Source organism: Acinetobacter gyllenbergii CIP 110306 = MTCC 11365 (genome assembly GCF_000413855.1).
GTDB classification, from domain to species: Bacteria; Pseudomonadota; Gammaproteobacteria; order Pseudomonadales; family Moraxellaceae; genus Acinetobacter; species Acinetobacter gyllenbergii.
On sequence record NZ_ATGG01000022.1, the window covers coordinates 1 to 57671 of the forward strand.

A 57671-nucleotide genomic window follows, 5' to 3' on the forward strand; every position below is an offset into this window, starting at 1 on the left:
CTTTGTTTACGGCATCACTTGGGGCTGCACCATCTGCCACATTGCTAATTGTATTCCCCGCAGCATTGATCCCGTCTTTGGTAATACTTGGGCCATTAGTAATGGTCACACCATTGTCATTAATAACGGTATCGCCAGCGGTCACGCTATCTACTTTCAGGTCTTTGTTTAGACCGTATTGGATGGTATTGCCATCCTTTGTCACGGTTAGATTTTCTTCACCTGCAACAGTTCCAATATCAACTGTGTCACCTGCTTTAATCGCATCCGCGCCAGCACCATTCGTTTGTAAGTTCCAACCTTGATCCAAGGCTTCAATCGCTTCACCGACATTATTGATTGGCGTCTCATTGACAATATAGCTAGGTGCTGAGATTGTGCCATCTGGATTCACCACTGAACCACCACCCAAATGATTGGCTGTTGATTCTGCAAGGTTTCCTAAGGCTTGTTGCGTCGAATAAAGCTGTGAACCATTAATTGCATCGGTACTTGTTTCACTGACACGACCTGCTGCCACATTGGTAATTTGGCGCTCATTGCCAGTACTGCCGACACTGACCACACTGCTCGGCGTTGTTCCTGCATAACCATAAGTGATACCACCCACCGTTCCATTGGCAGTTGGATTGGCTGCTGAAGTGACCGAACCTGCACCAAGCGCAACATCATCCGTATTGGTTGCCGTTGCACCAGAACCGAGTGCCACACCACGCGTCGCTTGCGCATTAGCGGTATCACCCAAAGCAATTGCGCCTGCCGCTGCTGCGGTAGAGGTATTGCCTAAAGCCACAGAACCTTGACCAATAGCTTGGTTGGTATTACCAATCGCAACTGCACCACTTGCCAAAGTGCTTGCAGCTGTATCTCCTGCCGCAGTGTTGTCCTTACCTAAAGCGACTGCACCACTACCCGCAGCTCGGTTTGGATCGCCGATTGCAACCGCGCCATCACCTGTTGCTACTTGATCTCTGCCAATCGCAACTGCACCACCTGTTGCAGTCTCTGAATTGGCCGTAGTCCCATCCGAACCAATTGCCACATTCTGACCTGTTGCACCTGTGGTTACGCCATTCCCCATAGCAATATTATTACCACCTGTGCCTGTTGCCGTCGCTGCATCATTTCCAATCGCAATATCATTGGCACTATTGGCTTTGGTATCTGCCCCTATGGCAACCGCATTTTCACCAGCCGACTCCGCAATAGAACCGACAGCAATAGACCGATTACCTGAAGCATTTGATTCTGCACCAAAGGCACTGGACTCGACACCACTGGCGAATGCATTGGAACCTGTTACAGTTGCACCTACTGCCGAAGCAGTCGCCTCATTACCTGTTGCAGTGCTAAAGTCTGCTGTAGCTCTAGATGAATCACCTGTCGCAGTTGAAAAATTACCAGTTGCTTGTGCATCAGCTCCTGTAGCTACTGCTCCAGAACCAGAAGCTACACTGGCTTCACCCAGTGCAAGTGTATTTCGCCCTGTCGCACGTGCGCCACTACCAATAGCAATCGCAGTACGGACTAAACCATTATCAGTTGCTCCCTGTGCAGTTGCACCTTGACCAACTGCAATATCTTGAGTATTTGTTGCTGTACTTTGCCGCCCTACCGCAATAGTTTCATTACCTGTTGCTTTTGAACGTGTACCCATTGCAATTGAATCAACACCCGCAGCATGTGGTGATGAAGCCAAGTCATAATCTCTGGTCGTGGAGTCACTACTACCAATCGCGATACCTCGCACCCCACTGGTTGTAGCAGAATAGCCGAGTGCAATCCCCCCTGTTGCGCCACGATTGACCGTCGCGGTGTTCCCTTGTGCGATAGCATAATCAGCATCGGCATAACTTTGACGTCCAAAGGCAATTGCAGTTTGACCCGTTACACGGTTCGCCACACCAATAGAAATACTATTGGTCCCCACCCCAGTGCCGTCAGGGGTAGCATTCGGAGCATCAACTACCTGGTTACCAATTCCCATTAAGATATTGTAACCGCCAGTCCCTGCTGTACTATTGCCCTGCCCGATCAAAACATTATGAAAGTTACCAGTTGTACTCGAGTTATTGGCTGTCCCGACTACGGTTGCCCCACCCTGTCCAGTAATGGTGTTTTGGCGCCCTACAGCAGTCGACCCCGTAAATACCCCTCCAACGTTACCTGTCGGTACACCAGTACCATAAGCAACATTTCCCGCCCCCCGACGGTTCACCATTCCTTGTTGCCAATTTGAATTGGTTCCTGAGATGCTATTACCACATCCCATCGCAACACTACCACCACCATTACCTGTAGTCCCATTGCTAATACTCGCCTCTCCTCCCATCCCACTACATTGTGTTGAAGAAGGTGAGATGGCCATACTTGAGCCATTACTCGAAGTTCCGCCTCCCGTATTCACAGCAGCAAAAGCCCCTACGCTCCAGAATACTGAACTAATCGTAAGTGCAATTAAGGTAGGTTTAAGCAGAGTTTGTTGATATGTTGCAGCAGATGGGGTGGTCTCTGTTTTTATAGATATATTCGCAGCTACATTACGTTTTTTTGTTACGCCGCGTGCATTTTCTGAAACAACAGTCCATAAATTTAGACTTTTATTCCAGACCAAACGATAAATTTTATTCATAATCAGTACTTCTTAGAGGATTCTAACCCGTACAAATTTAAATAAACAAAACCTACACACTATTAACAATTAAGCCTAATATTTAACAATTGCGTCACATTTTTAGTAATTTTAATGAAGTATTCCCATAATGCATAATAAAATACATATTAAACAAAAATAATAAACATAATGGGACTATTTTAAGATAAATCACAACTGTATATTTAGGCTCAGGTATAAGTGTGTCATCTCGACATTTCGACACCTTTTCTATTCCTATGCTATGAAAAAACAGTTACTTAACATCCATAATGATTATCTAAAATTACTTGTGGATACTGCAACCACATTTGGTGTTCCAAAAGCTGAAGTCATTCGCTATTGCCAAATCCCTTTATCTTTACTTACTGATAATAATAAACAGGAACGTATTAGTTTTGACCAATGGACAGAGATTATTATTCATTTGTTAGAGCTTTTGCCCGATAAAGGTGTGGGTTATCAATTTGGTTTAAATTGTAAACCCACCACACATGGTGCACTTGGGTTTCTATTAATCACTAATAGTTCAATCGGCAAAGTCCTTATTGATTTACAAAAATATTATAGTATGCGTATTCATAAAATGGATTTAGCCGTTCTGAATAAAAATAATAAAATCATTCTAAGGCTTAATCCACTGTATCAGCTCTCACCCCAACTCAATGAAAGCAAAAAAAATTCTGTTAATAAATTTTTTATCGAAAGTGCTTTGGTTGATATTATTAATAATTTACAGATGATCACTAACTTTAATTTAACAGGTATTAATATTCATGTGGCATGGGATAAAGAAGATTATCATTCCTTTTATGAAAAGCGCTTACCCATGATGCATTTTAATCAAGAGCACAATCAGATTAGCTTTGATCTAAAATGTTTGGATCTACCACTAACGTTTAGCTCAAATAGTGCTTATCAACTTGCAATGGAAATGGTGAATAAGGAATACCTTTTCTACCAAGATCTAGACAATAAGATTATTTTAAAAGTCAACCAACAACTCAAATTTACCCCTGGTGTCGGTTTTCCAAGCCTAACTGATGTCGCTGAAAAATTAAAACTCTCAGAAAGAACTTTAAAAAGAGAATTAGCACTTGCCAACACAACTTTTTCTGCACTCCTACAATCGAAAAAGTTTGAGCTTGCCAAAAAGTTGATTGACTCAAATCGTAATATTCAAGAAATCTCTGATTTACTGGGTTATAGCCATATTAGTGCTTTTTCTCGAGCTTTTTTTGGCTGGACAGGTAAAAAACCAAGTGATTATATTCGCGAACAACGAATTTCTATCAAAAGCTATTATATGGAAAAATCTAAAAAAATATATAAATAACACCTACCCCTTTAATTTCATCACACTCAACATTATTAACCAAAAAATTAGACATAATATGCATTTTTCACCTAAACCATTCCATTATTAAAAAAAGACAGATACATTATAAAGACTCAGTTTTACCTCAGTTGTTGATACCCCGAATTAGGCGACTGAGGCTTTTTAATCCAAGTAAAAGTTGATAATAAGTTAAAGAATTTATTATCAAATAAAATAAGCTATTTTATATAGCCCCAAGTTTACCCTCAGTTGTCGATACCCCGAATTAGACAACTGAGGCTTTTTATTTTTTAGCCTTACCAATTTATACTTTAAATATAATTTTCTAAATAAAGTGCTAATTCAATCTATTATAGAAATATTTCTTTCTTAACCACAGAGACACACTGACAAGCGCAATCAACACAGGGACTTCAACCAATGGCCCAATCACCGTGGTAAAAGCGACAGGTGAAGCCAAACCAAAGGTCGCAATTGCAACAGCCAACGCCAACTCAAAATTATTGCCTGCCGCAGTAAATGAAATCGCGGTGGTTTTCGCATAGTCATTGCCCATCCATTTACTCATAAAGAAGCTGATGAAGAACATCACGACAAAGTATATGGTCAATGGAAGTGCGATACGAAGCACATCCAAAGGCAAGCTCACAACCTCAGCACCTTTCAGGCTAAACATCGCCACAATGGTAAACAGCAATGCCAACAAGCTGAGCGGACTGATCTTGGGCAAAAAAACATGCTGATACCACTGTAAACCTTTGGCACGGACCAAGATTAAACGGGTCAAAAACCCAAGTAAAAATGGAATACCGAGATAGATCAACACCGCATGGCTAATGGTCCAAAAATCAACATGGATCACTTGCCCTGCAATCCCAAAGTAAGGCGGTAAAAATGTTAGGAATAACCAAGCATAGGTGCTAAAGAATAGAATCTGGAAAATACTATTGAAAGCGACCAAGGCTGCGACATATTGATTATCACCACAAGCCAAACCGTTCCAGACCAAGACCATTGCAATACAACGGGCCAAACCAATCAAAATTAGTCCAGTCATATATTCTGGATAGCTATGCAAAAAAATGATAGCTAATGCAAACATCAGCACAGGTGCAATTATCCAGTTCTGCACTAAAGATAAAGTTAAGGTTTTTTTGTCTTTGAACACTTGCGGCAGTGTGGCGTAATCCACTTTGGCTAAGGGTGGATACATCATCAAAATCAAACCCAGCGCAATTGGAATATTGACTGAATCGACACTCATTTGGTTTAAGCTGACCGAGGCTTGCGGGATAAACACACCTATCGCAACGCCTAAAGCCATGGCGATAAAAATCCAGAGCGTCAGGTTCCGATCTAAAAAGGAAAGGGTTTTCATGGCATTTTAATCACAGCAACTTTTTGATACCAAGCTTTGCAAACTTGGAAATAGGGTCACCGCTTGCGTATCTAAAACCGACAGAACCTCATGCCCCCATGCGGGAAGTTGAGGATTGATACGGTAATAGACCCATTGCCCCTGACGGCGATCTTGCAACAAACCTGATGCACGTAATAAAGCCAGATGACGCGAAATTTTCGGTTGACTCAATTGTAATTTTTCAGTCAGATCACATACACATAACTCTTGATGCTGGGCAACCAACATTACGATATTGAGTCGGGTTTCATCAGATAAACACTTAAAAAAAGCGACAGCTTCCATTTCAGTTTCCTATTTAGATCTTCAATTTTCGGGCTTAAGATTTACTGAATTCGCTGACCATGTTCATCAATCACTTGCTCACCATCTTCTTTGCGAAATGCGCCTTTTTGAGGGAAAGGTAAAATGTCGAGTACCTGTTCCGATGGTCGACATAAACGTGTCCCCAAAGTCGTGACCACGAAGGGACGATTAATAAGAATAGGATATTCAAGCATAAACTCGATCAGTTGAGCATCGCTCCAATCGTCTCGATCAAGTGACAAGTTACGATAAGGTTCGACATTCTGGCGGATTGCTTCTCTGACCGTTAATTGTGCATCCCGAATCAAACCAATCAGCTCATTCCTTGTTGGCGGATGAGTCAGGTATTCAATCACGGTTGGCTCAACTCCAGTGTTCCGAATTAAGGCCAGCGTATTACGTGAAGTTCCACACGCAGGATTGTGGTAAATGATGATGTCCGTCATGACATGTTGATCTGATAAATTGAATAAAACCAATATATATGTTTTACCATATATATGTAAATCCATATATTCAATCCAAATGAAGGCACCTAAAAATATATGATTAAAATCATATAGATAATTTTTTATAAATTTTCAATTATTGTTATCAGGCAAAGAGAGCTTTAGATTGATAACGTATTAAAACACATCCTAAAACGAGCTAAATCGTTCTAATTCATCAATGAGCTGTTTCTTTAAGTCGTCATCATAAATTTTGAATTTTAGTGTTTGGGTGTAGTTTTCAACAAAGATCAGACGACTAAATTCACTGTTTACTAGACCCTTGCTCACTAAAAATGTCTGATATGCCGAAAGTAAGACATTCAAACGATGGCTTAGTGGCTTGTTGTTTCGCCAGGTCAGCTCTTTTTCATGCATATAAATCGCTCCTCGTTTTTCTAAGCCCTTCCCCTTCATTTACCATGATTTAAATTTATTCGGATGCGTGTTGAAACGTTTTATGATTATTCAGTTTTTATTATATAAATCACGATAATGTTTTTAGATGACGTTTTTATGACAGCTTTAGAATTCTGAAAAAATCAATGAACATCAGCTAGATAAGTTTTCTTTTATAGACTATGCTGTATAGGTCTCTTAAATGTGATATTGAATCATGAGCAGTACCTGTCTGTTAACTGAATTAAATCAAATGATTCATTATTATGTGACACGGAATGGCTATCAACCGACACGAATTATTCTCGGGTATAAAACCTATACCACCCTCATGCAAGACCAACACTTTTCTAACGAAGTGTTAAATTCCGCACTCGATCCCAATAAACGTAAATACAAAAAACTCAAAATCAAACTGACCAAGGATGATGATCAGTTAGAACTTGAATAATGGCAGTGAATACAATCTTCATTTTCGCCCCCTCAAGCTAGAAATCGTGTATAGAATAGTTAAAAATAGAGACCGCAAGCTGCCGTGACAGAAGTGAATTTATGATTATAAAAGCGACCCAGCAAGACCATGCAACCTTATTAGACATCTGGGAAAAATCAGTTAGAGCGACGCATGACTTTTTACCTGAAGCCATGATTACTGAGCTCAAGCCACTGATCCTGAATGAATATTTTCATCATGTTGCACTGTATAAATATGTGATTGAACATAAAATTGTCGGCTTTTTAGGCTGTAGTAACGACAATATTGAAATGCTGTTTATTCTGCCAGAATATCGAAGATTAGGAATTGGCAAAGCCTTGCTCGATTTTGCAGTCAAACAACTTCAGATCTATAAAGTTGATGTGAATGAGCAAAATCTACAAGCTGTTCAGTTTTATCAAAAAATGGGATTTCAGACGATAAGTCGTTCAGAACTCGATGGTCAGGGCAATCCCTATCCACTTTTACATCTACAAATAACGCCCTAAGCAGCAATGCTGACAGAGTTATTCTTCCTCATAGAGAAATACGTGTTCAATGCTCAGTCCAAATGCATGAGCAATTTTAAAGGCAAGCGTTAGGCTCGGATCATAGCGCTCTTTTTCAATGGCATTAATGGTTTGCCGCGAGACACTGACATAATCCCCCAAGTCGCTTTGAGACCAGCCTTTGTCTTTTCTCAACTGGGGTACATTATTTTTCATCGATATTTCCAAGTTCCTACGGCGGTCGCAATTGACCAAAGCATCGCCATCATCGGCCAAATGATAAACATGGTCAGTTTTGGAAAGCCCACATTTTCCAGAAAGCCATAACTAAACGTAATCAAAGATGTACCTACAAAGCTTATGCCAAGCGCCTGTAATTGTATCTTCTGTTGCAGTTCATCAAAACCTTTGAATTGTTGAATAATCACAAATGCAATCAGCAATGCCGGCAACATTGGCGTTAATGAAACAACAATTTTAAGCCATTGTAGATCAATAAAATTTAAAACTTTTAATGAGCCGATCAAAACCACCACATAGATTGCAATCGCGATCAGCAGCTGCAACAAATTCCGAGAATAATTCATACCACACCATGTAAAGTAAGCTTTACATCAGTATATTTAGCACACAACATAATGTAAAGCATACTTTACATATTTTTCATTATTTCAACTCTGGTAGATGTTCACTTCTCACCGAATTGATCATTTTGAAAGATAAGTTCAGCAAATGAGTCACTGAGCAAATTTATTTTTTCTTCTAATATGCGGCTATTGAATAGCAAGCTTCGAGCGTTAGGTTCACATGACTCAATTGCCAAAAGTTAAACGTCGTCTTCTTAACTCGCAAACTGCGAAAAAATTGCTGAATAGCCGTAGCGGACGTCAGGCACGCCATATCTTCTCGAATGCGACTGATCGCATTTTACGTGGGCATCAACTTGCGCTTTCTGGAAGCACACCTTTTGATATTGTGTATCAACGTGAAATTATCAGCCTTCGTCACTATACAGCGGCAACGGAGAACACAACCCAGCATCGGATTCCCTTGGTGATTGTGCCCCCTCTCGCTGCCAATATGCTGATCTATGATTTATTTCCAAATCGCAGCCTCGTGCGTTATTTTCTGGCCCAAGGTTTTGATGTGTATCTGATTGACTGGGGTACCCCGAGTCTACGCCAAGCCAAATATAATCTTGGTACTTACGTGAAAACGTTTATGCCCGACTTTATCGAAAAGATTCGTGAGCATAGCGGTCAGCAACAACTTTCACTGTTTGGCTGGAGTCTAGGTGGCGCTTTATCTCTGTGTTATACCGCTCTATTCAAAGATAAAAACATCCAGAATCTGATGATCTTGGCTTCACCTATCAACACGCATAAATCAGGTTATATGGGTAAGTTTTATCAACGTCTTACCGTACCTGCGCAATGGATTCGGAGTAATACCAAGTTCCGTATTCATCAAGTGCCGAGCCGAGTGTTCCATATTCATGGCTGGCAAAATACGCTGGGATTTAAACTCACCGATCCGATCGGAAACTTTAAAAACTATTGGGATCTGTTAAAAAACCTGAATGATCGCCAATTTGTGATTAACCACGCCACCTCAAGCTCCTTTGTCGACAATATGCTGGCCTATCCAGGCGGTGTGATGCGCGATATTATTCTGCGCTTCTGGATTGATAATGAACTATCGACGGGTTCGGTTCAATTTGGTGAGCAAAGTGCAAATCTAAAAGATATTGATTGTTCAGTACTGGCAATTGGCGGCAGTAGCGACATTATCGTAACTGCGGAAGCAGTACGTCCACTGATGGATTTAATCAGCAGTAGCGACAAGCAATTTGAAATTGTTCCCGGCGGACATATGGGGCTGGTCTCAGGCAGCCAAGCACCAGAACTGGTCTGGCCTGTGGTAACGCAGTGGTTAGCGCCACGTTCTGAATAAATGTCACTCATCTACACAAATAAAAGGCTGCCATCTAGGCAGCCTTTTTTAATTCCCATGCAGCTTGATCATGCAAAATGTTGATAACGATGCAATACCAAACCTTCCACATTGACAGGCGTACCCAATAAATAGCCCTGTAACTGGTTGCAACCTAAACTGGTTAGGATGTCTGCTTGTTGCTGTGTTTCGACGCCTTCTGCTGTTACGACCAAACCCAGTTTTGCAGCCAAATGGATAATGCTTTCCAGAATTGCTTCTTCTTTAGAATTCGGTTTGAGGTCGATCAGAAAACCGCGGTCAATTTTAAGTTCATCTACAGGCAAGTCTTTTAAATATAAGAAGCTTGAATAGCCTGTACCAAAGTCATCAATGGCAATGCGAATGCCGAGCTTACGCAGGCGCTCCAAAGTACGAATACTGGAATCAATATGATGCATGGCCGTAGATTCAGTAATTTCAAGAATGAGGTGATGGGGTTGGATTTGGTATTGTTCTAATAATTGTTCGAGGACACTAAACAGCTTTTTATTTTCAAATTGTAATGCAGAAAGATTAACAGCAATTGGATAAAACGGACTCTTACTTCGTTCCCACTTCTGGATTTGTTGGCAGGCTTGTTCCAGTGCCCAATATCCCATCGTAATAATCAAACCGGTTTTTTCTGCCCCTTCAATAAACATTTGCGGGGTCAGTAGTCCTAGGGTTGGATGCTTCCATCGAATCAGTGCTTCCACCCCGCAGACCTCATAATTCGAAGTAAATTTGGGTTGGTAGAACAAGACAAACTGTTGCTCATCAACGGCCTTATACAAGTCATTAATCAGTTTGGACTGACTGCGTACATCTTGCTGATCGGACATGGAATGGAACATGGTATAGGTGTTACGACCCTGATCTTTGGAGATCAGCATCACAACATCGGCATTAATCAACAGGTCTTGTACATTACAACCATGCTCAGGATACATGGCAATCCCGACACTGGCAGAAATATTAATATCCTTTGCCGCAATCAGATAGGTTTCCTGAATGTAATGCAAAATATCTTCTGAAAGCTGCATCGCTTCATTAATATCGGTATCTTCAGAAATTAAGACAAACTCATCACCGCCAATCCGAAACAACTTATGACTCGAATCCAGCTTATTGTATAAACGGTTTGCCATTTGGATTAGGAGCTGATCGCCAATATGATGGCCAAAAGCATCATTCACTGATTTAAAACGATCTAAATCAATATACAGAAATGCCGCTTTTTGCCCATTTAAACGATGATGATTAAACACCACTTCTGCATGTTCGGTCAGATACAAACGATTTGGGAGCTTGGTCAATGCATCATGTAAAGATTGAGTCGCTAATTCTTTATTGATTAAGGTGAGTTGTTCATTTCTCTCTTCGAGTCTAGCCTCAAGCACTGCAACGGCAAAACCCGCCACCAGAACAAGACTGGTAATAAAGATAATGGTAAACAGCAAGACACTTTGTTCCGTATGTTCTGACGTCAGTATTTGCGCCAAACTTTCATCGAAATAAGTTGCCGCCATACCCGTATAATGCATCCCAACGATACTTAAGGCCATGAGGACAGCGACCACAACTTTCAGTAAGGTCCGGTATGTCACTGCGGTTTTATATTTAAAAATAAAGAAGAAACTCAGACCAGAACCACTAATTGCAATGAGAACAGAGCACAGAACCAAAAGCGGATCATAATGCATGGCATGATGTTCTACCATCAATGCGGCCATCCCCGTATAGTGCATCCCAGATATTCCCAAGCCCATGAATACAGCACCAAGGATTAAACGAGGGATCGGTAAAGTGGGTCTTGAAGTGAGCCAAACGGCAAAAACCGAAGCCGCAGCACCAATTAAATAAGAGAGTATGGTTAAATTAACATCAAAATGATAGCCTTCTGGCAAATGGCTAGCCAGCATTCCCACAAAGTGCATTGACCATATGGCTAAACCTAAGATTAGCCCGCTCGCAATCAAAATGCTTTTTTCAAACTTTTTATAAGCACCCTTAAAGACGAGTTCTTCCATCGATACTGCAACGTAACATGTCACGACTGCAACCAAAATGGAAACGATGACCAATGTGCTATCGTAATCAACGTGAACCATAAAGGACTTCCATGATTATTCAGTACTTTTTTTTATATGATGAGCAAAATGCTCAAAATCCGAACGACGTTTCACACCCAAAGAAGTCATGAATAGTGTATTCATAAACTTTCCTTAACAATAACATCATCTAGCATAAGGTCAAGTCTTTTTCACTTTATAAATCAATAGAATAAAAGCACACAATCATTTCAAACCAATGAAAAATCTTGTTTTTTTATTTCATTTTTTTGACCAAAAGACTCATTTATTTTTGCTAAATCATTTTAATTTTTAAGTCATTACAATGTGTTTATTTTTAGTCGTGCAGACACCCCAAAGCATGCAACACTTTTTTAGCTTGAATCCGAACTGCTCATCCTCAGCAATATGATTAAAACATAAACAATATAAGCTGATTTATTCATCTATATTGTTATAACTCTGTTATCGCACCCCATAAAAAAACCTTGTTTATCTTCGACAAGATTTTTTGTTTAACTCAGAGTAAAAATTAGTTCTTGTCTTTATCTACGATTTTGTTCGCTTGAATCCTGAGTAGGGCCTCCTACGCAAGGAGCAGGGAAATAGAAAAGCATGAGAAGCATCGCTTTTCCCTTGCGTAAGAGTGAAGCTATGCTTCGCTAACGTACGTAACATTAGGATTTTCCATAAAAAAACCCTTGAATAAACAAGGGTCTTTATTTGACTTAGAAAAAATTAGTTCTTTTCTTTGTCTACGATTTTGTTTGCTTGAATCCAAGGTATGAACAAAAATGGGAAGCAACGCTTCCCATTTTTGTGCAAGGCACGTAACCTTAGTTCTTCTCTTTATCAACAATCTTGTTTGCTTGAATCCAAGGCATCATCGCACGTAACTTGTTACCAGTTACTTCAATACCGTGTGCAGCATTTTGACGACGACGTGCAGTCATTGATGGGTAGTTCAACGCACCTTCTTGGATGAACATCTTCGCATATTCACCAGACTGGATGCGTTTCAACGCATTACGCATTGCTTCACGAGACTGTTCGTTGATGACTTCAGTACCAGTCACATATTCGCCATATTCAGCGTTGTTAGATACTGAATAGTTCATGTCCGCGATACCGCCTTCGAACATCAAGTCAACGATTAACTTAAGTTCATGCAAGCATTCGAAGTAAGCCATTTCAGGTGCATAACCCGCTTCAACCAAAGTTTCGAAGCCCATTTTAACCAATTCAACTGCACCACCACAAAGAACTGCTTGCTCACCGAATAAGTCAGTTTCAGTTTCTTCACGGAAAGAAGTTTCGATGATACCTGTACGACCACCACCTACGCCTGAAGCATAAGAAAGTGCAACGTTACGTGCATTACCAGAAGCATCTTGGTGGATCGCGATTAAGTCAGGAACACCTGAACCACGTTGATATTCAGAACGTACAGTGTGACCAGGTGCTTTCGGTGCAACCATGATTACGTCTAAGTCTTTACGTGGAACAACTTGGTTATAAAGAATAGAGAAACCATGAGCAAATGCTAAAGTTGCGCCTTCTTTGATGTTTGGTTCAATCACGTCACGATAAAGTTGAGATTGGAACTCATCTGGCGTCAAGATCATGACTAAGTCAGCTTGAGCAACCGCAGCTGGAACTTCAGAAACTTTAAGACCTGAGTTTTCAGCTTTTTTCCAAGAAGTAGAACCAGCACGTAAACCAACAGTTACGTCTACGCCAGAATCTTTCAAGTTAAGTGCGTGCGCATGGCCTTGTGAACCATAACCAATGATTGCAACTTTCTTGCCTTGGATGATTGATAAGTCACAGTCTTTATCGTAAAAAATTTGCATCTGTTTTCTCCGCTAAAATTTTTGTCATTTCCCTTGTTCTGCAAGGACAGATCTTTTGTAGGCTCCCCCATGATTACCGTTCTGGGTGATCCCCCCTCTTTTCAAAGAGGGGTTGGGGGAGATTTTTAAATTGTTAAAACTTTTTCGCCACGCGCGATGCCTGAAACACCAGAGCGTACAACTTCAAGAATGGTATTTTCTGCGAGTGCATCAATAAAACCATCAATCTTTTCAGTGGTACCGGCAATCTGAATGGTATAGGTCGTCGGTGTCACATCAACGATTTGCGCACGGAAGATATCCGCTGTACGTTTGATTTCCGCACGTGCAGCACCCAAGGCTTTCACTTTGATGAGCATCAACTCACGTTCGATATGCGAACCTTCTGAGAGATCAACCACTTTTACCACTTCAACCAATTTGTTCAGTTGCTTGGTAATCTGCTCGATTTTATGATCATCGCCATAAGTCGTTAAGGTTAAACGCGATAGGGTTTCGTCTTCTGTTGGCGCAACATTCAGTGTTTCAATGTTGTAGCCACGTTGACTGAATAAGCCAACAAGACGAGAAAGCGCACCAGCTTCGTTTTCAACGAGTACAGAAATAATATGTCTCATTATGTACGCTCCCCTTTACCTAACCACATATCCTTCATGGACTGGCCTGCAATCAACATTGGATAAACATGTTCTGTACGATCAACCATGACATTAATGAATACACATTTATCATTAATTGCCATCGCTTCAGCTAATTTAGAATCGAGCTCGTCAGCATGGTTAATCTGAATACCGACATGACCATACGCTTCCATTAACTTGGCAAAGTCAGGTAATGAATCAACATAAGAACTTGAATGACGTCCTTCGTAGTTCATATCTTGCCACTGCTTCACCATGCCCAAGGCTTGGTTGTTTAAGCAGAGAATTTTTACATTCAAGCCATATTGCTTGCAGGTCGATAATTCTTGGATACACATCTGAATCGATGCTTCACCAGTAATACAAACCACTTGCTGGTCTGGGAATGCAAGCTTTGCAGCCATTGCATACGGTAAACCAACACCCATGGTGCCTAGGCCACCAGAGTTGATCCATTGACGTGGACGTTTGTATTTGTAGTAGTTTGCACCAAACATCTGATGCTGACCCACGTCTGAAGTAATGATGGCTTCACCATTGGTCACACGATCTAATGCCTCAACCACTTGCTGAGGTTTCATTACACCATTTTGACCTGCTTCATAACGTAAGCCGTGTACTTTGCGCCATTCATTGATCTGAGACCACCATGCCGCAATTGCTTCAGGGTTTGGCTTAGATACATTCATTTGTTTGAGTTGTGCCAACATTTCTTGAAGTACTGGCTCTACTGCCCCCACGATTGGGATGTGCGCCATAATAGTCTTCGAAATCGTTGCTGGATCAACATCAATATGAATGACTTTTGCATTGGTACAGAATTTTGCAGGGTTGTTGGTTACACGGTCATCAAAACGTGCACCAATGGCCAAAATCACATCTGCATTATGCATCGCCATGTTGGCTTCATAAGTACCATGCATCCCCAACATGCCCACGAACTGCGGATCATTACCAGGGAAAGCACCTAAACCCATTAAAGTATTTGTAACTGGGTAACCCAATAAATGTGCAAGCTCAGTCAATAAGCCAGATGCATTGCCTTGAACCACACCACCACCGGTATAGATCATTGGGCGTTTAGCCGTAATCAACTCATCAATCGCTTTGCGAATTTGACCTGAGTGACCACGTGAAGGCGGCTGATATGAACGCATCTTCACTTTTTCAGGATATTCGTAGGCAAACTTTTCCGCAGGATTGGTCGCATCTTTTGGAATATCAACCACAACTGGACCTGGACGGCCAGACGCAGCAATATAGAATGCTTTCTTAATAATTGCAGGAATTTCGCTAGCGTGACGCACTTGGAAACTATGTTTTACGATTGGACGAGAAATACCAACCATATCTGTTTCTTGGAATGCATCTTCTCCAATCAGATGGCTTGCAACCTGACCAGACAAAATCACCATTGGGATTGAGTCCATGTAGGCTGTTGCGATTGGAGTGACGGTATTGGTTGCGCCCGGTCCAGAAGTGACCAGTACCACACCTGTCTTACCCGTTACGCGTGAGTATGCGTCTGCCATATGACCGGCAGCTTGCTCATGACGAACGAGGTAATGGTTGATTTTGTCTTGTTGAAATAGCGCATCATAAATATGTAATACAGCGCCGCCTGGATACCCAAAAACATGCTCTACGCCTTCGTCCGCAAGCGCACGAACGAGCATTTCACCACCAGATAAAAGTTCCAACGTGATTCACCCTAGTATTTTGCACAATTTATGGGAGACATAAATTGTGTTCATTCATTAACTTTTGCACTTTTTATAAGTGTGCGTATTCTACTCGTTTTTGCTGCAATAGGAAAAATTTTCTGAGACTCATCAGCCGTATAAACTTGATGACATCTCGAATCAAAATGTGCTGGGATAAGCATATTTCAAAAAATCATTCTCTCGGCTAGAAAGAATGTCCATTGCAAGCCATGACATTTATTCGAAGGGTGATCAAATAAACACATATAAAACTTGAGAAAGCATTCTTGTTTCTTTCATAAGCAATGTCAAGAACAAAGAAAAGGATTTTAACGAATATTTTTTAGCTGTTGTTTTTTTAGACACATTTCACGGAATTATTTGGTCTTGTCAAAACACCCATTTATCAAAAAACTATTTTCTTTTTAATGAAAAATAGGCATTGTAAACTGCTTATTTAGGCATTTTGATCGAATATAGACAGCATTCATTTGGGGAGATCAAACATGAATTTATCTTATTTAAAAACAACCTTGTACACAGTTGCAACCACAGCACTATTACTCTGTTCCAGCCAGAACTACGCACAACAATATTACAAATGGGTCGATGCCAATGGGTCAACCCATTACACCACTACGCCACCACCAAAAGGCTCAAAGCGTTTGGACAAAGTTTCAACATATGGTACAAGCCATCAAAACACCAATCCAACAACTCAACGCGGCCAGCAAGCGACTCCAGACGCCACACCAAATGTAACACAGCAAGCACCGCAGACAGCACCATCCACTCCGACGAACACAGTGAAACCGCAAAGCCAGCCATCTGCCAATGCACCATCTGTGCTATAACCAAGCCAGTTGATCCTGCGAGGTCATCTTCAACACGGCGGCCTTGCAGATAAAATCCCGATCTAAAAACTGACATTTCCTACAATTTTGCGCTATGCTGTGCAGCAATCTTAACTTTACTTTTTTGTTGTATCGCATATCCCTATGACGACTTCTCACATTGACTCCGAATATCAAGCAAGTGCCATTGAGCCTCAAGTTCAACAAGACTGGGACAATCGCAAAGTTTTTAAAGTTGCAGACACTGTAGAGGGCAAACATCGCTATATCCTGTCGATGTTCCCCTACCCAAGTGGCAAACTGCACATGGGGCATGTGCGTAACTACACCATTGGTGACGTGATCAGCCGTTTCCATCGCTTAAAAGGCGAAACAGTATTACAACCAATGGGTTGGGATGCGTTTGGTTTACCAGCTGAAAATGCGGCGATTGCACACCAAGTTGCACCTGCAAAATGGACGTTTGAAAACATTGCGTACATGCGTGACCAATTAAAGAAATTGGGCTTGTCTGTCGATTGGGATCGCGAATTTGCGACCTGTACGCCAGAGTACTATCACTGGGAACAATGGTTATTCGTACAACTTTATAAGAAAGGCTTGATCTATCGTAAGCTTTCAACCGTGAACTGGGACCCTGTTGACCAGACTGTGCTTGCCAATGAACAAGTTGAAAACGGTCGTGGCTGGCGTTCAGGTGCATTGGTAGAAAAACGCGATATTCCGATGTACTACTTCCGCATCACCGACTATGCACAAGAATTATTAGACGATTTAGATACTTTAAAAGATGGCTGGCCACAACAGGTCTTGACCATGCAGCGTAACTGGATTGGCCGCTCGACGGGGATGGAGATTACCTTCCCTTCTGCCAATACTGAAATTTATGCAGATGGCTTAACGGTGTATACCACGCGTGCGGATACCTTAATGGGTGTGACCTATGTTGCCGTTGCAGCAGAACACCCAATGGCACTCAAAGCTGCTGAAAACAATCCTGAGCTTGCTGCATTTATTGAAGAATGCCGTATGGGTTCAGTGGCAGAAGCTGATTTAGCCACGGCTGAAAAGAAAGGTATGGCAACAGGCTTATCTGTTAAGCATCCAGTGACAGGTGAAGACCTCCCAGTTTGGATTGCTAACTATGTATTAATGTCATACGGTTCAGGCGCTGTAATGGCCGTTCCTGCACATGACGAACGCGACTTTGAATTTGCCAATAAGTTCAACTTGCCAATCAAACAAGTGATTGATGCCAAAGGCGCTGATGATGCTGAATACTCAGCTGCTGAATGGCAAGAGTGGTATGGTTCTAAAGATGGCAAACTGGTGAATTCAGGCGAGTTTGATGGTTTAGCATTCCAAGCTGCTTATGATGCCTTCCTTGCAAAATTAGAACCACAAGCATTAGCCAACTCTAAGGTTCAATTCCGTTTACGTGACTGGGGTGTTTCTCGTCAACGTTACTGGGGTTGCCCAATTCCAATGATCAACTGTAACAGCTGTGGTCAAGTCACTGTTCCAGAAGATCAATTACCTGTCGTTTTACCGACCGATGTGGTTCCAGATGGTTCAGGTAACCCATTGAATAAGATGCCTGAATTCTATGAAACCAAATGCCCAAGCTGTGGCGGCGATGCGCGTCGTGAAACAGATACCTTGGACACCTTTGTAGAGTCCTCTTGGTACTATGCACGTTATGCATCTCCAGACTTTACTGGTGGTATGGTAAAACCTGAAGCAGCACAAAGCTGGCTTCCTGTGAACCAATACATTGGTGGGGTTGAACATGCCATTTTGCATTTACTTTATGCACGTTTCTTCCATAAGTTGATGCGTGATGAAGGCGTGGTACAAGGTAATGAACCATTCACTAACTTACTCACCCAAGGCATGGTGTTGGCTGATACCTTCTATCGTGAAGCTGAGAATGGCAAGAAAACTTGGTTCAACCCTGCTGACATCGAATTAGAGCGTGATGAAAAAGGTCGTATTCTTTCGGCGAAATATTCAGGTGATGGTCAGGAAGTTGTGATTGGCGGACAAGAAAAAATGTCGAAGTCGAAAAACAACGGCATTGATCCGCAAGCAATTATTGATCAATACGGCGCAGATACGGCTCGTGTCTTCATGATGTTCGCTGCACCACCAGATCAATCATTAGAGTGGTCTGATGCTGGTGTTGAAGGTGCTAACCGCTTCTTGAAACGTGTATGGCGTTTGGCTGCTGGCTTCTTGGAAAAAGGCAATCCAGCAACGACGATTGATACTGCAAACTTATCGAAAGATGCACAAGATTTACGTCGTAAAACCCATGAAACCATTCAAAAAGTGGGTGATGACATCGAACGTCGTCATGCGTTCAATACGGCAATTGCAGCATTGATGGAATTGCTCAATGCCAGCAACAAGTTTGAAGCAAAAGATGACAATGATGTTGCTGTTGCACGTGAAGCAATCACCACCTTATTGACGCTACTTGCCCCATTTGCACCGCATTTGAGTCAAACGTTGTTAACTCAGTTTGGTTTGGAATTAACAACGATTGAATTCCCACAAGTGGATGAGTCAGCGTTAACCCGTAATACGCAAACGATTGTTGTACAAGTGAATGGTAAACTTCGTGCTAAGTTAGACGTCGCAGTCGATATCTCAAAAGATGAGTTATTGGCTTTGGCAAAAGCATTACCAGAAGTGCAACAATTCTTGACTGGCCCAACCAAGAAAGAAATTGTAGTACCGAATAAACTTGTTAATTTAGTGGTTTAATGTGCTGCTTAAATTCCCCTGCGACTAGCAGACGGAATTTGTAGAAACAAAACCTCATCAAAGCCCGCTGTCATTCATCGGGCTTTGATTCTAAAATGTGGTCAATTTATCAAGATTAAATCTTCCATATTGAATGGAATATCATAAAGGACAAAGCATGCATTTAGCTCAACGTTTAGCTACTATCGTTTTAACTTTAGGTCTAAGTGCAGGCTTGGTCGGCTGTGGCTTTCATCTAAAGGGAAGTAACCCGACAGCGGCACCTTTGGTCTACAACAAGCTGACTTTAGTCCTACCTGACAATACGGATCAGTTTGAAAACCAGCTCAGCATTTATCTTGGTGCAACGGGCGTACAACTCAGTAATGCCAATGATGCCTATGTGCTTCGTGTGCTGGATTACACTCCACGCCGTCAACTGTTGAATGGTAAATTGACTGAGGCCTTATTGCGTTTAACCGTGACTTTCCAAATTGAAGACCGCCAAGGTAAGCAAATTACTGAACCGCGTACCTTAACTGCTTCTCGTACCTATCAATACGACGTGGCAACGGTGAATACCGATAATCAACAAGAAGCATATTTGAATCGCATTCTTATTGATGATATGGCACAACAAATCACGCGTCAGATTGCAGCCAATCGTTTGCCGAAAGCACAACCTTAATTCATCATTATGAAACTGGATTATGTGCAAGCCTTAAAACGGGTTGATGAGGCTCGCGGTGCATGGATCATGCATGGACAAGAGCCCCTACTTGAACAAAACTTGCTTGATGCATTTCGTAAAAGCTGGCAACAGCAAGAAGTTGAACGGCAGCGTTATGATATCAATAGCGTGAATGACTGGAAAAATGTCTTTAACGCGCTGAATAGTTTATCCCTGTTCTCACAACAACTTGCGATTGAAGTACATGGCAATATTAAGCCTGATGCCAATGGTTTAAAGCAGCTGAAAAGCTATATTCAACATAATGAACATAACCTCTTATTGGTTGTTTTACCGAAGCAAGACAGCAGCAGCTTAAAATCAGCTTTTTTCCAAGTGGTCGAAGCCAATGGTGTGGTAGTTCCATTAACCGCGACCTATCCACAAGATCGACAACGAATTTTAAGCATAGAAGCAGAAAAGCTCGGGATTCAGCTGAATAATGATGCTTGGCAATGGCTCATGCAGCACCATGAACATAACCTGCTCGCGGCAAAAAATAGCTTGATGCGGGTTGCAGATACGTTCCCCGATATTCAACAGATTCAGATTGAACAACTATATTCCTGCTTACAGGATCAATCGCGTTATACGACTTATGACTTAAGTGATGCCTTGCTTGCTGGAAACTTGGCGCAGTCAGTCAAGATTTATCAATACTTGATTGCTGCGGGCGAGCCAGATAGCCTGATCTTATGGACCTTAAGCAAAGAAATGCGCTTATTGATGCAATTGTTTGAACAACCGCACAATGCCATTCAACTCGGGATATGGAAAACCAAAGTCTCGCAATATCAGCAAGCTCTACGCCGTTTAAACCCGAGACAATTCCTAACTTGGTCTGATTTATTACTGCGCATTGATGCTTCGATTAAAGGCATGTCCAAAGAAAACCCTGAACAACTGATGCTACAAGCCTTAGCTGAATTGTGTGGTACCACCCTGTTTGCTCAACCTGCTTAGAGCATTCATCTTCATCACATAATAAGAATAATGGATCAACACATGTCATTCCATTTAAGCCCCGACCAAATCAAGCTGATCAAAAGTCTATTCCAACAAGCCGACAGCCTGATCATCAGCGCAGGTGCAGGCATGGGCGTTGACTCGGGGTTGCCCGATTTCCGCGGCAATCAAGGCATGTGGCAAGCCTATCCAGAGCTAGGTAAACAACGTATCGATTTTACCGAAATTGCCAATCCAGCCGCATTTAAACGGCATCCACGTTTGGCTTGGGGATTTTACGGACACCGTCTAGCCCTGTATCGTCAAACCACACCCCATTCAGGCTTTCTACAACTCAAGCAACTGGCTGAAACATTAAATCTACCAACTTTTGTATTTACCTCGAATGTCGATGGCCAATTTCAAAAAGCTGGCTTTGCTCTGGATCAGATCTATGAATGTCATGGCTCAATTCATCATCTGCAATGTCTGGACGCTTGTACACAGACCATTTGGTCAGCGGATGAATTAGAGCCTGAAATTGATGATCAAGACTGTCAATGGCTCGGGCAATTGCCACAATGTCCGCACTGTGGTGCACTGGCACGACCGAATATTTTAATGTTCAATGATATGGGTTGGATCAGCCATCAACAGGATCAGCAGGCAAAAGGCTTAAAAGCTTTTCTAAAATCACAGCATCGCCCTATTGTCATTGAAATGGGTGCGGGTACAGCCATTCCAACCGTACGTTATTTTAGTGAGCAATTTGCGCCAGGTCTGATTCGAATTAACCCACGTGAATATACGCTTCCTGCACAAGGCGGTCTTGCCCTTGCAGCAACTGCCGAACAAGGAGTTCACAGTATTTATCAGATTTTTATAGAATAACTTATTGGCAAAAAAGCAAATAATTCTCATTCTAGATTAAAAATATTCACGCTTTATCCTTATTTCACTTTTATACTAAGTCCAGTTTTTCACTTTTGACCTGCTGCCATGCCAAAAACAAATGCTAAAAAAATCCAGCCTCGTAAAATCATCATGATCGCAATCGGAGTGCTCATCATTGCAGCGCTCGGATGGATGTTCTTCAAACCTAAAGCCCAAGCACCACAATATATTAGTGCGGAAGTCTCTCGCGGCGATATCGAAGATTCGGTGTTGGCAACTGGGGTACTTGAAGCCACCAAAATGGTGAGTGTTGGTGCACAGGTATCGGGTCAGGTGAAAAAAATGTATGTGCAATTGGGCGACCAAGTTAAACAAGGTCAGTTGATTGCACAAATTGATTCGATTCGCCAAGAAAACGAACTTAAAACCGCCGATGCCAGTATTAAAAATCAACAAGCGCAACTCGCAGTACAGCAAGCCAATTTAGCTAAGGTCGAAGCAGAATATAAACGTCAGCAAGCCATGTACAGCCAAGATGCGACTTCACGTGCTGAACTCGAAACTGCTCTCGCAAACTTTAAAACAGCACAAGCACAAATTGCATCGATTAATGCACAAATCGAGCAATCTCGCTTGACCTTGGCAACTGCGAAAGAAGATTTAGGCTATACCCGTATCGTGGCGCCGATGGATGGCACCATTGTGGCGATTGTGACTGAAGAAGGTCAAACCGTAAACGCCAACCAAACCGCACCAACCATTGTAAAATTGGCCAAACTCGACACCATGACCATTAAAGCGCAGATTTCTGAAGCTGATGTCATGAAAGTTGAAAAAGGCCAAACCGTGTATTTCACCACTTTAGGTAATAGTGATAAAAAACATTATGCCAAGTTACGTCAAGTAGAACCTGCGCCCAATTCAATTAATACGGAAACCACCAGTAGCAGCAGTTCATCAACGTCAAATGCTGCGGTGTACTACAACGCTTTATTTGATGTACCGAATGAAGATGGCAAACTTCGTATTGATATGACCGCACAGGTTTATATTGTGCTGGCAGATGCAAAAAATGCGCTGACCGTCCCTGCGGCAGCCATTCAGACCCAACGCGGCAACCGTGCTAAAGGTGGTCAAGCCAATGCCAATAAGTCTGCAGAATCAGCAAAAAAATCAGATACAGACCAAACACAACGTCCAAAACGCCTAGAACTGAGTGAAGAAGAAAAAGCCTTGGTTGCGCAGGGTAAAGCATCAACAGGTATGGTGCGTGTGCTACAAGCGGATGGTACGGCTCAACCGCAACCTGTGTTGATTGGTCTGAATAACCGCGTCACGGCACAAGTGCTGAAAGGCTTAAAACAAGGCGATCAAGTGGTGATTGCAGATGGCTCTGACAGCTCAAATGAAGCAGCCAAACGTAGCAACCAACGTGCAATGAGAATGTAATATGACTCAAAATCAAACACATTCATCACAGCCACTGCTTGAGGTCAGTCAGCTCACCCGTGAATTTCCCGCGGGTGAAGCAACCGTACAGATCCTCAAAGGCATTGATTTAAAAATTTATGCAGGTGAGTTGGTTGCCATTGTCGGGCAATCAGGCTCAGGTAAATCGACCCTGATGAATATCTTGGGTTGTCTGGATAAACCGACCGCAGGCAGCTATCGGGTCAATGGTCGAGAAACCCGTCAGCTTGAACCTGATGAACTGGCACAACTGCGCCGTGAATATTTTGGTTTTATTTTCCAACGTTATCACTTACTCGGCGATTTGAGTGCTTCAGGTAACGTTGAAGTGCCTGCAATTTATGCAGGAGTTGATAGCCATCTTCGTCAGGAACGCTCTGCTGAATTGTTGTCCGAACTAGGACTTGAAGAACGCTTACATCATCGCCCTAGCCAGCTATCTGGTGGTCAGCAACAACGTGTCTCGATTGCACGTGCGCTGATGAATGGTGGGGATGTGATTCTTGCCGATGAACCCACAGGTGCCTTGGATAAGAATAGTGGTATTGAAGTAATGCGCATTTTGCGTGAGCTGAATGCCAAAGGCCATACCATTATTCTGGTCACACACGATCTTAATGTCGCTAAGAATGCAACACGTATTATCGAGATCAGTGACGGTAATATTATTTCCGACCGTGCCAATGAGCCTGAACATAGTGATCCAGAACTTGAGCATCAAACCCTAGAGCGTAACCCGCAGAAAAAAACCTCCGCTTGGCGTTCTTTCTTTGACCGTCTTGGTGAAGCCTTCCGTATGGCATTACTCGCCATGAATGCACACCGTATGCGGACCTTTTTGACCATGCTCGGGATTATTATCGGGATTGCATCCGTGGTCTCCGTGGTGGCGCTGGGGAATGGCTCACAGAAGCAAATTCTAGAAAATATCAGTAGTCTGGGAACCAATACCATTACCGTCTATCAAGGTCGTGGCTTTGGTGATAACTCACGGACCTCACAAGCCAAAACATTGGTGCCTGCCGATGCCGAAGCATTGGCCGAACAGCCCTATGTGGATGGGGTCAGCCCTTCTGCCAATACCAGTTTAACCTTGCGCTATAAAGATACCGAAGCCGCAGCAACGGTGAATGGTGTCAGTGCTGATTTCTTCTATGTTCGTGGTATGACCTTTAAATCAGGGCAACCTTTTGATAAGGCAAGTGTGACTGAACGCGCCCAAGATGTGGTGATTGATACCAATACGGAAAAAACCTTCTTTGCAGATGGTACCAATCCTGTCGGTCAAGTGCTGTTATTGGGCAGTGTTCCAAGTCGAATTATTGGCGTGATTGATGCCCAGCAAGGCTTTATGGGAAATTCAGACAGCCTCAACGTCTATCTGCCCTACTCGACTGTCATGAGCCGTATGCTAGGTCAATCCAATGTACGTAGCATTATCGTGCGTATCAAAGATGAATATCCAAGTAGCGCTGCTGAGAATGCGATTCTGACCTTGCTGGAACAACGTCACGGCGCACAAGATGTGTTTACCCAAAACTCTGACAGTATTCGTGAAACCATTCAGCAAACCACTGCAACCATGACCTTGCTGATTTCAGCGATTGCTGTCATTTCGTTGGTAGTGGGTGGTATTGGCGTGATGAACATTATGCTGGTTTCCGTGACTGAGCGGACCCAAGAAATCGGGGTACGCATGGCGGTTGGTGCTCGTCAAAGTGATATTTTGCAGCAATTCCTGATTGAAGCAATTCTGGTCTGTTTATTGGGCGGTATCTTGGGTGTGCTGCTATCTTTAGGCATTGGACAGATTATTGGACACTTTGCCAAAGGCATCATTGAAATGAGTTATTCGACCACTTCAATTGTTGCAGCGTTTGTATGCTCAAGCATGATTGGTATTGTATTTGGCTTCTTGCCAGCACGAAATGCAGCACAACTCGATCCAGTTGCTGCTTTAGCGAGAGAATAAGGAATTTGAGTATGTCTTTTCAATTCACAAAATTAGGACTTGCACTGGTACTCACTGGTTCCTTAGCTGGCTGTTCTGCTGTCGTCAAAACACCCTATAACGCACCAACCGTCCAAGTGCCACAACAGTTCCAATACGATGCACAAAAAAGTAAAAGCATCCATCTAACTGATCAGTGGTGGACATTATTTAATGATGCCCAATTAAATCAATTGGTCGATCAAGTGTTGGCTAAAAATAGTGACTTAAGTGTCGCAGGCATCACCTTGCAACAAGCCCGCCTACAAGCAGGTCTCGCTGAAAATAAACAAGGGATTCGAACCAGTTCTAGTGTTTCCGCAGGTCATAATATTGATCTGCGTTCTGGCGATGGTTCTGATCGTGGTTTATCCACCAGCGTTGGCGTCAGCTATGAACTCGATTTATTTGGCAAGCTCGCCAATCAAACGGAAGCAAGCCGATGGGAAGCCTTAGCCACTGAACAAGATTTACAAGCGACTGCACAAAGTTTGGTTGGCACGACAGCAAAGCTGTATTGGCAGTTGGGCTATCTGAATGAGCGCTATCAAACCATTCAGCAAAACTTGGCTTCGACCCAAAAAACCTACTCTTTGGTGCAATCACAATACAAAGCAGGTGCAGTATCTGGTTTAGATTTAACCCAAGCAGAACAATCGGTGCAAAGCCAAAAAGCCAGCCTTAGCCAGATCGAACAGCAACGCGTCGAAGCACGTACCGCGATTGCCGTTTTGCTACATGAACCCGTACAACAACTGAATATTCAAGAGCCTGCGCAGTTACCTCGCAATGCCCTGCCGAATATCGCGGTTGGACTCCCTGCTGATATTTTATCGCGTCGCCCAGATCTACAAGCATCTGAATTACGTTTGCGTAAGACTTTAGCGAATAAGGACGCGACCAAAGCCAGCTATTACCCTTCAATTAATTTGACGGGGAATGTTGGTTCTTCCAGCACGTCTTTAACCCAACTGTTAAAGAATCCGGCTTTAACTTTGGGTGCGAGCTTGAGCCTACCCTTTCTTCAATATAATGATATGAAGAAAGACATTGCGATCAGTGATCTTGAGTATGAAAAAGCCATTACCCAGTATCGCCAAACACTATACCAAGCTTTTGCCGATGTGGAAAATGCGCTATCCAATCGCACTCAACTGAATCAGCAAGTACAGTTACAACAACGTAATGTTGAGCTGGCAGATAAAACTGAACGTTTAACCGAAGTGCGTTATCGCAATGGAGCGATTGCCTTAAAGAACTTATTGGATGCACAGGAAACCACACGTAATGCACGACTCAGCTTGGTTGAAACCAAGCAGAATCAATACAATGCCTATGTGACGTTAATGCAAGCCATGGGTGGAAGTCCTGTTAAAGAACTGCCGAAACAATAGCACTCGCGCTATTGTTTAATCGCTTAAAGTCCTCGGCTCATTTTTGAATAAACCGAGGACTTTTGTTTTATTCCTCGATTTTTCTATTTATGCAAATATTGTGATTTTATCTTTGAACAAAACATAGATACATAATATAAAAAATATAATTGGTTATACAGCAAGTCTGGAGTATAACTATAGTAATATCCTTTCATAAAAATGGAAAAATAAAATAGAATTCAAGGCGCTCAAAGGAGAGTATATAGACCATCTTAATTATGAATTTCTTTCAAAGTCTCACATTAACCTATAGGTATACAGCGAGATATCTTGCAAATTAGATGAATAATGATAATGGAGTAGAAATAAATAGTTCAGATTTTTCTATTCGATTCTAATACTAACCTTCACACCTAGCTAGCAAGAGATAATAAGTCGCTCTAGAGTACTTTGGTACATCATTAACTCCAACGTTATATTTCATAAATAGATAATTAATGACTAATAGAATTTTACCAACACCAGAAAAGTTCGCATCCTGTCCTTATGACAAGAAGATTCTTTCATTTTATGAGGGGCAATTTGAGAGTGTCTTTGTCATATTTCATCCTTTTTTTATGTCTACTAAAATTGAACTCGAGTGTTTTTGCCCATCAAGATGGCCTAGTAAGCATCAATTTATTGAGAGCTGCTCTACAATAAGCTGGAGTGAAACTCTATTACTTTCAGGACTTACAACGTTTTCAGATATAGATATTGGTCTAAGAACCATAATTAATGGCATAAAGCCAGAACGATCAAACAAATATTTTTCCGAAAAGCTTACGGCGCTTCAAAGTCAGCATATTATCCTTCCACAAGAGGGTTATTTATCCCCCTTTATTGAAAATAAACTCTTAAATGCCATCAAAATAATTGGGCATAATTGGCTTTGGGTCGGAGATGAATTCGGCACAGAAAGGAAGCTTTACTGGGTTGAAGACCTAATTGAAAAAGACGAAATACCTGCCCATGGTTGTGTATTTGCACACGATCAGAGTCTACTCATAACAACACATTGGGATAGCCACTGTTCATTTCTTTGTTCTTCTAAAGAGACTATTGATAAAATTTTAGAAATTGAACCATTTGAAGGCTTTTTTTGTACTCAAAATACAGAAGTTTATTGGAGCTTATACGAAATATAAAAAAGCAATCAGCGACTTCACTAATTCCGAACGCTAAAATTTAATACTCTCAAAAAACAAAGCCGCTCTAAAAGCGGCTTTATCAAATAATTTAGATCAATCTAATTATTCATCATCCATCATCGACTGACTCATACCTACGGTATTAAAACCACCATCGACATACATGATTTCGCCAGTAATACCTGAAGCCCACGGCGAGCAAAGGAATAATGCGGCATTACCCACTTCTTCAATGGTCACATTGCGTTTCAATGGCGCAATTTTTTCATTGGCATCTAACATTTTACGGAATGATTTAATGCCTGAAGCTGCCAAAGTACGGATTGGACCCGCAGAAATTGCATTCACGCGAATACCGTCTACACCCAAGCTTGACGCCAAATAACGAACGCCCGCTTCTAACGATGCTTTGGCCATGCCCATCACGTTATAGTTCGGCATCACACGCTCAGAACCTTGGTAAGTCAAAGTCAATAAACAACCTTGGCGTGCTTGTAATAATGGTTTAGCCGCACGTGCCATCGCGATAAAGCTATAAGCACTAATGTCATGTGCAATTTTAAAACCATCGCGATCAGTCACGTCAGTAAAGTCACCGTCAAGCGTATGTGCAGGGGCAAAACCGATTGAATGCACTACACCGTCTAAACCATCCCAGTGTTTTGCCAATTCAACAAAAGCATTGTCAATTTCTGCGTCAACAGCAACATCACAAGGAAAAACCAGTGTTGAACCAAACTGTGCTGCAAAATCATCGACACGTTTTTTCAGCTTTTCATTTGGATAAGTAAACGCAAGCTCTGCACCTTCACGGTGGAGTGCTGATGCAATACCAAAAGCAATCGATAATTTACTTGCAATACCGGCAATTAAAAAACGTTTACCAGCTAAAAGTCCTTGTGACATCTTATTCTCACTCGAAAAATTTTCACCACATCATGCCAATATTCCGCCGCTTGCGGAATTGCATAATCCACCTTTTTTACAATCTTGCATAAAAAAATCGCCTTCAAGAGAAGACGATTGATAATTTATCTTGCTTTGGGCTTAGTCATCGCCACGAAGCAGACTGAGTAAACGCAAGAATGAATAATACATCCACACCAAAGTTGCCAATAAGGCGATGGCACAGATCCATTCAAATGCTTTTGGTGCGCGTTGTGCAGCCGCATTTTCAATCAAGTCAAAATCCAAGATCAGGTTTAATGATGCGATGACCGCAACAAAGGCAGCAAAGCCAATACCCAACCAGTTACTTTCAAAGATATAAGGAATGCTTGAACCAAATGCTAAACGCAAAATGATCTGTACGACAAATACCAAGGCAATCGCAATCGAGGCAGAAATCACAACTGCTTTAAACTTTTCAGTGGCGCGAATCACTTGGAATTTATATAAGGCAAATAAAACCAATGTGGTCACAAAAGTCGCAAGCAGAGCTTGTAAAGGGACACCTGGATATTTCAATTGGAAAATAAACGATACACCACCTAAAAACGCCCCTTCAAACAAGGCATAAGGAATGGCTAAAGCTGGTGCAGTATTAGATTTAAAGGTGGTAATTAAGGCAAGGATTAAACCACCTACTGCGCCAATAATCGTTGCAGCATAGGCAATCGACAGATTAGCAGTCATCGCACAGTAGAAAAATAAGGCTATGCCTAAAACAGCTGCAATCACCGTTAACAGGACTGATTTTTGAATCGCACCCTGAATGGTCATTGGCTCAGCCAAATTTTGATAGGTTTCTACCCGTGTTAAAATAGGGTTAGTACTTTGCATGTACGCTCTCTTTTTTATAGTTTGCAATTAAACATCGAGTTTAAGCGATTTTTTGAGCAAGCCCAAATTTTTTCATATATTAAAAAAGGAGCATACGCTCCTTTTTATACTTTGTTCATAAACTGATTAGTTATCGTTATTCATGATGAAAAAGTATTCACGATAGTATTTCAATTCTGCAATCGAATCACGGATGTCATCCATCGCCAAGTGCGAAGCATTTTTCTTTAAGCCGCTCATAATTTCAGGTCTCCAGCGTTTCGCTAACTCTTTCACCGAAGACACATCTAAATTACGGTAATGGAAAAACTGTTCTAACTCAGGCATCAAACGATGCAAGAAACGGCGGTCTTGGCAAATCGAGTTCCCACACATCGGCGATGATTTTGGGCTGACCCATTTCTTTAAAAACTCAAGGGTTTGCTGTTCTGCATCTTCAGCCTTTAACTTACTGCGGCGCACTCGCTCAATCAGACCCGACTGACCATGTTGTTTGGTATTCCACTCATCCATCGCATTTAGAATCAAATCAGATTGATGTACCGCTAAAACAGGTCCTTCAGCCAAGATATTCAAATGGTCATCTGTAATAATTGTTGCAATTTCAATAATCTTGTCGTTATCGGTATCGAGACCTGTCATTTCCAGATCGATCCAAATTAATCGTGTATCAGGGGTGCTGCTCATGGATGGCGATTCTAATGTGCTTAAAAACATCAATAGTAGCAAATTAATTACATCTTGGCTGTAATTCTATAGCGGCTTCGTGCTATTTTTGCGGTCTTCAAAGTGTGGATTTTTGGGATATGAATGGCTTTAATTCGTAAGCGTCGTTTAACCGAACAACAGCAGCGTCGTATTGAGAAACAGCATAAATCACGTCAAGACGACATTGATACATCGCAAGATCTGGATGGACTGGTTGTTCAGCATTATGGTCGTCAACTCGAAGTACAAGCTTTATCTGTGCCTGAACAGCACCCTGAAAAACCACATGTGGTTGAAGGTGAACCAGAACCGTTCTGGAAACCGATTGAACTCGACAGCGTTTGGCGCTGTCATACCCGTACCAACCTAGAACTGTTGGTCACAGGTGATCGGGTTAAATGGCAGGCCGATCCAATTACTGGCTTAGGTATTATCACCGCAATTTACCCAAGACAATCCTTGCTCACCCGACCAGACCGTTATCATAAGGTCAAACCTGTCGCCGCCAATATTAGTCTGATTGTGATTGTATTTGCCCCGCTGCCAGAACCCGCTCCAACCTTGATTGACCGCTATCTGGTCGCGTGTGCCGATGCCAATATCCCTGCGCTGTTAGTACTGAATAAATCTGACTTGCTTACGGACAATGATCCGATTCTGACCTTACTGAGTGAATATGAGTCTTTAGGTTATGAAACCTTAATCTGTCATTCACAAGGTGACTTATCTGCGCTTTCAAATCGTATTGATAATGAAACCGTCGCTTTCGTTGGACAATCAGGGGTTGGTAAAAGTTCATTGATCAATACCATTGTTCCCGATGCAGCACAGAAGACCAATGTCATTTCAGAGAACTCGGCACTCGGTCAACATACCACTACTTCTACTCGTTTGATTAAATTTGGAACAAACGGTGCATTGATTGATTCCCCAGGAATCCGTGAATTTGGGCTGTGGCATCTCAGTTTAGAAAAGGTTCGTACCGGTTTTCCAGAGATTGAAGCGCATTTGGGGCTTTGCCAATTTCGTAACTGTACCCATACCCATGAGAAAAATTGTGCGCTGAAACAAGCGGTTGATGCAGGTGAAATTTTGCCGCGCCGTTTGGACAGTTATTTACGTTTACTGGATGAAATTCAGGAAGCACAGCAAAAAAGTTAATTTTCTTCGCTGCTTGCCCTTGAACTAAAGATTTTGATCACCATTGAGATAAGTTATACTCAGGGTCAATTTTGATTTTAACTTTAGGTGACTTGTGGAACGCTGGTTAGAGTTTATGGGGAATCACCCCTTCTTATTTGGTGCGCTCGGCGTGTTAATCGTGTTGTTCTTTGTTTTAGAAGGACAGCGCAACGGTCGTAAAATTTCACCACAATCTCTAGGTATTTTGGTCAAAGCAAAAAATGCGATTTTGATCGACTTACGTGATGGAAAAGATTTCCGTGATGGTCACATCAGCGGCAGCCGTAACATTCCATATAGCCAGATTACAAGTCATGTCGATGAATTAAAAGCAAGTGATCGTCCCTTGGTCTTCATTTGTAACTTAGGTCAGGTTGCAGGCTCAGCATTGCAAAAAGTTGGTCATGCCGACAGCTACCGCTTAGACGGTGGTATTAGCAATTGGAAAGCTCAAGGCTTACCTTTAGTGAAAAGCAAAACCAAAGCTTAAGGAGAGATAAAATGACTACGCAAAACGTCACCATTTATTCAACGCTTTCTTGCCCATATTGCGTACGCGCAAAACAATTACTTGAGCGCAAAGGCGTTGCCTATAAAGAAATTAATCTTTCCAATGAAGCGCCAGAAGTTCGTATTGAGTTAATGCAACGTACTAATCACCGTACGGTGCCGCAAATTTTTATCAAAGACCAATTCATTGGCGGTTTTGATCAACTTTATGCTTTAGAGCGTGAAGGTAAACTCGACCAATTATTAGCTTAACAACATCTAAATCCAAGATTTAAGGAAAAACAATGAGCGAAGAACAAGTTCAACCACAACTCGCGTTAGAACGTATCTATACCAAAGACATTTCTTTTGAAGTTCCAGGTGCACAAGTTTTTACTAAGCAATGGCAACCTGAACTGAACATCAATTTATCTTCTGCTGCAGAAAAAATTGATCCAACTCATTATGAAGTGTCTTTAAAAGTTGTGGTTCAAGCCAACAACGAAAATGAAACTGCGTTCATCGTAGATGTAACGCAATCAGGCATTTTCTTGGTTGATGGTGTAGAAGAAGATCGCCTTCCATACATCTTGGGCGCGTACTGCCCAAATATCTTGTTCCCGTTCTTACGTGAAGCAGTGAATGATTTAGTGACTAAAGGTAGCTTCCCGCAATTGCTGCTTACTCCAATCAACTTTGATGCTGAATTTGAAGCAAACATGCAACGCCTACAAGCGGATGCAGATGCGCAAGGTCAAGCATAAGCTTTATCCTGCCTTATCCAAAAAAGGACTGATTTTTCAGTCCTTTTTTTATGCTCAATCCACAATGGTTCTAAAGGTCAGATTCACCCGCGCCGTACTGACTTTCTTCGTCGGTGGTAAGCGATGCAACCAGTAGGTCTGCGTGGTATCTTTCATCACCAATAAACTGCCATGTTCTAAATAGAGTTCAACTTTTTCTTTGCTCTGCTTATGTTTAAATGCAAATTTTCGCTCAGCGCCAAAGCTAAATGAGGCAATTGCCCCATCTTTTTTTAAGTCTGTTTCAGCATCGCTATGCCACGCCATTCCCTCTTCACCACTATGATAAAGATTGAGCAAACAAGAGTTGAATGTCTCACCGCTTAACTCTTCGGCCAGTTGTTTTAACTCCAGTAATTCCTGTGTCCACGGCAAGGCATATTTATTCATATTGGAATAGGTATATTCAAAGCGCCGATCCCCATACCACGCCACTTTACGTTTAGTCGTCAATAACTTTCCAAAAATCAGCGCCTGATCATTTTCCCATGCAATGGTCTGCATCAGTTGATCAAAATAATAATCTGCAGCCGCAGTCTGCACCACTTTGCCGTAGTACTGTACCGTACCGTCATAGGGCAAATGATTCTGCTTTGGATCAGCTTCAATATCAAATAGTTGCATCTTTCCACTTCTTATAGGCTTGCTGCATACAATGTCCACACGGTCGGAAACCTTGTGCAATTGCTTCTTGCTCATCGACAAAAAATACCCGATTCTTTTTTAGCATGCGCTTCCCTGAGGCACAGGTCAATCTGCCATAAATCTTAAGCTGTGCATTGCCTGCAAATACAATCTGTTGCTGTTTCAGTTTTTGATGTAACTCGGTCTGTGTTAAGTCTAGATGCCGCCACATCAGATTAACTCACCGCATCATGGAAAATAATCCCGAGGCTATAACGTTCACCTCGATGAATGGGGCTGACACCATGCTTCATATTGACCCGATAATAGCCCTGACTGCCTTTTTCAGGTTTAAATTGGGTGGTGAAAATCAACAGATCACCTTGCTGTGGCTGCACCACCATAGCCTTAGATTGTGCTCTGGGTGTTTGTTGGGTAAAAACCAATTCTCCGCCACTAAAATCCACATTCGGCTGACTCAATACAATCACTAGCTGTATCGGGAAATACACCTCACCATATAAGTCCTGATGAAGCGTATTAAAGCCGCCTTGCCCATATTTCAAAATCAATGGCGTTGCCAGCCTTTGTCCCTGTTGATGGCACTGCTGTAAAAACTCAGCATGGGAGGACGGAAATGAATGTTCTAACTTCAACACCCGAAACCATGCATTGGCAATCGGTACCAAATATGGATAAATCTCATGCCGTATCCGCTCAATCAGATTCGGTAATGGGTAAGTAAAATACTTGTATTCACCTCGACCAAAACGATAACGCTGCATCTCTACAGTTTTACGGTACAGTTCGGTTTGCGGATATGCCTGTTTTAGCATTTCACATAACTCGGTCGATAGAACCTGCTCGATCAGGGCAAAGCCTTGTTGGTGCATTTGCTCAGTGATGGCCTCCCAATCCGCAGCTTGAATCTGATCGATCACCGCTTGGATTTGTGTCAATTCAGGTGGCTGCATGGGTTTGTGCACCTTCCCAACCAATCAATGCTGTTTTACGCAATGTTCCCCACTCATAGCCACCCAAAGCACCTGTAGACTGAATCACCCGATGACAGGGAATCAGAAATGCCACAGGATTACTGCCAATAGCGGTGCCGACAGCTCGTGCAGCTTTGGGATGCTCAATGGCTTTGGCCAACTCACCATACGTAGAGAGCTGCCCCATTGGAATCTTGAGCAGGCTTTGCCATACTTTAAGCTGAAACTCGGTGCCTTTTAAATGCAGTTTAATCTCTGCCAATTGCGGTTGATCCTTTTGAAACAAGGCCAAAGCACTGTGTTGAAATGCATCGAGCTGTTCAATAAACTCAGCCTGAGGAAATTGTGCTGTTAACTGTTGCAAGGCATCAGCCCGATTCTCCACAAAACTCAGTGCACAAATGCCTTTATGTGTCGATGCAATCAACACTTCACCAAACAAGGTCTCTGCGAATTGATAGTGAATCGTCAGGCTCTGTCCACCATGTTTATATTCAGCAGGGGTCATCCCTTCGATCTGAATAAACAGATCATGTAATCGACTGGTGCTGGACAGTCCTGTGGCAAAGGTTGCATCAAAAATACTGCCCTGCTCTTGTTTTAAAATCTTCTTGGCATGTTCAACACTTATATACTGCAAAAACTTTTTTGGACTGGTGCCGACCCACTCGGTAAATAAACGCTGAAAATGCGCTGGGCTTAAATGAATATGTGCTGCCACTTCATCCAGTTGCGGCTGTTGCTGAAAGTTTTGTTGAATATACTGAATCGCTTGAGCAATGCGTTCATAATTACGTTGTTGTGAGGACATATCATCACCTCTCATCATTCATGTTTTCACTGTAGCAACTTTGCCATTCTGTGAAAATCTGAATCATGCTCAGTCTTCGTTTTGTCTTTGTAGTGTCTCCAATCCCGATAAAAAAAAGCCGTACTTCTTGAAGTACGGCGCTATCATTTCGATGACTAATCTTTATAGATTAATGGGTGTAATACTTATGTCCTTGGTCACGTAATTCAGCAATCTTTTTACCTTGTTTTTTCGCTTCATCCAGCTTACCTGCTTGCACCAACAATTTGGCTTTATCAATTTCCCCGACAATCTGGTCGAATAAAGCAGTAGAGGCTGGCACTTTTTCAGTGGTATTCGGCGCTAATTTATACTGTTTTGAATGGGTCGCAGCAGCACGCATATTATCCAAAGCAGCTGTTGCCGCCTGTGGCGTTGCAGCTTGGTTAAACGCTTTATAATTTTTCCCCAGCGTTTTCATGTCATCGTCTAAACCCGCAGCCATTGCCGTATGGCTCAATGCAAACGCGGATAACATCATAACAGTGGCTAAAGTTTTTTTAATCATTCGGATATCCTATCAAAAACTGTGGCTATGCTTAATTTCTTGGCGCAAAACATCGTGCTTTGACTTCAAAGCACCAATGGCGATTGCTGATTTAGCATACATAAAAAATGCAACGGAATCGTTGCATTTTGATAAAAAAAGATCGCGTTCAGGTTTTATAAGCGACGGCGTAAAGCATCCGCAATCGACTCAACCAACTGCTGCGAAATCTCTTGTTTTGAGGCCTTTTCCAGCTCACGCTTTTTCATGTGATAAGACTGGGCAAAGAACACGGTCATGGCATTTTCATCTGAAGCAAAACCGATATCTGGACGTGACACATCATTACAGGCAATCATGTCCAGTTTTTTCGCTACCAGTTTACCCGCAGCATATTCTTCAACATTTTGCGTTTCAGCAGCAAAGCCAACCATGAATGGACGTTGTTCTTGCTGCGCAATGGTCGCCACGATATCTGGATTTTTGACCAACGCCACCGCAAGCTCATCACCTGCTTTCTTAATCTTATGCTCAGCCACTTGTGCCACGCGATAATCCGCCACCGCTGCGGTTGCGATAAAGATGTCACAGCCTTCTTTCAGCTGATTCATGCTGACATCGAGCATCTGCATGGCAGAACTCACATTCATACGTTGCACACCATTCGGCGTATCCAGACTGACAGGCCCTGCCACCAAGGTGACTTTTGCCCCTGCGGCATAACACGCTGCTGCCAAAGCAAAGCCCATTTTACCCGTGCTGTGGTTGGAAATATAACGTACAGGGTCAATCGCTTCACGGGTCGGCCCAGCGGTAATGGTGACGCGCTTTCCAGCTAACAAACCGAATTTTTCAGCCAAGGCACGTTGCGCCTTATGGAAATAAGCTGCAACTTGGCGAGCCAAATCTTCAGGCTCAGGCATACGCCCTAGACCCACATCTCCACAGGCTTGTTCACCCGCATCTGGCATGATCACATGCACGCCATCTTCAACCAAAGTTTGCAAATTGCGTTGTGTGGCTTTTGCTGCCCACATTTGCTGATTCATCGCGGGTGCAACCCAAACTGGTGCTTTGGTTGCCAGATATAGCGTACTGAGCAGATCATCTGCCAAGCCATTAGCAAATTTTGCAATGCTGTCACAGCTGGCAGGTGCCACCAAAACCAAATCAGCCCAACGTGCCAATTCGATATGTCCCATGCCTGCTTCAGCTTCAGGATCAAGCAATTCGGTGTGCACAGGATTGCCTGAAAGTGCTTGAAAAGTGAGTGGGGTAATAAATGCTTGTGCGCCATGGGTCATGACCACACGGACATCAAAACCGAAATCTTTTAAACGGCGGACCAGAATGGCACTTTTATAGGCAGCAATACCACCTGTAACCGCTAATATAATGTTTTTATGGGGAATAACACTTAGATCGAAGCTCACAAACAGGATACCTTACTGTTGCAGTGGCGCTCACAATAGCATTAAATAAGTAGATACCCAAGTAGCACCCTCAACATTTCAGCACTGACGATGATCGAAAATCGTGTTGACATGACACCCTATAAAAGGAAAAGGCGCGCAATTATTTTTGCGCGTTAAAAAAATAATCACAATAAAATCAAAAGGAAATTAACGATTGAATCAATCTATTAAAACCTGGCCTGAACAAGAACGCCCAAGAGAACGACTTTTATCCCAAGGACCGCAAAGCTTATCCGATGCTGAACTGCTGGCGATTTTTCTGCGTTCAGGCTCAAAACAGCACTCTGCAGTGGAATTGGCGCGTATTTTGATTCAACATTTTGGCGGACTTAATTTGATATTTGATGCCAATTTTGAAGATTTATCACAATTTAATGGCATAGCCTCCACCAAATATGCACAGCTGATGGCCGTGAAGGAACTCGGACGGCGTTATCTGAATAATCATTTCCAACAACAACGGCTTTGCCTAGATACTTCAACCTTAGTGCTCGACTATTTACGTTATGAACTGCAAGGTGAAAAACAGGAAGTTTTTGCCGTTCTGTGTTTAGATGCCGAACTGAGAAAATTACATTTTAAAAAGCTGTTCTTTGGTTCCCATCATTCCTGCACGGTTTCACTGAATCAAACCTTACGCTATGCCCTGCAACAACAGGCCTGTCAAATCGTAGTAGCGCACAATCATCCCTATGGCACTGCACAACCGTCAACAGAAGATATTTATCTGACCCAACAACTCAAACAAGCCTGCAAACTGCTGGAAATTCACTTGATTGATCATTTTATTATTTCAGCTGAAGGCTATTTTTCATTTTCTGAACAACAACTACTCAACCCTATTAAAACCAAGCAATCTCGCCTTGACAAAGCTTAAACCAAACAGGAATATCAAGACATAAAATTAATGATTCAAATAACATGATTGTCCGTGACCAGCCGAGTATTTTTAAAGTTTTATTCTCATGGCGAGGAACGATTTTACCCAAAATTTTGCCCTCTCTTGGTTTCGTCATGCTGATCTCTGCCATTATTGGTGGGGTCGAGTATGTCAATCTGTATCGTTTCCCTGAAATTCCCTTGGTCGGCTTCACTTTGATTGGTGTGGTACTGTCCATTTTCTTGGGATTTAAGAATACCGCCTGTTATGACCGTTGGTGGGAAGCACGTAAACTCTGGGGGGTGTTGATTGCCACTGCGCGCCATTTTGACCGAGATTGCCGCGTCCTGACCCAAGCACGTCGTGAACGTATTATTCAAAACGTGATTGTGTTTGCCAATGTACTGCGTGATCGTCTGCGTCATCAAACCGCCAATCCAACCGAGCTGACAGAAACCAGCGGTCTGAGTCAACAAGCATTGACGCAACTTTATCAACAGCATAATGCGCCGCAGTACACCTTGAGCCTAATTCAATGGGAACTGTTACAAGCCATGAAAGAAGGCGAAATCTCGGATATTATTTATACCCAGATGAACCGCCATGTTGCAGCACTCAGTGAAATGCAAACTGGCTGCGATCGGATCGCAAATACTCCAATTCCATTCGCCTATTCGGTTTTACTGAATCGTACCGTGTATTTTTTCTGCTTTATGTTGCCCTTCAGTCTCGGCTCTTTATTGGGCTTGGTGACACCGCTATTGGTCGGTATTTTGGCCTATACCTTTTTAGGTCTGGATGCTTTAAGTACTGAAATAGAAGAACCTTTCGGCACACAAAGCAATGACTTACCGCTGGATGCGATGGTACGTTCAATTGAAATTGAATTACTTGGAACTTTAGGTCGCCCAACCCCGCCGCCAATTCAGGCGCATGACCATAACTTACTCTAATTTCAATGCCCTGCAATGAGGGCATTTTTTTCAGCTTAACATCAGTTAAATAAATTGTGACGGGACGATGGACTTAAAACGTTCAGTGAACTGTCCATTCCAATAGGGATAATAAGGATAGGGCGGATAGATCGCACTGACCTGATTTAAACGTTCGCTCTGTTCAATCGATAGCTGAATATCTTTGGCAACAAGGTTATCTTGCAGTTGAGTTTGATTACGCGCGCCAATCAACACACTCGATACCGTTGGACGCTGTAATAACCAGTTTAAGGCAATTTGCGGAACCGTATAGCCAGTTTCTGCTGCAATCTGTTTGAGCACATCAATCACAGCATAGAGATGTGCCTCATTGACTGGCGGCGCGAATTGCGCGGTATTATGTAAACGGCTCTGTGCTGGAATCGGATTCTCGCGATCAAATTTACCTGTCAATCGGCCCCAGCCCAACGGACTCCACACTACTGCGCCAATGTGCTGGTCATCATTTAAGGGCATCAACTCCCATTCATAATCACGACCAATCAATGAATAGTAGACCTGATTGACCACAAACTTTTCATAGCCATATTGCTCCGCAATCGCTTGGGCTTTCATTAGTTGCCAACCTGCAAAATTAGACGCGCCGATATAACGAACTTTGCCACTACGCACTAACTCATCTAAGGTTTTCATTAATTGTGGTAATGCGGTGAAGCTATCAAACTGATGCAGCTGTAATACATCAATATAATCCGTTCCCAAGCGAGTTAATGACTGTTCAACTGCCGACAATAAATAACGCCGACTAAATCCAGCATCATTGAGATGATCTGAACTACGAATCCCAACTTTAGTGGAAATAATATTGTGTTGACGTTCAGATGCCAAAGCCTTGCCCAGCATTCGTTCAGATTCTCCATCAGAATAGACATCGGCTGTATCAAAGTAATTAATACCCGCATCTAAACCAGCACGAATCATTTGATTGGCTTCTGTTTGACTGGCTTGCCCCCAAGCAGAGAAAATTTGCCCCTGCCCACCTAGAGTGCCTGCGCCAAATCCCAGTTCTGAAACTTTTAAACCCGAGTTTCCTAAAAAATGATATTTCATGACCTGTCTCTTCAAGCTGTGATTGCTTCAGTACAAAAATAGCGCTAGGGATTTACTCGAAAAACCACGATAATCAAGAAATACTTTTCTGATTTTATTGATAATGAATACAGAAGATTTTCAGTTTTTTATTCGTGTTGCAGACTTGGGTTCGATCAGCAAAGCCGCACAGGACGCCAATATCTCGGTGTCGGTGGCCAGTCAGAAATTACAACGTCTAGAACAAAGCCTACAACTGCGTTTATTTCATCGCACCACACGAAAATTGACTTTAACAGAGGAAGGCAAAATCGTACTGGAGCATGGACGTGGCTGGATCAACGATTTTGTTCATTTACAGCAAGCTCTCACCTCCCCAAATCAAGCCTTAACAGGGACTTTACGGATTAGCACCTCAGCTACGTTTGGTACTCAGGTGTTAATGCCCGTGATTGCCAGATTTTCCCACTTACATCCTGAACTGAAGATTTACTTAGATTTAAATGATCAAAACATCGACCTGATTCAGCAAGGCATGGACTTGGCCATTCGCATTGGTCAGTTAAAAAGTTCCAGCTTGATCGCCAAACGCTTGAGTACCAATCCACGTGTACTCTGCGCTTCCCCCAACTATCTGGAAAAATATGGTCAGCCCCATAGCTTGGCAGAACTCAAATTGCATCGTTGTATCTTGCAGCAGCATGGTCAAGGTCTCACCAATCACTGGCACTTGGTCAATGCCGAAGGGAAAGTTGAACAGGTTCATGTCGAGGGTTATTTTGCAACAAATTCAGGCGAAGGTGTTCGGCAAGCAGCCCTAGCCGGTCTTGGTATTTCCAATCATTCGATCTGGCATGTGGCAGATGAACTTGCGACAGGTAAACTGGTGCAGATTTTGCCGGAATTTCCTGTTGAAGCAACGGCAATTTATGCAGTGTTCCCACATCGGCAGCTGATCGCGCCAAAAGTGCAGCATTTTTTAGATTATTTAATCGATTACTTTCAGCAGCGTGAATGATAAAACTTTAGTCCTTCAGACTAATCTTAGCCTTGCAACAGTGATTACTATACTCCTGCAAAACCATGAAACATCCATTGCACACCCCATACAAGCAGCATGAAAAAAATAAGGATGAGGCAAAGTTCTAATTTTTTCATATCACGGGGGATTGAAAGCGTTCCCAAATCCCTTGCTGCCCGTCTTTAAGCCGTGGTGTCTGTCCCAATTTAATCCATGGCATATTCTCGCCATGAAAATCACTGCCAATCGAAACCGCTAGATCAAATTGCTGAATCATTCGATCCACCATTTGACGTGTCGAAGCAGGTTCGATACTCGGTGGTAGTTCCACCGCATCACCACCCGATTCGGCAAAGAGTTCAATCAAATAACGAATATTGGTTGCTGACAGGTCATAACGGGTCGGATGAGCAAGCACGGCGAAACCCTGACTGGCATGAATTACATCAATGGTTTCTTTAAGACCCATCCCTTCAAATTTCACAAAGGCTTTTTTGCCTTCTTTCAGAAAACGGTCAAATGCCTGCTGTGGACGGCTGACAATATTCCTTTCGACTAGAGCTTTAGCAATATGGGTTCGGGTCACCCGATCTGCTTCCCCATCGACTTGGGCAATCACATCAGGATAAATATCAAAATCAATACATTTTTCTAAGAGCTGACAAATCACTTTTGCCCGTTCAGCACGAACCTTTTTCTGCTGTTCCAGCATAGCTTTGATCGGCGCGTCATTTTGCATATTCAAGGCAACAATATGCACTCCATAACTCTTTTTGGTATTGGGTCGAGACCACTGACTGGAAACCTCTACCCCAGAAATAATTTGAATATCATGTGCTTGTGCATAATCTTGGGCACGCTGCAAGCCATCCATGGTGTCATGGTCTGTGACGGCAAGGGTGTGGATTTTTAAATCGACTGCAGCCTGTACCAACTGCTCAGGAGAGAAGGTACCATCGGAAATGAGCGTATGTGTGTGTAAATCGACACCGAACATGGTTTGTATTATGCTATCTGACCTATTTCATCATCGTACTGTAACATGAAAGCGTTGCTCGACTATCTACCGATTATTATCTTCTTTTATTTTTATAAAACCACCGATCCTAAAGATAGTCATCATCCCCTGCTACAGTTGGTAGGTAGCTCTGGAAATCTTGATCAAAATCATATTCTTGTTGCAACTTGTGCATTACTCATCTCGACGCTTGTGGTGTATGGCTGCCTGTTCTTTTTCCAAAAATTTAAATTGGAAAAAATGCAGTGGTTTATTGTCCTTATGTCAGTCATTTTTGGTGGCATCACCCTAATTTTTAGCGATGTGACCTACATCAAAATGAAAGCCATCATTATCAATATCGGTATTGGATTAGGCTTCCTGGTGACGCCACTCTTTAATAAAGAACGTATGCCAATTATCCAAAAACTTTTAGGCTCGTTATTAGAACTTAGCCCAAGAGGTTGGATCAAATTGAACTGGGCGTGGTGTGGACAATTCTTTTTGCTTGCGGCTTTGCATTTCTTCTTTGGTTTTGTCTACATGCAAGGAAAATATTGGGGCGAATTCACCGCTTTCGGCGATATTATCGTTTCTATCAGTTACCTAGCTGCTATACTGTTTTTCTTAAGAAAGCATTTTAAAACCACTGAATAGATTTTAAATCATCGAGCTACTGCCATGCCATATTTTGTGCTGACTTGTACTGATCGCGAAGGTACTTTGGAAAAACGTTTAGCCACCCGCCCACAACATATTGAACGTCTACAAAAGTTAGATGATGAAGGACGTTTAATTACGGCAGGTGCCCATCCAAAAGATCCAAATGATCCGCAGGCTGGTTTTTGGGGCAGTACCATGATTGTCGAATTTGATAGCCGTGAATCCTTAGATGCTTGGATTCAGGAAGAGCCGTTTTTAAAAGAAGGGATTTACTCAAATATTGAGGTAAAACCGTTCAACAAAGCTTTTCCAAAAGGGTAAATCATGCAAGTTGTCGTCAAAAGCGTATTGGCTTTATGTTTATTTAGTTCGACTGCTTGGGCGGTTGAGCCCGCAACACCGGCAGCTCCAGCAGCCAACACAACCCCTGCAACGAATGCAACAACGGCCGCACCCACCAATACGACTGCAACAGCGGCCAAACCACTGACCGCTGAGCAAATTGCCAAAGCCAAGCAACAACAAGATGCAAAAGTCAAAGCCATGATTCAAGATCAGGCCAGTCGCTTGAAGCAACTTGAGCATGCCAATCTGGAAGCACTCTCTCAAAATCAAGAATTACAGTTAAAAAATGACAGCTTGACCGTGCAGGTTCAGGTGTTACAAAGTGAACGCAGCGCACAAATGTTTTTATATGGTGCGATGACCATTGCTGTAGGGGTAATACTTGGTTTCTTGATTGCCAGTTATATTCACACTAAACGTCGTCGTCAGTGGTAAAAAACTAACTTTCTATTTATGTCTCATTCCGCAAAATTACAAACAGCCGAATTAGACTGGGAACTGGTCGATGGTATCGAAGTTCCCATTTCTAAACAATTCGGCGATGTCTACTTTTCTAAAGATAATGGTCTACTCGAAACACGGCATGTGTTTTTAAATGGCAATGACCTCACTGAACGTCTGTCGCAACTGAACGATTACCAATACTTTTGTGTCGGTGAAACGGGCTTTGGCACAGGTTTAAATATTCTAACCTTGTGGCAGCTTTGGCAGCAGATTCGTCCTGATAATCACAGCCATTTGCATGCTATTAGCGTCGAAAAATTTCCACTGAGCAAAGCCGATCTGATCCGCGCACTGAATGTCTGGCCTGAACTTAAGCCACTTGCAGAACAGCTGATTCAGCAGTATCCCCTGCCTATTGCAGGCTGCCATCGCTTAAGTTTTCCAGAAGAACGCTTTAGTATTGATTTATGGTTGGGAGATGCACAGGATATTTTCCCTAGTATGCCGAAAACCCAAGCCGTGAATGCGTGGTTTCTTGATGGTTTTGCGCCTTCATGTAATCCAGACATGTGGCAGGAAAATGTACTCAATCACATTGTTCGTTTATCAGACTACGGAACGACATTTGCGTCCTTTAGTGTTGCTGGTGTACTGAAACGTGGACTCAAGCAACATGGTGTCCACATTAGCCGTCCACGCGGTTTTGGTCATAAACGTGAAATGCTAAAAGCCATTTGGTCTGATCCGACACAAGCGCTAACTGACCCTGCGGATGCAGCAGCAGAAATTAAGGTTCAATCTGAATTAGCAACAACGGCATCCAACTCAAGACCTCGTCAGATTGCCATCATTGGCGCGGGAATCGCAGGTTTAAGCTGTGCATGGGCCTTTGCTCAACGCGGCCATCAAGTCACGATCTACGAGCAAAATGAGCCACTTTCAGGTGCATCAGGCAACCCCCTTGCTCTACTCAACCCCAAGCTGTGTCCAATTGAACAGGCCCATGAGCACTTGATGACCTTGAGCTGGCAACATGCCTTGAATTTCTATTCACGTTTCAAAGCATTTAGACCGATTCAAGTCCAGCAAATGGCTTTAAAAAATGCAGATGAATTACTTGGTTTAGCGGAACAATATCCTGAAGCGGTGTTATCTGTACCAGATCAGCAGAATGCTATACCTGAAACAGCTTATCCAAGCTTGGCGCTTCATCAAGCAGGTGCCGTTTCTCCACAGCAACTGCGTGATGAAATGTTGCAGCATCCGAATATCCACTGCAAAAAAGCAAAGATTTCTCGCTTAAAAAGCACAGACAAGCAAACTGAGCTTTGGCAAGAACAACAACTCATCGCAACAGCCGATGACGTCATTGTCTGCTGTGCCAAGCAAAGTGCTGAGCTCTTTGAAAACTACCCTGTGTTAAAACCAATTCGTGGACAAGTCAGTTGGGTTGAAAATCGTGAGCAAGCTCTAGATCAAGCCTATAGTTATGGCGGTTATTGTATGCAACTGAATGCCACTCAATTGATTCTAGGCGCATCCTTTTATCCCAATCGAGACGATATCGAAGTTTTAGCAGAAGATCATGTGCATAACTATGAACTTATCCACAATGTGTTCCCAGAATATGCACAACAGCTCCCTGCTATAGAGCATTGGCAAGGCCGTGCTTCAGTACGTGCGCAAAGTCAGGATTATTTCCCTCTGGTCGGGAAAATGAAAAATGATGGACAGATATTTACCTTTGCAGGTCTAGGTTCTAAAGGGTTCTTGTTTGCGCCATTGTGTAGTGAAGTTTTGGCAGCCCTTGTCTTGGGTGAGCTTTGTCCAGTGCCTCAAAACCTGTTGGATAAGTTGAATCCTCAACGCTTTCAGAAGAAAGTAAAAGCCAAGAAGCCTTATTATTCTGCTTAAATATTTTTAATTTTAAAATGACTGAAATCTAGAATTTTGAATTGGCCAAAATACCGCTGTATTTTGGCCAATCTTCTGAGTGATTTAAGCGCCTTGTTCTAAAGGTAAGCCCGCATCACGCGCTGCGCGTGTGCCACCCATCAATACAACATATTCACGAGAATCATCAATACCGTCTAAAAGCTCTGCTGCACGTGGTGCTTTGCTGCCGCCACCACATAGAATATAAATCGGTTGATCCGCTGTAACTTGAGTCAGACTGTCCGCAGTGATCTCAGCAATTGGACGATTCACCGCCCCCTTAACATGAGCCTCTGCATACGCTTTGGTATCACGGACATCCCAGATGACTGCGCCTTCTGGGAACTCAAATGTTGTAATTTCTTGTTTACGGATCATTGTGCACTCCTTTGATGTAAACAACACTTGGCAAATGAAGAAAACCCCCTTAGCATCTCAAATATTCTTTCCCTTTGTAAAGGTCTAACCATGCCTTCTTTTGATATTGTTTCTGAATTAGAGTTATTTGAAGTCAATCACGCTGTGCAAAACACAGAAAAAGAGATTGCGACTCGTTTTGACTTCCGTGGACAAGACGTTTCAATTGAGTTAAATGAAAAAAATAAAGAAATCAAAATTTCAACTGAAAGCGATTTCCAATGTGAACAAGTCTATACCATGCTTGAAAACCACTTCTATAAACGCAAAATTGATGTACAGGCTTTAGATCCACAAAAAGCCACCGCTTCGGGTAAAAATGTGGTGCAAGTAATCAAGTTAAAAGACGGACTTGACTCAGATACCGCAAAAAAAATTAATAAAGCCATTAAAGAAAGTGGTATCAAAGCGCAATCTTCTATTCAAGGAGACAAAATCCGTGTCACGGATAAAAAGCGCGATACTTTGCAACAAGTGATGAACTTTTTACGTGAACAACAATTTGGTCTGCCACTGCAATTTAATAATTTCAAAGATTAAGCAATAGGTTCACTATGGCAAAAGATAACCGTCTTTATAAGCTGGTTAAAACCACGTCTAAATTTCCGAAAGGTATTCGTAGCACGCTCTGGAGCAAGGCCTTTGGTCGTGTGGTTCCGATGGTTGGAACAGCGAATATTCGTTATTTAGAAGTCGATAAAGACCACGTGACTGTTCGCATTGAAAACCAGCGTAATATGCAAAATCATATTAAAGGTGTGCATGCCGCAGCCATGGCGCTACTGGGTGAAACTGCAACTGGATTTTTAACGGGTTTACATGTACCAGATGATCGTATCTTGTTGATCAAATCCTTACATGTCGATTACTTAAAAGTTGCACAAGGTGGTTTAACAGCAACGGCAACATTATCAGCTGATCAACAAAAGTTTATCGCAGATAATGAAAAAGGCGAGTTATTGGTCCCTATTAGCGTGATTGATGATTCTGGCAATCAACCGATCCAATGCCAAATGCTTTGGGCTTGGTTACCAAAACGTAAAAAATAATAACCGATCTAGACTATTCTAGTGACAGTATTATCATCAGGATGCAAAGATCACTCTTTGTGTTCTGATGATAAAATGAAAAAAATACTCCTCCTTTCTCATTTTCTGATAGCGCTCAATCTAGCAACTTATTCTGCTCAAGTAATCGCTGCTGATGCTTCAGCTTCAGTTCCCACTAAACAGATCCATTCTTTAGCTGAACACAACAAGAAAATTGTCACTGATTTTTATGAAGGTGTTTTCTTGAAACACCAAGTGAAACAATATGCCGATCGTTATATTGGGGATCAATATATTCAGCACAATCCGAATGTACCTGATGGCAAGGCGCCATTTGTAAACTTCTTTAGCCAAAAATTCAGCAATAACCCTAAGGCAAAAAATGTCATCAAGAAAGCAATTGCGGAAGGAGATCTGGTCGTCCTGCATGTGCATTCTACAGAGAATGACAGCGATCGAGGTCGAGCGATTATTGATATATTTCGTGTAGAAAATGGAAAAATTGTAGAGCATTGGGATGTCATACAAAATATTCCTGAACAGAGTCAGAATGCCAACACCATGTTTTAGTGATTAGCTTACAACAATAAAGCCCAAACGAGTTTGGGCTTTATTTTTTTAAATACTTAAATAAATTTTTCAATGATCAGCATCAGCTGCTGCAAATATTCCGCATCAATCTGATCAAATTGATTCAGTTCATCACTATCGACATCCAACACGCCCACACATTCCCCATCTTTCATCATCGGCAAAACAATTTCCGATCTCGAGGCAGAACTACAGGCAATATGTCCTGGGAACTGATCGACATCTGGCACCACAATCACTTGCTGCTGTTGCCAAGCTGTTCCACACACGCCACGACCTTTGCCAATACGGGTACAGGCAATTGGGCCTTGAAATGGGCCTAACACCAATTCATTGTCTTTGACCAGATAAAATCCAATCCAAAACCAGCCAAATTGCTGTTTTAATGCCGCACAGATATTGGCGAGATTGGCTATCACATCGCTTTCATCTTCAACAATTGCCTGAATCTGAGGAAGGATACTTTGATATTGCTCAGCCTTATGGCCTTGCTGCAACACTAATTCTTCTGCCATGCTTCATTCCAAATTAAAAAAAGGTTTGGCTTCATCTACCCAATACAAGAGAACTTAGCTTGTAGTAGATTAGCTTGCTGCAAATGCCTGTTTAATCTCTTCTGAGATCAATCGTTTCTTGCCATTCACATCTACCGCAACAAAGGTAAATACGCCTTCGGTAATCCGTATAGGTTCACGAGAATCATCATGACTGTTCCATACCTCAATTTGGACTTGAACCGAACTGCTACCTACTTTCAAAATTTTGGTATAACAGCTAATCACATTCCCGACCTTTACAGGTACAAGGAAGGTCATCTGATTAATCGCAATGGTAGCGCAACGACCTTTGCTAAAACGTTCAACATGAATCGCTCCTGCGAGATCCATCTGAGAGACAATCCAGCCACCAAATACATCACCACTCCAATTGGTATCTGCAGGCATAGCGATGTTTTGTAGTGATAAAGTCCCTTCTGGATGAGTTGGGCGTTCGCTCATGTTAATGTCCTTGGTGCTGCTGTAATTGCTGATCTAGCCATTGTTGTAATTCAGGTGCGCGTAATGCTCCGCTGATTCTCGCCAATTCAGTGGTCTTATTCATAAGTACCAGCGTTGGAATACTACGCACATTAAATGCAGCACTTAAACGTGGATTGGCTTCGGTATCAATTTTGGCAAAAACCACATAAGGATTTTGCTGCGCCACTTGAGCAAAGTGAGGTGCCATCATCTTACAAGGTCCACACCACTCTGCCCACAAATCAATCAATACTGGCAGATCTGAATTGCTGATGAAATTACTGAAATTTTGTTCATTGAGTTCAATCGGCTCTAAAGGCAATAACGCTTTATGACATTGCCCACAGTTGGGATGAACTGCTAATTTTTCTTCGGGTACACGATTTTTTGCACCACATGATGCACAGACAATAATCATCTACATCACTCCAATATGTTGATGTAAAAATTCTAATTGGGTTGTGACTGCTTTTTCAAACCAAGAACCATGATAAATATCAAAATGTTTCATTTCCCATTCATGATAGCTCACAAATGGTGCAATATTGGTCGCTGCTTCACGACTCGACTCAATTGGAATCAAAGAGTCATGCTTGGCGGCGATGAATAAAACAGGAATATTAATTTTACGTACAAACTGAATCGGACGATAACGCATTAAATTAAAAAACACGCGTGCCGGAACTTCTCCACTCCAATAATAGTCAGGATTCACAATCGAATGATAGCCATAATAACTGTCTGAAGTAGGTAAGAAACACAAGCGGTATTGATCAACTACAGGCAGCGTTTTAGGTACTAGGCCCATCTTGGAACCCATATAGTCCTGACTGGAACGCTTCAATGCCTCTGGATAGCGCTGTAAGGGATAGAGCTTGGCTGTTTCAGCACCATCAACATAAGGCACTTGTACCATAACGGCTTGAATGTTTTTCAGATCCGTCGCCAAGCTTAGGGCATATCCACCACTGAGCGAAGTTCCCCATAAAACAATACGTCGATTATCGATTAATTTACAATTCGAGGCATATTGAATCACGGTCTTCCAATCATCAAGCTGGGCGCTCAGTGAAACCAGCTCACGCGGCTTGCCTGTACTCCCCCCCCAATTACGATAATCGAATAAAATGACCGCATAACCCGCCTGAGCAAAGCGCTGAGCATATTGAACCAGCTTGAATTGACGCAAGCCTGCAAAGCCGTGCGCCATGATAATCACCGCAGCTTTGGTATTGGCTTTAGGCAGATAAAAATCCGCAGCGATGGTTTCATCACCACTTGGAACATACAACGGCTCAACAGTGTAGGTGTGCATGCGCGCTCCATTGCCTTATTTTTTACTTATCATCATTTATTTACTACAGACATTTAAACTCAAGATCGAGCTTAATGCTATGATAGAGCATAAAATGTTTTGTTTGTTTTTGGAGTGACAAGATGACAGAGAATGTTGGTTTTGCAGGTCAAATCGGCCCTGAACATATTGAGCAAGTGGTCGAAAAAGGATTTAAATCGATTATTAATAACCGACCAGATATGGAAGGTGGCCCTGAGCAGCCAACCAGTGCACAGATCGAAGAATCTGCGCGAACTGCAGGTTTAGACTATGTCTATCAACCCGTTGTTGCAGGGCAAATCACTGAACTCGATGTCCGTAATTTTGCCAATCATTATAATGAACTGCCTAAACCAATTTTGATGTTCTGCCGTACCGGTAATCGCTCAAATAATCTATATCAAATCGCAAAACAAATGGATTTATTAGACGACTAAATTCATTACATTTCATTACCTGATCCAAATAGTTAAAGCGTTGTATTTATAAGATGATGGTTCTTTTTCAATCGATCAAGAACCATGTCAAAACTCGCCATTGTCCTTTTATGCATCCTCTCAGTGTCTGCTTGTAGTTCTTTCCAAGTTCGTCCAACTGCAACCGTGAGTGTAGGTACAGGTTTATAAAAAATTGAACAATTCATAAATATACAGCCTTACGAATGACCTAATTACACCAAGAAAAAGGCCGTATTACATTGAATACGGCCTTTTTCTTTAGACTTAGATAACTATGACTTTAGTTACATGTTGAGCTTGTACCATATGGACTTGTATCAAATGGTTGACCTGCTTCCGAATCAAAATCACTCTTCAGCATAACTAATGGGTAATTCAGACGAGATTCAAGATCCTGTACAGGTACACTATTAATTTTAACCTTAGCGTTGATATTCAACTCTTGCCAACCAGCATATTGTCTTAAGTAGCGAATACGGAAGTCGAACTTACCAGAGCTATCCGTCATATAGGTAACAACATCGGAAACATTACCACCCTGCGGTGCAACAAATGCTGTCGCGATTTGTGTTGTTGCAGGTAAGTTCATACCATAACATATTGCTGTAATATTTTTATCTCGTGTCACTTCATCTGTAATCGGATCCTTAGATACCGTGTAAGTACCTTTGGTAATACCTAACAAATTAATCGATAAGGTCACAGCACGGTTCGGAATCGCATTACCATCTTTATCCACCAACTGTGCAGACATTGATTCAGTATAGTAATTTCCATCACTTGATCCTTCCAATAACGAAGAACGACCAAATGTTAAATGCCCTTCTGGCTCTTCCTCAGCAGAAGCCTGAATGACATCAATACGATAAACCTGATTCGTTACATTTGGTGTGCCAATCACTTGTGCTGTAGAGTAGCTTGCTGTGAGATTTAAATCATCAGCAATAAAGTTGGCAGCGCTATAGGTTTGATGGCGTACCGTCTCATCGACTCTCACTTTAAATGTCGCTTGACCTTTATCATCGGTTGTTAAGCCAGATGGTCCAATAATTGAAGCACCATTATTAATAAAATTATTAATGTTTAGCGTTACATATTGACCTTTTACACCACCGCCATTTTGATCCAACAAACTAACTGTTACATCCGTTACATCATTGCGAACATTTAATGTTGGTTTTCCAGAAGTAACCCTTAAGCTATAACGCGGAGCAGTTGTCGGTTTATTTACATTTAGACGAAGCACCTGTGAAGTCGTAACCTCTTTTGTTGTTTCATCATTTAATGTCGCTTCAAGCTCAATACCACTGGCAATGAGAGCATCTTTACCATCTTGCATGACATCTCTTGGAATAAGCAAGGTAAAGAATCCATTACCATTTTGATCAGAAGTAACGGTATAAGTATCAACAATACCATTATCACCTTCTGCTTCATTCACGATACCAACGCTAGCACCAATTGTACTGTTCGTCTTTTTAACTTTTAAGGTAATTTTCTGGTTTGGCGCTGCTTGACCATTAGCCACTTGTAATGCAGATACTGTAATAACAGCTTTATCGCCATCAACATTTAACCAGTCATTTGACGTGTTGATTGCCAAACGATATGGGCTCACCTTTTCATTGACATTAAAATGAACTGTTTGGGTACGGACAACACCATTTGGCAAGGTAATAGAAGCCCGAACAGTTACACCATTTGTAAGGAGATCCGTATATTGTTTACCTGTAATCTTGGTAAGTTTCAAACTTGCTTTTGCATTACCACTTGTGTCCGTGGTAATAACGGATGTTTCTTGTCCATTGATCGTCACGCCATTCAGAGCTGAATCAATGACTGTAAAAGTTACAGGGTAGTTTTTAATTCCTGATGCATTATTATCAATCAATTTGGCAAAAACATCTGCCGTATCGCCTGATGCCAATAAATCATCTTTTGATGTATTCATGCTGAGGTTCATTGCTTCTGTTGGAATAGAAACATTGATTCGCCCAACTTGGGTTACAACAGGTTGCGTTGTACTGTTATTGTTATAGGTTGAAACAGCATAAGTAATGCCCTTTTCTACCAACAATTGATCAATATTTTCACCATTCTCTACTGTCACCGTAAAGTAAGCGATACCATTTGCATTGGTTGTGGCGCTGGTCTTATCCACTTTGACACGTGAACTCAAGCCTGCTGCTAAACCAAAAGTAATGTCTTTATTGGCTAAAACACCACCATTCGCATCAGTCGCTTTAACCGCCACAACACTGGTACCGCCTAGTACTGAAATAACAGGTTGCAAAGGTGTAACGGTCAAAGCAGCGACATCTTTTGCTGCAGGTGCTTTCACCATCACTTGTGTCGTTTGACTGAGTTTAGAACCATCCGCCTGTACCACAGATGCTGCAAGTGTAATGCCGTTGGCAACTAAATTTTCAATCATTTGATCATTGGCGGCTTTTACATTCAGCGTAAATGTCACCTCACCATTTGCATTGGTTTTTTTGCTTGCACTACCAACAAAAGTCACGCCATTCGCAACAGCAGCATCATTCAAACCAAACCCTACAAGTTTATCCTTAATCGGGTTTCCGTCTTTGTCAAAAACTTTAGTTGTGAAAGTGAATGTATCATTATCCGCCGAAACAATTCCTTTTGATGTCTGCAATTCAATGCGCTGTGCATCTTTTGCAAGCTCAGCATCATCAGCCACAAATTGTAAGACAGTACTTTGCGTGATATTTGTGCCTGCATCGGAAGTGTAAGTCGCAGTCGCTTGAATCCCAGCTAACAAACCTTTGATTTGTTCAGCTGTGAGATTAGTCGGTGTTGCATAAATGATTTCAAAGCTTGCAGAACCATCTGTACCTGTAACCAATTTTGGTTGCGTGACTTTAATATTTAAACCTGCAGGTACATTGCTTAAAGCCAATTTAATCGGCTTCCCAGCAATGGCTTTCCCCTTATTATTAAAGGCTTTTACGATAATATTGGTCGAGTCACCCGTTGTTTTTAAGGCACCTTTGGTATTCTCTGTCGTTAAATAACTAATCTCATTTAAAGTCGCCGCTGAACTGACAGTAATTTGAGTTTTTTGGGAAATACTTCCTGTGCCATCTCCTTGTACTGCTGTAGCACTCAAACTAATGCCAGAAGCCACCAAAACATCTACAGCTTCTTTCGTCGTTGTATTTACTTCCAAAAGTACTTTGGCCTGCCCTTGATCATTGGTTTCAACAACGGTTGAACCACCAATCACGCCTTGGAAATTCACAGCATTTTTAAGGATCTTATTATCAACAGCCCAGTTATCAATTGCCAAAGTCACTTGACGACCTTTAATCAGATTGCCATCTTTATCTTTAAGTGTAACTGTCGTCGCTACGGTTTTAGATGATGTCGTATCTAAAATGAGATTAGGTTGATCAACAACCAAGTCCATCCGCTGGATATTCACTTGATCGATGTAAAATTGTAATACCGTGCTTTGAGTAATATCTTTACCTGCACTATTGGTATAAGACGCAGTCGCCTGAATACCAGCCAATAATCCTTTAATCTGCTCAGGCGTTAAAACTTTTGGGGCTTTATAGGTAATATTAAAATCTACTGTACCATCTATTAATGTTGTCTTCGTGGTTGAATCAACACTAATATCCAAACCTACAGGTATATTTTTTAAATTTAATTTAACGGTCTTACCACTTAAAGCATCGCCATTCGTATTAAAAGCCTTCACCTTAATTGTTGAGCTACCGCCTGTTGTACCAATTGCTTTATTGCTCTCCGTCGTGAGATACCCAACTTCACTTAAAGATGCTTGGGATAAAATTGTGATCTTAGTACTTTGTGTAATCACAGCCTGACCATCTGCTTGAACTGCAGATGCACCAAGACCAATCCCAGATGCAACTAAAGCATCCAGTGCAGTTTTGTCCTTTGGTTGAGCAATTAAATTAATCGAAGATTGACCATTTTGATCTGTCACAACAGTAAAGAGACCACCTGTTGCACCTTCAATACGAATACCATTCTGCAAAGCTTCGGCATTAATTGCTAAAGTGACTTGGCGCCCTATAATTGGTTGACCTGCATCATCTTTTAAAGTCACTGTCGCTTTAACTTTAGGTGGATTTTGATTATTTGGTATTAGGACTAATGCTGGCTCATCAACCACTAAATCCATACGCTGAATATTTTTGGCAGTCTCGAAATATGCAAGCTTAACAGTTTGCAAGACATTATTATAATTAGCATTAATAACCAAACCATCTTGTATAAGTTTCGCTTTATCTGCATCTGAAAGATTAGAAGGATCATATACAACAGTAAACTTGGCTTCACCAGCAGCATTAGTGGTCAGTATCGTGTTTTCTTTAATATGAATTCCATTCACTTGTGGCAAATTCAAAGTAATGTCTTTATTCGCAAGTGCCATACCGCTACTGTTATAAGCTTTAACGGTAATCACTCTTTCAGCATTATTAGCGACATTAATTGCATCAAGTTGGTCAATCGCGAGATAAGCAACATCAACAGTGCCCTGAGCTGAAGCGACAACCATGACCTTCGCAGTTTGAGCAATACTTACTCCACTATTCTGTTCTGTAGAGGCTGTAACCAATAACCCCTCAGCAACCAAAGCCTTAACCGCATCAACATTCGGAGCATTGAGCTGGATCGTAAATTTCGCTTCACCATTTTGCGTCGTATTGACTGGAGCAGTAACAATTTTTACCCCATTATTTTTCGCAATTTCAGAAAGAGCAAGGCTGATTTTTCGACCATTAATCGGCTGACCATTTTCATCAACAGCTTTAACTGCAACCTCAAATATATCATTCGATGCAACAACCACCCCTTTAGCCAATGAAATCGAGAGCTGTTTTACATCAACATCACTCGTTTGATCATAATAACGAACATAGGATGTTTGCGTCACCGCATTACCCGTGGTTGGTTGATAAGTTGCCGTTAATAAGACACCTTGTGTTTTTAAAAGATTTAAGATCGCCGCATCTTTCACTCGACCATCATACTGAATTACAAAAGTAGCCTCGCCTTGTAAATTGGTTTTGGCTTTAGACCCCGTTATAATTGTTAAACCATATTCTGATGCTTTATCAATATTTAAAGTAATATCTTGATTCGCCAATACCCCACCATTACGATCTACCGCACGTACGGTTACAGTGGTTTGGCCTTTATTGGTATTAATCATTGAATCTGGACTAATACTTAAATAACTTACATCTACTGCTTGTAAAGGCGCTGCCTCCACCATAATTTGCATATTTTGTTTAACAGATGAACCATCTGCCAATGTCGTTGCAACAGCGACTGTAATACCTGACTTTACTAAATTATCAATTGATTGCTGATTATAGGCATCAACATTTAAAGTAAATGTTGCATACCCGCTTGCATCAGTCTTTTGAGTAATTGCTTTATCTCCGCCAATAGTAACACCATTCTCAGTTACTGCTGCGGCTAAACCAAGTGTTACTATTTTATTTGCGACAAAATGGCCATCAATACTAATAGCACGTACTTTGATCTGAACAGTGTCATTCTTTGCAGAAACAACGCCCTTACTCGCTGTTAATTCGAGACGTTGCACATCTTTTTCTAAAATGGCACTTTTATTGGTGAAGTTAAGTCTGGTTGTTTGAGTTAGAACATTATTATTAACAGTAGTATAACTCGCAACGACAGTAACACCATTCGACAGCAAATTATTTATATCATTTGCTGAAACACTATTTTTATCAAATTTGACGGTAAATGTTGCTTGACCATTATTATCTGTATTGAGCTTAGAACCTTCAACAATAGTTAAGCCATTATTTTGGCTATTTGGCACAGTTAAATTAATTTGCTTATTTGCAACAGCACCACCCTTTGCATCTTTCGCTGTTACAGTAACTGTTGCTTGGCCACCGCTAACATCAATAGAATTTGAAGTAATAGCCGTTAAATAAGATACATTTTCTGTTGCAACAGACACAACAGTAATACTACTTGTTTGTGTAACTGCTGAACCATCAGCCGATGATGCTGAAATCTGAATACCATTTTTTACTAATAACTGGCCTGTCGGATTTAAACTATTCGCTTCCGTTTTAATTATGAACTTTGCCTTACCATTGGCATCAGTTTTTGCAGTTGAATTTACTAATTTCGCGCCATATTCAAGGGCTAAATCATCCAACTTTAAACTGATTTCCTTACCCGCAACTGCCAATCCTTCTGGATTTAGAGCAAGTGCTTCAACCTCAATTGTTCCACCAATAGCATCAACTTTATTATTTGACGATGTTGATAATGAGAGACTGCTCATTGTATTTTTAACGGACACAACTTGAGCTGTAGAAACCTGAGTTTTAATTGCACCAGATTGTTCTGTTAATGTCGCTTCAAGTGCTACTCCAGATGCAATCAGCGCTAAACGATCCGCCTCTTTACCATTTGGTAGTTGTAAAGTAAATGTAACATAACCTTCATTATTCGTTACAGCACTCGAACTCCCTTTAATCATTACCCCATTTAACTGGAAATCTTTAACCTTCAGAGTAACTTTCTCATTTGGAACACCACCACCATTTGTATCTATTGCTCGAATACGAACAGCGGTTTCACCACCAGAAACTGGTAAAGGGGCAGCACTATCAAATTTCAACTCATACTGGCTTTGGACAACTGTTCCAGCACCTGTCACAGTTACTTTCGTCTGATTTTGAATTTTGGTATCAACAACGGTGGTCGTAAATAATAGCTCTGTCAAATTCTTGTTCGTGCCATTTAATTTCACGGTGAAAGTTACTGTTCCATCTTCACCAGTTGTTTTGGTAGAAGTATCACTTGTCGCACCATTTTTTTCACCATCTTTAATATTAAGATTAATTTTGGCCCCAGCAACTCCACCACTATCTTTATCAATAGCTTTCGCGGTAATAACTAATTCATCCCCTTCAACTTTTAAAGTACTTTTGCTTAATTGAAGCGTAACACCCGCTACTTCTTTTTTTGTCGTCGGTGTGCTTGGATTACTCGTATCTGTACCAGATTCTGTTGTCC

General features: G+C 41.9%; 56 protein-coding genes (1 of these 56 running past the window's edge). 28 read left to right on the forward strand and 28 right to left on the reverse strand.

The window, feature by feature from the left end:
• A partial coding sequence (locus tag F957_RS06890) for an ESPR-type extended signal peptide-containing protein (RefSeq protein ID WP_016660464.1) occupies positions 1-2632 on the reverse strand: 2632 nt, incomplete at its 3' end.
• A 265-nt stretch (positions 2633-2897) separates the two neighbouring features.
• On the opposite strand from F957_RS06890, the gene F957_RS06885 reads away from it, so the two are divergent.
• Complete coding sequence (locus F957_RS06885; protein WP_016543108.1) at positions 2898-3989, forward strand: AraC family transcriptional regulator; 1092 nt, start codon at positions 2898-2900, stop codon at positions 3987-3989.
• Between the two features lie 340 nt (positions 3990-4329).
• On the opposite strand, the gene arsB is transcribed toward F957_RS06885, so the two are convergent.
• From arsB to F957_RS06865, 4 genes are all read right to left on the reverse strand, one after another.
• The gene (gene arsB, locus F957_RS06880) at positions 4330-5370 is read right to left on the reverse strand and encodes an ACR3 family arsenite efflux transporter (protein ID WP_016543107.1); all 1041 of its coding nucleotides are present in this window, start codon (positions 5368-5370) and stop codon (positions 4330-4332) included.
• A gap of 6 nt (positions 5371-5376) precedes the next feature.
• Positions 5377-5697, reverse strand: a complete 321-nt coding sequence (locus F957_RS06875) for a metalloregulator ArsR/SmtB family transcription factor (RefSeq protein ID WP_016543106.1) — start codon at positions 5695-5697, stop codon at positions 5377-5379.
• Positions 5698-5738: 41 nt separating this feature from the next.
• Entirely contained in the window at positions 5739-6164 is a 426-nt protein-coding gene (arsC, locus tag F957_RS06870; RefSeq protein WP_032861227.1) for an arsenate reductase (glutaredoxin), read from the reverse strand.
• A gap of 192 nt (positions 6165-6356) precedes the next feature.
• Positions 6357-6584 carry a hypothetical protein gene (locus F957_RS06865; RefSeq protein ID WP_016543104.1) on the reverse strand — a complete coding sequence of 76 codons (228 nt, stop codon included), beginning with the start codon at positions 6582-6584 and terminating at the stop codon, positions 6357-6359.
• Positions 6585-6822: 238 nt separating this feature from the next.
• On the opposite strand from F957_RS06865, the gene F957_RS21800 reads away from it, so the two are divergent.
• Positions 6823-7056 (forward strand): hypothetical protein, encoded by a 234-nt coding sequence (locus tag F957_RS21800; RefSeq protein ID WP_016543103.1) that lies wholly within the window; start codon positions 6823-6825, stop codon positions 7054-7056.
• Positions 7057-7157: 101 nt separating this feature from the next.
• Positions 7158-7589, forward strand: coding sequence for a GNAT family N-acetyltransferase (locus F957_RS06855; protein WP_016543102.1), 432 nt, complete (start codon positions 7158-7160; stop codon positions 7587-7589).
• Between the two features lie 18 nt (positions 7590-7607).
• Here F957_RS06855 and F957_RS06850 read toward each other — a convergent pair whose 3' ends face one another.
• Together F957_RS06850 and F957_RS06845 are read right to left on the reverse strand one after the other, a co-directional pair.
• Positions 7608-7805, reverse strand: a complete 198-nt coding sequence (locus tag F957_RS06850) for a helix-turn-helix transcriptional regulator (protein WP_016543101.1) — start codon at positions 7803-7805, stop codon at positions 7608-7610.
• Complete coding sequence (locus tag F957_RS06845) at positions 7802-8176, reverse strand: hypothetical protein (protein WP_016543100.1); 375 nt, start codon at positions 8174-8176, stop codon at positions 7802-7804. Before F957_RS06845 ends, F957_RS06850 begins: the two co-directional genes overlap by 4 nt.
• A gap of 220 nt (positions 8177-8396) precedes the next feature.
• Between F957_RS06845 and F957_RS06840 the strand changes: the two genes are divergently transcribed.
• Positions 8397-9542, forward strand: coding sequence for an alpha/beta fold hydrolase (locus F957_RS06840; RefSeq protein ID WP_016543099.1), 1146 nt, complete (start codon positions 8397-8399; stop codon positions 9540-9542).
• 68 nt (positions 9543-9610) lie between these two features.
• Here the strand turns inward: F957_RS06840 and F957_RS06835 are convergent, their stop codons facing one another.
• From F957_RS06835 to F957_RS06820, 4 genes are all read right to left on the reverse strand, one after another.
• Positions 9611-11674, reverse strand: a complete 2064-nt coding sequence (locus F957_RS06835) for a putative bifunctional diguanylate cyclase/phosphodiesterase (RefSeq protein ID WP_016660466.1) — start codon at positions 11672-11674, stop codon at positions 9611-9613.
• Between the two features lie 797 nt (positions 11675-12471).
• Positions 12472-13488, reverse strand: a complete 1017-nt coding sequence (ilvC, locus tag F957_RS06830) for a ketol-acid reductoisomerase (RefSeq protein WP_004655853.1) — start codon at positions 13486-13488, stop codon at positions 12472-12474.
• Positions 13489-13613: 125 nt separating this feature from the next.
• Entirely contained in the window at positions 13614-14105 is a 492-nt protein-coding gene (gene ilvN, locus F957_RS06825) for an acetolactate synthase small subunit (protein ID WP_004655854.1), read from the reverse strand.
• Positions 14105-15829, reverse strand: coding sequence for an acetolactate synthase 3 large subunit (locus tag F957_RS06820; protein WP_016543097.1), 1725 nt, complete (start codon positions 15827-15829; stop codon positions 14105-14107). Before F957_RS06820 ends, ilvN begins: the two co-directional genes overlap by 1 nt.
• Before the next feature lie 509 nt (positions 15830-16338).
• On the opposite strand from F957_RS06820, the gene F957_RS06815 reads away from it, so the two are divergent.
• From F957_RS06815 to F957_RS06775, 9 genes are all read left to right on the forward strand, one after another.
• Positions 16339-16686, forward strand: a complete 348-nt coding sequence (locus tag F957_RS06815; protein ID WP_016543096.1) for a DUF4124 domain-containing protein — start codon at positions 16339-16341, stop codon at positions 16684-16686.
• Positions 16687-16830: 144 nt separating this feature from the next.
• Positions 16831-19455 carry a leucine--tRNA ligase gene (gene leuS / locus F957_RS06810; protein WP_016543095.1) on the forward strand — a complete coding sequence of 875 codons (2625 nt, stop codon included), beginning with the start codon at positions 16831-16833 and terminating at the stop codon, positions 19453-19455.
• Between the two features lie 157 nt (positions 19456-19612).
• Positions 19613-20122: an LPS-assembly lipoprotein LptE gene (locus tag F957_RS06805; protein ID WP_016543094.1), complete on the forward strand. Its 510-nt coding sequence runs from the start codon at positions 19613-19615 to the stop codon at positions 20120-20122.
• Positions 20123-20131: 9 nt separating this feature from the next.
• A complete protein-coding gene (holA, locus tag F957_RS06800) occupies positions 20132-21127 on the forward strand; it encodes a DNA polymerase III subunit delta (RefSeq protein WP_016543093.1) in 996 nt (331 codons plus the stop codon).
• A 42-nt stretch (positions 21128-21169) separates the two neighbouring features.
• The gene (locus F957_RS06795) at positions 21170-22000 is read left to right on the forward strand and encodes an SIR2 family NAD-dependent protein deacylase (protein WP_016543092.1); all 831 of its coding nucleotides are present in this window, start codon (positions 21170-21172) and stop codon (positions 21998-22000) included.
• 108 nt (positions 22001-22108) lie between these two features.
• Positions 22109-23452: a MacA family efflux pump subunit gene (locus tag F957_RS06790; RefSeq protein WP_016543090.1), complete on the forward strand. Its 1344-nt coding sequence runs from the start codon at positions 22109-22111 to the stop codon at positions 23450-23452.
• Between the two features lies 1 nt (position 23453).
• The gene (locus tag F957_RS06785; RefSeq protein WP_016543089.1) at positions 23454-25445 is read left to right on the forward strand and encodes a MacB family efflux pump subunit; all 1992 of its coding nucleotides are present in this window, start codon (positions 23454-23456) and stop codon (positions 25443-25445) included.
• A gap of 11 nt (positions 25446-25456) precedes the next feature.
• Positions 25457-26857, forward strand: a complete 1401-nt coding sequence (locus F957_RS06780) for an efflux transporter outer membrane subunit (RefSeq protein ID WP_016543088.1) — start codon at positions 25457-25459, stop codon at positions 26855-26857.
• Between the two features lie 479 nt (positions 26858-27336).
• Complete coding sequence (locus tag F957_RS06775; protein WP_016543087.1) at positions 27337-28026, forward strand: DUF2711 family protein; 690 nt, start codon at positions 27337-27339, stop codon at positions 28024-28026.
• 105 nt (positions 28027-28131) lie between these two features.
• On the opposite strand, the gene F957_RS06770 is transcribed toward F957_RS06775, so the two are convergent.
• The 3 genes from F957_RS06770 to orn all read right to left on the reverse strand — a co-directional run bounded on the left by F957_RS06770 (position 28132) and on the right by orn (position 30498).
• A complete protein-coding gene (locus F957_RS06770) occupies positions 28132-28935 on the reverse strand; it encodes an enoyl-ACP reductase FabI (RefSeq protein ID WP_004655876.1) in 804 nt (267 codons plus the stop codon).
• A 141-nt stretch (positions 28936-29076) separates the two neighbouring features.
• Positions 29077-29811: a Bax inhibitor-1/YccA family protein gene (locus F957_RS06765; protein ID WP_016543086.1), complete on the reverse strand. Its 735-nt coding sequence runs from the start codon at positions 29809-29811 to the stop codon at positions 29077-29079.
• A 126-nt stretch (positions 29812-29937) separates the two neighbouring features.
• Positions 29938-30498, reverse strand: a complete 561-nt coding sequence (orn, locus tag F957_RS06760) for an oligoribonuclease (protein WP_005239763.1) — start codon at positions 30496-30498, stop codon at positions 29938-29940.
• 123 nt (positions 30499-30621) lie between these two features.
• Here orn and rsgA point away from each other — a divergent pair, with 123 nt between their 5' ends.
• From rsgA to secB, 4 genes are all read left to right on the forward strand, one after another.
• Positions 30622-31680 (forward strand): ribosome small subunit-dependent GTPase A, encoded by a 1059-nt coding sequence (gene rsgA / locus F957_RS06755; protein ID WP_016543084.1) that lies wholly within the window; start codon positions 30622-30624, stop codon positions 31678-31680.
• Positions 31681-31774: 94 nt separating this feature from the next.
• Positions 31775-32191 (forward strand): rhodanese-like domain-containing protein, encoded by a 417-nt coding sequence (locus F957_RS06750; protein ID WP_016543083.1) that lies wholly within the window; start codon positions 31775-31777, stop codon positions 32189-32191.
• Between the two features lie 11 nt (positions 32192-32202).
• Positions 32203-32463, forward strand: coding sequence for a glutaredoxin 3 (grxC, locus tag F957_RS06745; RefSeq protein WP_005184953.1), 261 nt, complete (start codon positions 32203-32205; stop codon positions 32461-32463).
• Positions 32464-32495: 32 nt separating this feature from the next.
• Complete coding sequence (gene secB / locus F957_RS06740; RefSeq protein ID WP_004655889.1) at positions 32496-32954, forward strand: protein-export chaperone SecB; 459 nt, start codon at positions 32496-32498, stop codon at positions 32952-32954.
• A 54-nt stretch (positions 32955-33008) separates the two neighbouring features.
• Here secB and F957_RS06735 read toward each other — a convergent pair whose 3' ends face one another.
• The 6 genes from F957_RS06735 to coaBC all read right to left on the reverse strand — a co-directional run bounded on the left by F957_RS06735 (position 33009) and on the right by coaBC (position 37382).
• On the reverse strand, positions 33009-33617 hold the full coding sequence (locus tag F957_RS06735; RefSeq protein ID WP_016543082.1) for an alpha-ketoglutarate-dependent dioxygenase AlkB family protein: 609 nt from the start codon (positions 33615-33617) through the stop codon (positions 33009-33011).
• The gene (locus F957_RS06730) at positions 33604-33849 is read right to left on the reverse strand and encodes an Ada metal-binding domain-containing protein (protein ID WP_016543081.1); all 246 of its coding nucleotides are present in this window, start codon (positions 33847-33849) and stop codon (positions 33604-33606) included. The genes F957_RS06735 and F957_RS06730 overlap by 14 nt, the downstream gene beginning before the upstream one ends.
• A 4-nt stretch (positions 33850-33853) precedes the next feature.
• Positions 33854-34591: a 2OG-Fe(II) oxygenase gene (locus F957_RS06725; RefSeq protein WP_016543080.1), complete on the reverse strand. Its 738-nt coding sequence runs from the start codon at positions 34589-34591 to the stop codon at positions 33854-33856.
• Positions 34578-35423 (reverse strand): methylated-DNA--[protein]-cysteine S-methyltransferase, encoded by an 846-nt coding sequence (locus F957_RS06720; RefSeq protein WP_016543079.1) that lies wholly within the window; start codon positions 35421-35423, stop codon positions 34578-34580. Before F957_RS06720 ends, F957_RS06725 begins: the two co-directional genes overlap by 14 nt.
• A gap of 169 nt (positions 35424-35592) precedes the next feature.
• Entirely contained in the window at positions 35593-35970 is a 378-nt protein-coding gene (locus F957_RS06715; protein WP_016543078.1) for a cytochrome b562, read from the reverse strand.
• 155 nt (positions 35971-36125) lie between these two features.
• Positions 36126-37382: a bifunctional phosphopantothenoylcysteine decarboxylase/phosphopantothenate--cysteine ligase CoaBC gene (gene coaBC / locus F957_RS06710; RefSeq protein ID WP_016543077.1), complete on the reverse strand. Its 1257-nt coding sequence runs from the start codon at positions 37380-37382 to the stop codon at positions 36126-36128.
• A 196-nt stretch (positions 37383-37578) separates the two neighbouring features.
• Here coaBC and radC point away from each other — a divergent pair, with 196 nt between their 5' ends.
• Together radC and F957_RS06700 are read left to right on the forward strand one after the other, a co-directional pair.
• Complete coding sequence (gene radC / locus F957_RS06705; RefSeq protein WP_016543076.1) at positions 37579-38301, forward strand: RadC family protein; 723 nt, start codon at positions 37579-37581, stop codon at positions 38299-38301.
• Positions 38302-38345: 44 nt separating this feature from the next.
• Positions 38346-39257 carry a bestrophin family protein gene (locus F957_RS06700; protein WP_004655906.1) on the forward strand — a complete coding sequence of 304 codons (912 nt, stop codon included), beginning with the start codon at positions 38346-38348 and terminating at the stop codon, positions 39255-39257.
• Positions 39258-39302: 45 nt separating this feature from the next.
• Here F957_RS06700 and F957_RS06695 read toward each other — a convergent pair whose 3' ends face one another.
• The gene (locus F957_RS06695) at positions 39303-40349 is read right to left on the reverse strand and encodes an aldo/keto reductase (RefSeq protein WP_016543075.1); all 1047 of its coding nucleotides are present in this window, start codon (positions 40347-40349) and stop codon (positions 39303-39305) included.
• 103 nt (positions 40350-40452) lie between these two features.
• On the opposite strand from F957_RS06695, the gene F957_RS06690 reads away from it, so the two are divergent.
• Positions 40453-41346 carry a LysR family transcriptional regulator gene (locus F957_RS06690; RefSeq protein WP_016543074.1) on the forward strand — a complete coding sequence of 298 codons (894 nt, stop codon included), beginning with the start codon at positions 40453-40455 and terminating at the stop codon, positions 41344-41346.
• 136 nt (positions 41347-41482) lie between these two features.
• On the opposite strand, the gene F957_RS06685 is transcribed toward F957_RS06690, so the two are convergent.
• A complete protein-coding gene (locus tag F957_RS06685; RefSeq protein WP_016543073.1) occupies positions 41483-42346 on the reverse strand; it encodes a PHP domain-containing protein in 864 nt (287 codons plus the stop codon).
• Positions 42347-42391: 45 nt separating this feature from the next.
• Here F957_RS06685 and F957_RS06680 point away from each other — a divergent pair, with 45 nt between their 5' ends.
• The 4 genes from F957_RS06680 to mnmC are packed head-to-tail and all read left to right on the forward strand — an operon-like array spanning position 42392 to position 45712.
• Entirely contained in the window at positions 42392-43003 is a 612-nt protein-coding gene (locus F957_RS06680; protein ID WP_016543072.1) for a septation protein IspZ, read from the forward strand.
• Between the two features lie 24 nt (positions 43004-43027).
• The gene (locus tag F957_RS06675) at positions 43028-43330 is read left to right on the forward strand and encodes a YciI family protein (protein ID WP_016543071.1); all 303 of its coding nucleotides are present in this window, start codon (positions 43028-43030) and stop codon (positions 43328-43330) included.
• Positions 43331-43333: 3 nt separating this feature from the next.
• Positions 43334-43789 carry a hypothetical protein gene (locus F957_RS06670; RefSeq protein WP_016543070.1) on the forward strand — a complete coding sequence of 152 codons (456 nt, stop codon included), beginning with the start codon at positions 43334-43336 and terminating at the stop codon, positions 43787-43789.
• An 18-nt stretch (positions 43790-43807) separates the two neighbouring features.
• Positions 43808-45712, forward strand: coding sequence for a bifunctional tRNA (5-methylaminomethyl-2-thiouridine)(34)-methyltransferase MnmC2/FAD-dependent 5-carboxymethylaminomethyl-2-thiouridine(34) oxidoreductase MnmC1 (gene mnmC, locus F957_RS06665; RefSeq protein ID WP_016543069.1), 1905 nt, complete (start codon positions 43808-43810; stop codon positions 45710-45712).
• Between the two features lie 84 nt (positions 45713-45796).
• On the opposite strand, the gene F957_RS06660 is transcribed toward mnmC, so the two are convergent.
• Positions 45797-46111, reverse strand: a complete 315-nt coding sequence (locus tag F957_RS06660) for a rhodanese-like domain-containing protein (RefSeq protein WP_016543068.1) — start codon at positions 46109-46111, stop codon at positions 45797-45799.
• Between the two features lie 90 nt (positions 46112-46201).
• On the opposite strand from F957_RS06660, the gene F957_RS06655 reads away from it, so the two are divergent.
• The 3 genes from F957_RS06655 (at position 46202) to F957_RS06645 (ending at position 47769) form a co-directional block, all read left to right on the forward strand.
• Complete coding sequence (locus tag F957_RS06655; RefSeq protein WP_004655922.1) at positions 46202-46690, forward strand: YajQ family cyclic di-GMP-binding protein; 489 nt, start codon at positions 46202-46204, stop codon at positions 46688-46690.
• A gap of 14 nt (positions 46691-46704) precedes the next feature.
• Entirely contained in the window at positions 46705-47199 is a 495-nt protein-coding gene (locus tag F957_RS06650) for a DUF4442 domain-containing protein (protein WP_016543067.1), read from the forward strand.
• A gap of 75 nt (positions 47200-47274) precedes the next feature.
• Positions 47275-47769, forward strand: coding sequence for a nuclear transport factor 2 family protein (locus F957_RS06645; RefSeq protein ID WP_016543066.1), 495 nt, complete (start codon positions 47275-47277; stop codon positions 47767-47769).
• Between the two features lie 56 nt (positions 47770-47825).
• Here F957_RS06645 and F957_RS06640 read toward each other — a convergent pair whose 3' ends face one another.
• The 4 genes from F957_RS06640 to F957_RS06625 form a co-directional block, all read right to left on the reverse strand.
• Complete coding sequence (locus tag F957_RS06640; RefSeq protein WP_016543065.1) at positions 47826-48305, reverse strand: GAF domain-containing protein; 480 nt, start codon at positions 48303-48305, stop codon at positions 47826-47828.
• 69 nt (positions 48306-48374) lie between these two features.
• Entirely contained in the window at positions 48375-48788 is a 414-nt protein-coding gene (locus F957_RS06635; RefSeq protein WP_016543064.1) for an acyl-CoA thioesterase, read from the reverse strand.
• Position 48789: 1 nt separating this feature from the next.
• Positions 48790-49227, reverse strand: a complete 438-nt coding sequence (gene trxC, locus F957_RS06630; protein ID WP_016543063.1) for a thioredoxin TrxC — start codon at positions 49225-49227, stop codon at positions 48790-48792.
• Complete coding sequence (locus tag F957_RS06625) at positions 49228-50124, reverse strand: alpha/beta hydrolase (protein WP_016543062.1); 897 nt, start codon at positions 50122-50124, stop codon at positions 49228-49230.
• 122 nt (positions 50125-50246) lie between these two features.
• Between F957_RS06625 and F957_RS06620 the strand changes: the two genes are divergently transcribed.
• Positions 50247-50582 carry a protein tyrosine phosphatase family protein gene (locus tag F957_RS06620; protein ID WP_016543061.1) on the forward strand — a complete coding sequence of 112 codons (336 nt, stop codon included), beginning with the start codon at positions 50247-50249 and terminating at the stop codon, positions 50580-50582.
• 301 nt (positions 50583-50883) lie between these two features.
• On the opposite strand, the gene F957_RS06615 is transcribed toward F957_RS06620, so the two are convergent.
• On the reverse strand, positions 50884-57671 hold the 3' portion of the coding sequence (locus tag F957_RS06615; protein ID WP_016543060.1) for an Ig-like domain-containing protein. 103 nt of this gene lie beyond the right edge of the window; the window shows 6788 of its 6891 coding nt (coding positions 104-6891); its start codon lies beyond the right edge, outside the window; the stop codon is at positions 50884-50886.

Bases quoted from the DNA above. Each gene is read 5' to 3' on its own strand.
- F957_RS06885 (WP_016543108.1), top strand. From the start codon at position 2,898: ATGAAAAAACAGTTACTTAACATCCATAATGATTATCTAAAATTACTT.
- F957_RS06785 (WP_016543089.1), top strand. From the start codon at position 23,454: ATGACTCAAAATCAAACACATTCATCACAGCCACTGCTTGAGGTCAGT.
- F957_RS06775 (WP_016543087.1), top strand. From the start codon at position 27,337: ATGACTAATAGAATTTTACCAACACCAGAAAAGTTCGCATCCTGTCCT.
- F957_RS06780 (WP_016543088.1), top strand. From the start codon at position 25,457: ATGTCTTTTCAATTCACAAAATTAGGACTTGCACTGGTACTCACTGGT.
- F957_RS06660 (WP_016543068.1), bottom strand. From the start codon at position 46,111: ATGATCCGTAAACAAGAAATTACAACATTTGAGTTCCCAGAAGGCGCA.
- F957_RS06640 (WP_016543065.1), bottom strand. From the start codon at position 48,305: ATGGCAGAAGAATTAGTGTTGCAGCAAGGCCATAAGGCTGAGCAATAT.
- orn (WP_005239763.1), bottom strand. From the start codon at position 30,498: ATGAGCAGCACCCCTGATACACGATTAATTTGGATCGATCTGGAAATG.
- F957_RS06855 (WP_016543102.1), top strand. From the start codon at position 7,158: ATGATTATAAAAGCGACCCAGCAAGACCATGCAACCTTATTAGACATC.
- F957_RS06675 (WP_016543071.1), top strand. From the start codon at position 43,028: ATGCCATATTTTGTGCTGACTTGTACTGATCGCGAAGGTACTTTGGAA.
- F957_RS06795 (WP_016543092.1), top strand. From the start codon at position 21,170: ATGTCATTCCATTTAAGCCCCGACCAAATCAAGCTGATCAAAAGTCTA.
- F957_RS06625 (WP_016543062.1), bottom strand. From the start codon at position 50,124: ATGCACACCTACACTGTTGAGCCGTTGTATGTTCCAAGTGGTGATGAA.
- F957_RS06680 (WP_016543072.1), top strand. From the start codon at position 42,392: ATGAAAGCGTTGCTCGACTATCTACCGATTATTATCTTCTTTTATTTT.
- F957_RS06715 (WP_016543078.1), bottom strand. From the start codon at position 35,970: ATGATTAAAAAAACTTTAGCCACTGTTATGATGTTATCCGCGTTTGCA.
- secB (WP_004655889.1), top strand. From the start codon at position 32,496: ATGAGCGAAGAACAAGTTCAACCACAACTCGCGTTAGAACGTATCTAT.
- leuS (WP_016543095.1), top strand. From the start codon at position 16,831: ATGACGACTTCTCACATTGACTCCGAATATCAAGCAAGTGCCATTGAG.
- F957_RS06725 (WP_016543080.1), bottom strand. From the start codon at position 34,591: ATGCAGCCACCTGAATTGACACAAATCCAAGCGGTGATCGATCAGATT.
- trxC (WP_016543063.1), bottom strand. From the start codon at position 49,227: ATGATTATTGTCTGTGCATCATGTGGTGCAAAAAATCGTGTACCCGAA.
- F957_RS06875 (WP_016543106.1), bottom strand. From the start codon at position 5,697: ATGGAAGCTGTCGCTTTTTTTAAGTGTTTATCTGATGAAACCCGACTC.
- grxC (WP_005184953.1), top strand. From the start codon at position 32,203: ATGACTACGCAAAACGTCACCATTTATTCAACGCTTTCTTGCCCATAT.
- F957_RS06865 (WP_016543104.1), bottom strand. From the start codon at position 6,584: ATGCATGAAAAAGAGCTGACCTGGCGAAACAACAAGCCACTAAGCCAT.
- F957_RS06655 (WP_004655922.1), top strand. From the start codon at position 46,202: ATGCCTTCTTTTGATATTGTTTCTGAATTAGAGTTATTTGAAGTCAAT.
- ilvC (WP_004655853.1), bottom strand. From the start codon at position 13,488: ATGCAAATTTTTTACGATAAAGACTGTGACTTATCAATCATCCAAGGC.
- F957_RS06700 (WP_004655906.1), top strand. From the start codon at position 38,346: ATGATTGTCCGTGACCAGCCGAGTATTTTTAAAGTTTTATTCTCATGG.
- F957_RS06765 (WP_016543086.1), bottom strand. From the start codon at position 29,811: ATGCAAAGTACTAACCCTATTTTAACACGGGTAGAAACCTATCAAAAT.
- F957_RS06650 (WP_016543067.1), top strand. From the start codon at position 46,705: ATGGCAAAAGATAACCGTCTTTATAAGCTGGTTAAAACCACGTCTAAA.
- holA (WP_016543093.1), top strand. From the start codon at position 20,132: ATGAAACTGGATTATGTGCAAGCCTTAAAACGGGTTGATGAGGCTCGC.
- ilvN (WP_004655854.1), bottom strand. From the start codon at position 14,105: ATGAGACATATTATTTCTGTACTCGTTGAAAACGAAGCTGGTGCGCTT.
- F957_RS06805 (WP_016543094.1), top strand. From the start codon at position 19,613: ATGCATTTAGCTCAACGTTTAGCTACTATCGTTTTAACTTTAGGTCTA.
- F957_RS06770 (WP_004655876.1), bottom strand. From the start codon at position 28,935: ATGTCACAAGGACTTTTAGCTGGTAAACGTTTTTTAATTGCCGGTATT.
- F957_RS06835 (WP_016660466.1), bottom strand. From the start codon at position 11,674: ATGGTTCACGTTGATTACGATAGCACATTGGTCATCGTTTCCATTTTG.
- rsgA (WP_016543084.1), top strand. From the start codon at position 30,622: ATGGCTTTAATTCGTAAGCGTCGTTTAACCGAACAACAGCAGCGTCGT.
- F957_RS06840 (WP_016543099.1), top strand. From the start codon at position 8,397: ATGACTCAATTGCCAAAAGTTAAACGTCGTCTTCTTAACTCGCAAACT.
- F957_RS06845 (WP_016543100.1), bottom strand. From the start codon at position 8,176: ATGAATTATTCTCGGAATTTGTTGCAGCTGCTGATCGCGATTGCAATC.
- F957_RS06635 (WP_016543064.1), bottom strand. From the start codon at position 48,788: ATGAGCGAACGCCCAACTCATCCAGAAGGGACTTTATCACTACAAAAC.
- F957_RS06670 (WP_016543070.1), top strand. From the start codon at position 43,334: ATGCAAGTTGTCGTCAAAAGCGTATTGGCTTTATGTTTATTTAGTTCG.
- F957_RS06695 (WP_016543075.1), bottom strand. From the start codon at position 40,349: ATGAAATATCATTTTTTAGGAAACTCGGGTTTAAAAGTTTCAGAACTG.
- mnmC (WP_016543069.1), top strand. From the start codon at position 43,808: ATGTCTCATTCCGCAAAATTACAAACAGCCGAATTAGACTGGGAACTG.
- F957_RS06790 (WP_016543090.1), top strand. From the start codon at position 22,109: ATGCCAAAAACAAATGCTAAAAAAATCCAGCCTCGTAAAATCATCATG.
- F957_RS21800 (WP_016543103.1), top strand. From the start codon at position 6,823: ATGAGCAGTACCTGTCTGTTAACTGAATTAAATCAAATGATTCATTAT.
- F957_RS06720 (WP_016543079.1), bottom strand. From the start codon at position 35,423: ATGTCCTCACAACAACGTAATTATGAACGCATTGCTCAAGCGATTCAG.
- F957_RS06690 (WP_016543074.1), top strand. From the start codon at position 40,453: ATGAATACAGAAGATTTTCAGTTTTTTATTCGTGTTGCAGACTTGGGT.
- F957_RS06685 (WP_016543073.1), bottom strand. From the start codon at position 42,346: ATGTTCGGTGTCGATTTACACACACATACGCTCATTTCCGATGGTACC.
- F957_RS06850 (WP_016543101.1), bottom strand. From the start codon at position 7,805: ATGAAAAATAATGTACCCCAGTTGAGAAAAGACAAAGGCTGGTCTCAA.
- F957_RS06645 (WP_016543066.1), top strand. From the start codon at position 47,275: ATGAAAAAAATACTCCTCCTTTCTCATTTTCTGATAGCGCTCAATCTA.
- F957_RS06730 (WP_016543081.1), bottom strand. From the start codon at position 33,849: ATGTGGCGGCATCTAGACTTAACACAGACCGAGTTACATCAAAAACTG.
- F957_RS06815 (WP_016543096.1), top strand. From the start codon at position 16,339: ATGAATTTATCTTATTTAAAAACAACCTTGTACACAGTTGCAACCACA.
- arsC (WP_032861227.1), bottom strand. From the start codon at position 6,164: ATGACGGACATCATCATTTACCACAATCCTGCGTGTGGAACTTCACGT.
- arsB (WP_016543107.1), bottom strand. From the start codon at position 5,370: ATGAAAACCCTTTCCTTTTTAGATCGGAACCTGACGCTCTGGATTTTT.
- F957_RS06620 (WP_016543061.1), top strand. From the start codon at position 50,247: ATGACAGAGAATGTTGGTTTTGCAGGTCAAATCGGCCCTGAACATATT.
- F957_RS06735 (WP_016543082.1), bottom strand. From the start codon at position 33,617: ATGCAACTATTTGATATTGAAGCTGATCCAAAGCAGAATCATTTGCCC.